Source organism: Phenylobacterium sp. P4_E10 (genome assembly GCF_056401675.1).
The window spans coordinates 1-56836 of record NZ_JBFUIW010000022.1 but is presented as its reverse complement, the minus strand read 5'-3'; the positions used below and the strand labels follow the sequence as shown (position 1 = coordinate 56836).

Genomic DNA, 56836 nt, shown 5'->3' with positions numbered 1-56836 from the left:
ACCCAGCGGTGTTATATCAAGGCCGAACCATTACGAAAGTGTCGCTTGAGCAACACTTGCGCCAATTCGCTGAACACCTGCGAACAGGGACCAGGATGTTGCGTAATTCCCCCCTCGGTTATCAACTCCGGGGCGAGAGAGACCTCTCCCGTCCGGTCGCCGGCGATGCTCCTGGTACGCATCTCAGCGCCGAATCTCTTGTTTGGGGCTCGGTCGGCGGCGAACAAATTCGCGCCCCTCGACGCGTGCAACGCGACCGAAGCCCTTTGATTGTTTTGAACTATGACGGCAATAGCAGCGTTCGTCCAGCCAGCTGCGCCTTGCGCATGATCAGCGTACGACGCGAACCCACTCTGCTGATCGGACGACATCAAGCCCCTCGCCTTGGACGCGAATCCTCGCCCCCATCGACCCCTCAACGCTAACCAGCAACTATAGTTCCATCTAGACTTCAGTTTTCTTGCGAGCGCCGGTAGCGTCTGACGCGACCGCCGAGCGCTTCGGGCCGATTCAGCGCCTTTCTGAACTCGTCACGCCGTTCGTGGATGGATGCGATGATTAGTCCCATTGGCACGCCGATTTCAACGAGGACGGCCTCGGACAATTGTAGACTAGCTTCCACCGTCTCAGGCACCGCGTCGGTGGCGCCCAGCTCGTAGAGTCTCTGGGCCTGCCGTGCGTCGCGGGCCCGGGCGACGATGGTCAGGTCCGGCCGCATCGCCCGCGCGGTAGCGACGATCGCCTCCACCCCTTCGGGCGAGTCCATGGTCACGACCAGGGCCGGCGCAGTCTCCAGGCCGCAGCGACGCAGAAACTCGGGCCGGGAGGCGTCGCCGAAGTAAATCGACTCGCCGGCGTGTCGCGCGCCTTCCACCAGCCGCGGATCTCGCTCGGCCGCCACCCAGGCGATGTCGTGCCGGCCCAGCATGTCCCCGACCAGCTTGCCGACCCGGCCATAGCCGACCACAAGCACGCGCGGCGTCTCCTTGAACTCGTCGTCGACTGAGGCGTCCGGGGACAGCGCCTGGCCGGCGGTCATGCGGCCGCCGAGCTTGAGGCCGAGCGCGGCCAGCAGCGGAATGCACATCATCGATATGGTCGAGGAGACCAGCACCATCTGACCGAGCGATCGGGGCACGATCCCGCCACTCATCGCGCTGGACAGGATGACGTAGGCGAACTCCCCGCCCCCGGCCAGCAGCAACCCGGCCTCAATCGCCCCGCGCCAGGGCAGGCCGAACAGCCGGCCGAGCGCGAACACCACGGCGGCGTTCAGCACCACCACCCCGGCCGAGATCCCCAGGATGATCAGCGGCTGGGCGGTCAGCAACGACAGGTCCAGGCCGATGCCGACCGACAGGAAGAACAGCCCCAATAGCAGGCCCTTGAACGGCTCGATGGTGACCTCGACCTCGTGCCGGTACTCGGTCTCGGCCAGCAGCAGGCCGGCGATGAAGGCGCCCAGCGCCATGGAGAGGCCGGTCAGCGCGCTGACCAGGCCCGCGCCGATCACCACCAGCAGGCAGGCGGCCATGAACAATTCTTCGCTCTTGGCCCGGGCCACCGACTTCAGCATCGGGCGCAGCAGCAGTCGGCCGAAGGCGACCAGCACCATCACGCCGATGGCGGCCGGGGCGAAGGCCAGCAGCAGCCGCGGCGAGAGTTCCTCGGCGTCGCCGCCGCGCGCCATGATCGCCAGGGTGACCAGGATCGGGGCCACGGCCAGATCCTGGAACAAGAGCACCGAGAAGGTCGCCCGCCCGGCCGGCGAGTGCTGACGTTTGTGCTCGGTCAGGATCTGCATGACCACCGCCGTGGATGACAGCGCCAGCGCCGCGCCGATCGCCGCGGCCGGGGCGGGCCCCAGTCCGAGCGCCATGGCCGCCACGGCGATGGCCGCCAGGCAGAGCGAGACCTGCAGCGCGCCCATGCCGAACACCCAGCGGCGCATCAGACGCAGGCGCTCCCAGGACAGCTCCAGCCCGATCATGAACAGCAGGAAGACGACGCCGAACTCGGCGAGCTGGGCGATCTCCTCGGGATTGGAGATCGTGAAGTAGTTCAGCCAGGGGAAGCTGGCGCTCAGCGAGCCGAGCCCGAACGGGCCCAGCACCACGCCGGCGCCCAGGAAGCCTAGGATGGGGCTGATCCGCCAACGGCGGAACAACGGCACGATTACGCCGGCGGTGGCGAGGAAGAGAACGACGTCCTTATATTCGCCGGGCGAAACGTGGCCTTCCATGCGCTCTCCTTCTGTGATGAGCGCCACTATGCGGTTTCGACGCCCCTTGCGTAACCCACCGCCGGCCCCTTAAGACGCCCGCCGATGCAGTTCGGCCGGAAAAAGCGCGCGATGCGGGCGAGCCTGGGGGTCCTGGCGGCCATCCTGGCCCTGTTCGCCCAAGCCGTGCTGCCGGCTGCGGCCATGGCGGCCGAATCGCTCCGCGGCGGCGTCCAGGTCGAACTCTGCACCGACCAAGGCGCCAAGGTCGTGGTCATCGGCGCCGACGGCCAGGTCCGCGACTCGGGCTTCGCCGGCCTGCCCTGCCACGACTGCCTGGCCGTCACCCTGGCGGTGGTCACCGTGCCTGAACTGGCCATGGTCTGGGTGGCCTATGCGGGCGCAGTCATTCGCCACGTCGCCGCCGCCCCGACCCTGCAGCCGCGCGCCCGCGCCCCGCCACGGCCCCCGGGCCAAGGCCCGCCATCCCTGAACGCCTGACCTGAAGTCCGCCGCGAGCGCCTGCGCCCGCGGCCTCCTGTCGTTCGTTCGAGGCCTCAACTCCCATGTTCGCTTATCCGCGCGCCCGTCGGCGCGGCCTGCTGCTCGCCGCCACCGCTTTTTGCCTGCCCGCCCTCGCCCCCTCCCTCGCCCAAGCCGACGACGCTCTGGTGGACGCCGTGGTGGTCACCGCCAGCCGCGATCCGGAAGACCCGCCGGTGGTGGCCGACGCCCGCAAGCGGCTCTCAGAAACCCCCGGCGCCGTGGCGGTGGTCTCGGCCGAGGCCTATCGCGATCGCTACGCCCAGGGCCTGTCCGACACCCTGCGCGACGTGCCCGGCGTGTTCGCCCAGAAGAAGTGGGGCGATGACATGCGGCTTTCGATCCGCGGCTCGGGGATCGGCAATTCCAGCCATAACCGCGGGACGTTGCTGGCCCAGGACGGCGTGCCGTTCAACGAGGCCGACGGGTTCGGAGACTTCCAGCAGATCGATCCGCTGATCGCCCGCTACACCGAGGTCTACAAAGGCGGCAACGCCCTGCGCTTCGGCGGCGCCCTGCTAGGCGGGGCGATCAACATGGTCACCCCCACCGGCCGAAACGCCGGGGCGCAGACCCTGCTGCGGCTGGACGGGGGCTCCTACGGGACGATTCGCGGCCACGGCGAGGTCGCCCGGGTTATCGGCGACTGGGACGTCTTCGCGGCCGCCACCGCCATCTCCGCCAACGGCTGGCGCGACCAGAGCGACCAGACCGCCCAGCATGTCTCGCTGAACGTCGGCCGCCGCTTCGGCGAAGATCGCGAGTTGCGGCTGATCCTGTCGGGCCACAACATCGACCAGGAGATCCCCGGCGCGCTTGAGCTAGCCGACGCCCTGCAACGGCCGACCATGGCCAATCCCGGGAATGTCGCGAACGAGTACCAGCGCAACATGCGCAGCGTCCGCGCGACCTTGCAGACCCGCTGGCGCCTTTCCGACAACGCGGTGTTCGAAGGCGGCGTCTATGGCGGCTGGAAGGACCTGGACCATCCGATCTTCCAGGTCATCGACCAGGAGAGCCGCAACTGGGGCGCCTTCGGCCGCGTGGACGTAGACGGGACTATGCTGGGGCGACCGGCCGACCTGTTCGTCGGCGCCTCGGCGCGGCTCGGCGACCTGGACGCGCTGCAGTGGGTGAACCTGCAGTCCTCGCGCGGCGGCAAGCGCGCCGACAGCGCCCAGAACGCCCGGGCGCAGGACGTTTTCGCCGAGGGCCGGCTGTTCGTCACTGACGAGTTGGCGGTGGTGGGCGGCGGCTCGCTGGGGTCGGCGGGCCGGCAGTTCCGCAACAACCTCAACCGCATCGCCGACCGATCGATCACCTATGATTGGTTCGCCCCGCGGCTCGGCCTGCTCTGGCAGGCGCCGGGCGGCGCTCAGGTTTTCGCCAACCTGACCCGCTCGGTCGAGCCGCCGAACTTCAGCGCCCTGGTGCAGACCGGACCGTTCGTCGGCTTTGCGCCCCTCAAACCGCAGGAGGCCTGGACCGCCGAGATCGGGACCCGCGGCCGCCACGGCCCCTTGACCTGGGACGTGGCGCTCTATCGGGCCGAGCTGGAGAACGAGCTGCTGAATTTCGCGGTCTCGCCGAGCATTCCGGCGGCGACCTTCAATGCCGGACCGACCTTGCATCAGGGGCTGGAGGCTGGTCTCGACTGGCGGATCGGCCCGGTGCGCCTGCGCCAGACCTACGCCTGGTCGGACTTCCGCTTCGACGGCGACAGCGTCTATGGCGACAACCGCCTGCCGGTCGTGCCCGAGCATCTCTATCGCGCCGAGCTGCGCTACGACCATCCCGCCGGCTGGTTCGTCGCCCCCTCGCTCGAGTGGTCGATCAGCGACATCTATGTCGATTACGCCAACACCCTGCAGTCGCCCGGCTATGCGATCTGGTCGCTGAACGCCGGCTGGCGCGCGCCGAATGGCGTCAGCCTGTTCGTCGAGGCCCGCAACCTGGCCGACGAGCGTTACGTCTCCAACTTCTCGGCGATCGCCGACGCGCGACTGCCCGGTGTTTCCAAGGCGGTCTTCTTCCCAGGCGAAGGCCGCGCCCTGTTCGGAGGCCTGGCATGGGCGTTCTGAACCCTCTTATCCCTGCTATGAAGGACATCATGCGACAGCTCACCCTTCTGGCCGCTGCGGCGGCCCTCACCATCGCCGGCTCGGCCCAGGCCGCCAGCTTCCGACAGGGCCACCTAGAGGTCGCCGATCCCTGGAGCCGCCCGGCCATGGCCGGCGGCAACGGCGGCGGGTTCATGGTCGTCACCAACCGCGGCAAGTCCGACACCCTGAAGTCGGTCGAGGCGCCGTTCGCCCGCAAGACCGAGATCCACCGCTCATCGACCGAGGGCGGGGTGATGCGAATGGAACGCCAGGACGCCGGCGTGGCGATTCCGGCCGGCAAGGCGGTCAGCTTCGCGCCCGGGGGCTACCACGTAATGTTCCTGGGCCTGACCAAGGCGACCACCGCCGGCGACAAGCTGCCGGCGACCCTGGTGTTCCAGAGCGGCGCCCGGCTGAAGGTTGAATTCCAGGTCGGCGCCGGCGCCCCAGGGGCGGACGCCAAGGCCGGCGGGCACGCCCACCACTGATCCTTTGCAGGCAGGCGTCCGGGCGGCGTTGACAGCGCTGCCCGGCCCGTCGTCTATGCCGCCCATATTTTATTTATGGAGCATCGCTTTGGTTTGGAATTACGCAAACCTGTGGGAGTCCGTGGCCGGCGCCACGCCCGACCGTCCGGCCCTGATCCACGGCCAGCGGGAGATCGCCTGGAAGGACTTCGACGCACGCGCCAACGCCCTGGCCAAGGCCATGGTCGATGCGGGGCTTTCGAAGCAATCGAAGGTCGCGGCCTACCTGTATAATGGGCCGGAATACATCGAGACCTATTTCGCGGCCTTCAAGGCCGGTCTCGTGCCGTTCAACACCAATTACCGGTATGGCGGCGACGAACTCACCTACCTGTTCGACAACGCCGACGCAGAGGCGGTGGTGTTCCACGCTTCGTTCGCCGAGATGGCCGACAAGGTGCGCGGCCGCTTGCCCAAGGTGAAGGTCTGGATCGCGGTGCCGGAAGCCGGCCATCCGGTTCCGGCCTGGGCCAAAGATTATGACGCCATCGTCGCCGGCGGCGCCGATCACTACGAAGCGCCCTGGGGCCGCTCGGCCGACGACCTGCTGATCATGTACACCGGCGGCACCACCGGCATGCCCAAGGGCGTGATGTGGCGCCAGGAAGACCTGTTCAAGGGCCTCGGCGGCGGCGCCAACCTGCTGCTCGGCCTGCCGCCGATGGAGCGGGTGGAGGAAGCCGGCGAGCGGGCCAAGGCGATCGCCGCATCGGGCGCTCCGCTCAACGCCACCATCCCGGTCGCCCCGCTGATGCACGCCACCGGGCAGTTCATCTCGTTCGGCTCCCTAGTCGGCGGCGGCGCTGTCGCCACCCTCACCAGCCGCAAGTTCGATCCCGCCGGCCTGTTCGACGAAGTCGAGCGCCTGGGCGTGTCGGGCCTGATCATCGTCGGCCCGGCCTTCGCCGCGCCGATGCTGGAGACCCTGGACGCCAACCCCGGACGCTGGACGATGCCGTCGCTGAAGCGGATCGTCTCGTCGGGCGCCATGTGGGGCCTGGAGAACAAGCAGGGTCTGCTCAAGCACCTGCCGCACATCATGCTGATGGACAGCCTCGGTTCGTCCGAAGCGCTGGGCCTGGCCTCGTCCACCTCGGGCGGCGGCGCGGCGGCCAGCACGGCGAAATTTGCGACTGGCCCCAACGCAGCGGTGTTCACTGAAGAAGGCGTGCGGGTCGAGGCGGGTTCCGGCGTGCGCGGCCTGGTGGCCGTCGGCGGCCACACCCCGATCGGCTACTACAAGGACGAGGAAAAGTCGGCCAAGACCTTCCGCATCTTCGAAGGCACGCGCTGGAGCGTCCCGGGCGACTGGGCCACGGTCGAGGCCGACGGCTCGATCACCCTGCTGGGCCGCGGTTCGCAGGTGATCAACACCGGCGGCGAGAAGGTCTTCCCTGAGGAAGTCGAGGAAGCCCTGAAGAAGTTCCCCGGCGTGCGCGACGCCGCCGTGGTCGGCCTGCCCGATCCGCGGTTCGGCGAGCGTATCGGCGCCATTGTGGACTTCGCGGGCGATAACCTGCCAAGCCTCGCTCAGCTTTCGGCCCATGTGAAAAGCCTGCTGGCCGACTACAAGGCGCCGCGCGAGCTGGTGCTGGCTCCGGTCGTTCGCGCGCCCAACGGCAAGCTCGACTACAAGGCGCTGAAGGCCCAGGCCATCGAAGCGCTGGCCGCCAAGGCGCCGGCCTAACGTAACAAAAAAGTAACGTGCCTAGGGGGGCGCGGCCGGTCACGGTCGCGCCCAACCTGTAAGTCACGGTGAAGGCTCGAAAATACCTATGAAGATCTTCTGGTTGGGCGCGGTCTCCGGCGCCGCCTTGTTGTGTGCGTCTGCTCCGGCGCTGGCCGCCGATCTCCCCGACCTGACCAAGGCGCCCCGCATGGGCTCCTGGGGCTTCGACCTCACCGGCCGAGACACTTCCGTCGCGCCCTCGAAGGACTTCTTCGACTACGCGAATGGCAACTACCTGAATAAGCTTGAAATTCCTTCGGACCGTTCGCGCTACGGCGCCTTCGACGCTCTGCAGGAACTGTCCCAGCAACGCATGCACGCGGTGCTCGAAAAGGCCGCCGGCAACCCGGCCGCCGCCGGCGACGAAGCCAAGATCGGCGCCTTCTATCGCAGCTTCATGGACGAGGCGAAGGTCAACGCGCTGGGCGCCAAGCCGCTGGCCGCCGACCTCGCCGCCATCCGCGGAATAAAGTCCAAGGACCAGATGGCCGAGCACATGGGTTCGACCATGCGCGAGTTCGGCGGTTCGTTCTTCGGCTCCTACGTCCACGACGACGCCAAGGATCCGGAAGTCTATGCGGCCTACCTGTTCCAGGGCGGCCTGGGCCTGCCCGACCGCGACTACTATCTGGAAGAGCGCTTCAAGCCCCAGAAGGACGCCTACCAGGCCTACATCACCAAGCTGCTGACCCTGGAAGGGTGGGACAAGCCGGCCGAGAACGCCGCGGCGATCGTGGCCCTGGAGACCGAAATCGCCAAGGTCTCGTGGACCCGCGCCGAGCGTCGCGACGACGACAAGACCTACAACCCGTTCGAGATCGCCAAGCTGCAATCCTATGCGCCAGGCTTCAACTGGAGCGCCTTCCTGAAGGGCGCGAACCTGTCGAAGGCGAACCGGGTGATCGTGGCGGAGAACACCGCCTTCCCGAAGATCGCCGACATCTACGCCAAGGCGCCGCTCGAGACCCTGAAGGCGTGGGCCGCGTTCAACCTGGCCGACCAGGCCGCGCCCTACCTGTCGAAGGACTTCGACGAAGCCAACTACGAGTTCCGCAACAAGACCCTCTCCGGCCAGCCGGTTCAGCAGCCGCGCTGGAAGCGTGCAGTGACCGCGACCGACAACAATGTCGGCGAGGCGCTGGGCAAGCTCTATGTCGAGGCCTACTTCCCGCCCGAGAGCAAAGCCAAGATGGAGGCCCTGGTCGGCGACATCCGCGTCGCCATGAAGGGCCGTATCGAGAAGCTCGACTGGATGGGCCCGGAGACCAAGGCCAAGGCCCTGGAGAAGCTCGCCAAGTTCGGCGTGAAGATCGCCTATCCGGACAAGTGGCGCGACTATTCGGCGCTCCAGGTCAAGGACGGCGACCTCTACGGCAATATCGAACGCGCCACAGCCTTCGAGTGGGACTACCGCGCGGCGCGCTTCGGCGGCCCGGTGGACGACGCCGAGTGGGGCATGACCCCGCCGACCATCAACGCCTACTACCAGCCGACCAAGAACGAGATCGTCTTCCCGGCCGCCATCCTGCAGCCGCCGTTCTTCGATCCTGAAGGCGACCCGGCGATCAATTACGGCGGCATCGGCGGCGTGATCGGCCACGAGATCACCCACGGCTTCGACGACCAGGGCCGCAAGTCGGACGGCGACGGCAGGCTGAGTGACTGGTGGACTGCAGAGGACGCCGCCAAGTTCGACGCCCAAGCCAAGAAGTTCGGCGCCCAGTACTCGGCCGTCGAGGTGCTGCCCGGCGCGCACATCAACGGCGACCTGACCATGGGCGAGAACATCGCCGACCTGGGCGGCCTGCTGCTGGCCCTGGACGCCTACCACCTGTCGCTGAAGGGGAAGCCTGCGCCGGTGATCGACGGCTTGACCGGCGACCAGCGGGTATTCCTCGGCTGGGCTCAGGTGTGGCGTGGCAAGTACCGCGACGACCGCATGCGCCAGCAGCTGGTCTCCGACCCGCACTCGCCGCCCAAATACCGGGTCCAGGTGCCGGTGAAGAACATCGACGCCTTCTACGAAGCATTCGGCGTCAAGCCGGGCGACGGCATGTACGTGAAGCCCGAGGACCGCGTTCGGATCTGGTAGGCCCATTTCGCTAAAGAATCCGACAGCGGGGGGCCGCGGCCCCCCGCCATAAGCGCCGCTTCAGTCTTCTGGAGCGAACCTGTGACGTCTGCAGCGAAAACAACTGGCCAGCGCGCCGCCGTGATGGCGGCCGCCTGCACCCTCTGGCTCGGCGCCCCTGGCGGCGCCTGGGCCTCTGACCACCTCGACACCACGAGCGTGGTCGCCGACGCCAGGGCCGACATCGGCGACATCTTCGCCTGGACATCTCCCGACGGCCGGCGACTGAACCTGGTGATGGCCATTGTCGGCCACACCTTTTCCCCGAAGCTGGACTATGTGTTCCACATCGACAGCGGCGCGATGTTCGGGCGGACGACAGCGACGACCACCATTTCCTGCCGCTTCACGGGCGCCGAGGCCCAATGCCAAGCTGGGCGGGCCGACAGCATCAAGGGCGTCGTCAGCGCTCCTGAGGGGCTAGCCAGCAAGAGCGGACGACTCCGGGTCTTCGCCGGCCTGCGGGACGATCCGTTCTTCAACAATGTCCGCGGCACGCGTGAGGCCTATAACTTCGCCGCCGCGGCCCTGCCTAGGGCAGCCAAGGATGAGGCCGGCTGCCCGGCCTTCGACGCAGCCACCTCCGCCGAGATGCTCGACCTCTGGCGCCACACCACCGGCGGCCCGGCCCAGAACCTGCTGACCGGTTGGACGCCTGCCTCGCTGGTGATCTCCATCGACCTTCCTTCGGTGAGCAAGGGCGGCAAGGTCCTGGCCGTCTGGGCCGAGACATCCGACGGCCAGAGGCGCATCGACCGCATGGGCCGGCCGCTCACCGGCAACGCCCTGCTCGCCCCCCTAGAGCCCGCCGCGGTCAGCGACCCTTTGAAGGGGCAGTACAACGCAGCGACCCCTGCGACCTCCGACCCCTTTGTGCCCGAGATCGAAAAGACTCTTGGCCTCTACGACGCCTTCGACGGCCAATGCGGAAACAGCCTTCTGGCCGACAACACCGCCGGCGCCTCACGCTACCTGCCGTTAGCCGTCCTATTGGCCGACGACCGGCTCTGGATCAACGGATCGTCCAAGGACTGCACGACGCCGTTCGCGGTCGAACTGGCAGCGCTCGGCGACCGCGAGGATCTGAAAGACCAGTGCGGCGGCCGGACCCCGAACCACGACGCGGTGGATGTCTATCGCTCGCTACTGGCCACCGGGAAACTCACCGGCGTCACCGATGGCGTCGACCGCGACGATCAGACCCATTCCGAAACTGTCTTCCCCTTCCTCGCCCCGCCGCCAGTGAAGGCGGCCCGCTATGCCTGGCTGATGGACCGATGAGCATGCGCGCCCTCGTCCTCGTCCTGGTGCTCGCCGCCTCCCCCGCCGCCGCCCACGACTTCTGGATCCAACCGGAGAGCTTCCAACTGCAGGTCGGCGTTGCTACTCCCATTACCCTCCAGGTCGGCCACGGGGACGAACGCCAGCGCTCGCAGCTGCCCATGCGCCGCATCCGGCGGTTCTTGGCCGTCGGGCCGGAGGGGAAGAGCTACGATCTGCGCGGCGCTCTGGACCTGGGCGGCCCCAATGCCGACGGCGCTCTCATGCTCGATGCGCCAGGCGGCCATGTCCTGGTGCTGGAAACGGACAGCCGCGCCCGCAACAACCTGCCGGCGGATCGCTTCCGGGCCTATGTCGAGGAGGAAGGTCTGACACCGGCTCTGGGGACACGTTCCGGCGCGGCGGTGTCCGAGCGCTATAGCCGAAACGCCAAGGCCCTCGTGCGGGTCGGGGATGCCGGGGCCCAGACACAGATCACCCGCCCGGTCGGCCTGCCCCTGGAGATCGTGCCTGACGTTGCCCCCGCTGGCGGGACGACCCTGCCCGTCCGGGTCTTCTACCAGGACCAGCCGCTGGCCGGCGCCCTGGTCAAGCTGACCAACCTCGACCAGGATGCGAAGCCGCTGGAAATGCGCCGCACCGACGGCGCAGGCCTCGCCAGCTTCGCGGTCCCTGATAGAGGCCGTTGGATACTGAATGTTGTCTGGACGCGGCCCCTGGCCGCCAGCGAAGACGCAGAGTTCGAGACGGTCTTCTCCAGCCTCAGCTTCGCGACGCCCTAGGACCTTGAGCCATCAACGCACTAGCAGAAAAGGCCCAGCGGTCGTTCACCTGTTGCTGGAGTATCAGCCGCAGGCTGACAGATGAGGGATCGCACCGGCCTCTGCTTGCAAGCAGACCACCGTATTGCGAGTACGGCCTCTAGCTTTGCAGGGCGCGGCGCAGGTCGAACGGCGTCTGGCCGTAGGCGTCGCGGAAGGCAGCGCTGAAATGGCTGTGGCTAGAGAAGCCCAGGTCGATGCCGAGCGCCGTCAGGTCCTCTGCGTCCACGAGCCGGTCCAGCGCAGCGGCCAGCCGCATTCGAAGCTGGTAGCGGTACAGCGGCACGCCCTCCACCTGGCGGAACACCTGGGTGAGGTAGACCGGCGAACCACCCACCTCGGCGGCGATCTCCGCCAAGGTCCAGCGGCGGCCGAGGTCGCTCGCCATGACCACCTTGGTCCGGTCGGCGATGCGCTGGCGTCCCAGGCTGGCCCTGCCGGCCAACCCGTCCCCCAGCGCGGCCCGCACTAGATCCAGCGCCAGGCTTTCGGCTTCCAGCGGCTCGACGGCGTCCCGCTGCAGGCGGACGCGCAGCAGGGTGGCCGCCACCTGGGACCGTCCGTCGATCCGCTGATGGTGCCGATGGAAGGCCAGCTCGGGCCCGCCGCGCAGGGCGGGCTTCGGCGCCAGCTCTCGCAAAATCTCCTCGTCGATCGCCAGCGACAGGCAGGCGTCGCCGCCGGTGGTCGGATGGCTGACCCGATAGCCCTCGCCGGCATTGAAGAACACCACCTGGTTGGCCTCCGCCACGGCCTGGTCCCGGCCGAGGTGTCGGGCGAACACGCCGCGATAGGGGAAGACCAGCTCAGTGGCGGCGGCGCACTCCTCTGGCCCATGCCCCCGGCAATCGCCCCGACAGCACACATCGCGCAGCGTCAGGCTCGCCGTTTTCAGCAGAGTGTCGACGACCACCTCCGGCGCGATGTCGCGGTCCAGGCTCATGCCGCCATACGTGCAATCACGGCGCCATGATTTCAAGCTTTGACCGGCCGAAAGGCCGCGCAGCGCGCGGCGACGCCTAACAGTCGAGCTCAAACGAATGTTCAAATATTTTGACACTTAAGTCAAAATTCGCTTCGCGCAAAAATTTGGCCCGCTGCGGGGGATAGTCGCAGCGGGCCTTATTTTGAGCAGTCGCTCTTATTGAGCGGGCGTTTCCTCCCCGAAACGCCGGAGACTGTCGGACTTAGAAGCCGTCATGTCTCTCGCAGGACTGAGAAAACGGCAATTTCTGACCCGAGTCAATGCACCCAGACCGCGGTGAGCGGTAAATATCGATCAGATTTGCGCGAGGAGGATTTTTTGTTGGCGTCAGGCGAATCTTTTTGACGATTTTGTCAATTTCGCACCCGCCTGCGTAGTTCATTTGCAGAGACACAACCAACTTCATAGACGAAATCAGGGCGCGAAGCGGTAACCGGTCCGATTCCCGCAGCGGTCAGCGCCATCGAAGCGTGCGCCACCTGCCCGACCGGGGCGAGAAGACCGTTCGGGCGACGGCTGGCGCCGGCGGCGACCAGCGCCTCGACGACGGGCGTTTCGCGCGGATCCGACGGCCAGATCAGGGTCGCGCTGTCGTGCGCAGCGGCCCGGGCCTCAATGATCCGCAGCAGCCGTTCGGCGGCGGCCAACTGGTCTTCGCTCCAGTCGGCGCGCAGGGACGCCGTCAACTGAGCCTGGCTCTTGAGGATCACCCCGTCGGCCAGGACCTTCAGGCCATTGGCCACCAGGGTCGCGCCGGTAGTGGTGATGTCGACCACCAGTTCGGCCGAGCCTGCAGCGGGCGCGCCTTCGGTGGCGCCGCCGGACTCGGTGATCCGATAGTCGGCGACCCCATGCCGCGCGAAGAAGGTGCGGGTCTGCGCGAGGTACTTGGTCGCGACCCGCATGCGGCGGCCGGAGCGGGCCAACAGGTGGTGTCCGACCTCCTCAAGGTCGGCCATGGTCTCGACGTCGATCCAGCTCTTGGGCACGGCGACGACGAGGTCAGCGCGGCCGAAGCCCAACGGCCGAAGCAGCAGGACGCGGGCGTCGACGTCGCCGCCTCGCTCACGCAGCAGGTCCTCGCCGGTGACGCCCAGATGGACTTCGCCGGCGTCCAGGGCTTCGGCAATGTCGCCGGCCGAGAGCAGGCGAACCTGCACGCCCTCGACGCCCTTCAGCTCGGCCATGTAGCCGCGCGATCCTCCGGCCACGGACAGCTTCAGTCCGCAGTCGGCGAGCCACTCTTCGACCTGCTCTTTCAGACGTCCCTTGGACGGGACCGCCAGGATGAGGGGCTGGCTCAAGATTCACCTCCCGCCCAGGCCCGCCAGGGCCGGATCATGCAACCGATGGCTCGCGCTTCGGCGCTCGCGCCCAGACGCGCCGGGAGGCTGTCATAGCGGCCTCCCACGGCAATGGCCTGCTCAGGGTCCAGGGCTTGCGAGCGGATCTCGAAGGTCAGGCCGTCGTAATAGTCGAAGGCGTGGCCGAGCGCGGCGGCGAAGCGGATGCGTTCAAGCGGCACTCCGGCGGCGGCAAGCATTTGCAGCCGCTGATCCCAATCGGCCAGGGCCGCGTCGAGGGTCCCGCCCCCGGCGGCGGCGCGCACGGCCGCGAAGGCCGCGGCCGGCGCGTCCTCGATGGCCAGGAAGCGGCGAATGCGCTCGGCCTGGTCAGGCGTCAGGGCCGGCGCGCGGGCCGCCTCGGCGCGGCCGATCAGGCGCTGGGCGATCTCGGCAGGGCCACGGCCGCCAACCGGATCGATCCCAGCCAGCGCCCAGACTTCTTCCAGCACCTTGGCGGCGTCGGCTTCGGAGAGCCCCGACAGCAGGTCGGCAAGCTGTCCGCCGCCGACCGCGGCGCGGGGCGCCTCGCCGGCTCTGGCCAATTCGGCGGCCAGCAGGCGCGGGCGGGCGGCGACGCGCTTCATCCGCGCCGCGAGCGGCTCGGCCAGTCCCAACGAGTCGATGAAGGCCGAGAAGAGCGCGATATCGCCCAGCCAGAGCGACAGGTCCTGACGACCGCCGGCCTGGGCTGCGGACCAGGCCAGAGCGGTGATCTCTGCGTCAGCCTGGAAGCTGGAGGCGCCGGCCTCGTCGAACCGCTCCAGACCGATCTGGCGGAACTCGTCGGGTCGTTCGACGTCGGACGAGGCGCGGAAGGCCTTGCCCTCATAAAAATAGCGGCCGGAGGTCCGGCCGCTTTCCAGGTGCTGGCGCACCACTGGGACGGTGAAGTCGGGACGCAGGCAGGCCTCCTGCCCGCCCTCCGACTGCACCACGAACAGCCGCGCGCGCATGGCCTCGCCGGCCAGCTCGAGCAGCAGCCCCAGCGGCTGCAGGATCGGCGCGTCGACCAGTTCGGCGCCCTCGCCCAGGAACGGGGCGCGGATTGCGGCTAGCGCATCGACGGGAACGGCGGGCTCGGACCTCATTGATCGGCCTCGATGATCCTGCGGACGGCGGCGACCAGTTCGCTGCGGTCGATGGTCTGCTGGCCCGGACGCTGCTCGCGCCACTCGGCGTTGTCGGTGACCCCGGCCGAGAGTGCGCGGCCAAGGTCGAGGTCCTTGATCGTGACCTTGCCGGCCGCGATCTCGTCGCCGCCCAACATGATGGCGGCCGGCGCCATGCGGCGGTCGGCGTACTTCATCTGGGCCTTCATGCCGGCCGAGCCGAGATAGACCTCGGCCGGGATACCGGCGTTGCGCAGCTCCCCGACCACCGAGAAGTAGTGGGCCATGTCGTCGGGGGTGAAGGCAATGACCACCACCGGGCCGCGGGTCGCGCCGCCGAGGTCGCGGCCGGCGGCGCGCAGGGCCGAGATCAGCCGCGACACCCCGAACGAGAAGCCGGTAGCCGGAACCTGCTCGCCGGTGAAGCGAGCAACCAGGTCATCATAGCGCCCGCCGCCGCCGATCGAGCCGAAACGGACCGCCCGGCCCTTCTCGTCCTTGGTCTGCAGCAGCAGCTCGGCCTCGAAGACCGCGCCGGTGTAGTACTCGAGACCGCGGACGATGGACGGATCGAAGACCGCGCGGTCGAGACCGACGCCCAGGCTGGTCAGCGCCTGGTTGATCGCCGCCAGTTCAGCCAGGCCGGCGTCGCCTTCCTCAGATCCGCCGATGATGTCGGCGATCTTGTCGAGGGTTTCGCTGCGTCCGCCCACGCCGGCCGCGGTGAAGGCCAGCACCGCCTCCGCGCCCGCGGCATTGAGGCCCGCGCCCTTGGTGAAGGCGCCGGACTCGTCCTTGCGCCCTTCGCCCAGCAACAGGCGCACGCCGTCGGGGCCCAGGCGGTCGAGCTTGTCGACGGCCCGCAGCACGGCGAGCTTCTGGCCGTCGTCCTTCACGCCCGCGGTGGCCAGCAGGCCGTTCAGGAGCTTTCGGTTGTTGATCTTGATGACCGCCGAGCCGGTCGGCAGGCCGGCAGCCTCCAGCCCCTCGACCGCCATGGCGATAATCTCGGCGTCCGCCTCGGGGCGGGCCGAGCCGACAGTATCGGCGTCGCACTGGGTGAACTCGCGGAAGCGGCCGGGACCCGGCTTCTCGTTGCGCCAGACCGTGCCGAAGGCGTAGCGGCGGAAGGGCTTGGGCAGGCCCTCCTTGGTCTCAGCCACGAACCGGGCCAGCGGCGCGGTCAAATCGTAGCGCAGCGCCATCCACTGCTCGTCGTCGTCCTGCAGGGCGAAGACGCCCTCATTGGGACGGTCGGCGTCGGGCAGGAACTTGCCGAGGGCGTCGGCGTACTCGAAGGCCCCGGTGTCGAAGGCCTCGAAGCCGTAGCGTTCGTAGACGGCGGAGACCTTGGCCAGGATCTGGCGCTCAGCGGCCAGGTCACGGGCGCGGCGGTCGTTGAATCCGCGCGGGGCGCGGGCCTCTGGGCGGGGAGCGTCGGTCATGGCGCTCGCCTAAAGGCTTGCATCGCGCGCGGCAAGGCGCGGCTGCGTTTGGAGGGCGGAGGAAGGGTCCATGCGTCAAAGTCCTGTCGAAGGCTTCGGTGACGGATGGAGCCGGAAGAACGAGCCCCATCCGCTGGTGCGGGAGGCTCGGGCAGGGTCGCTTTAGGCCATGCGATCCCGGCCGATCCCGCAGAGCGAGGTCGGATGGTGATGGCCGTGATGGTGCGAAACCCGGGTCATGTTGAGGCGGGTCATATCGGCAAAGTGTGAAGAAGGCGAGTCGGGACCACGCGGCGCCGGTGCGCGTGGTCCCGAGGCGTCAGGCCGGCGGATCGCCGGTGAAGTCGGCCATCTGCGCGGCCAGGGCCGCCTTGAACGCCGGGCGCGCCTCGCAGCGGGTCTGGTAGGCGGCCAGGTTCGCATGTTCGGCCACCAGGTCGGTTTGGCGCAGATTGCGCAGCACCGTGGTCATCATCAGGTCGCCGGCGGTGAAACGGCCTTCCAGATAGTCGCGGCCGTCGAGATGCTCGGAGAGCTGGGTCAGGCGTAGGCGCACATAGGCCTGCGCATCGGGGCGGCGGGCCTTGGCCCAGTCCGCCTGCGCGTTGAATAGGTCGATGTCGGCCAGCCCCTGGACCGCCGGCTCGAGGGAGTTGAGCGCGGCGAACACCCAGCTCGTCGCCCGGCCGCGCCCTGCCTCGTCCGGCGGCATCAGCGCGTCGGAACGGTGCGCGATGTGCAGGACGATGGCGCCGGACTCGAACAGCACCAAATCCTTCTCCCGATAGGCCGGCACCTGGGCGAACGGCTGCAGCGCACGATAGGCGTCACTGGCCTGCTCCGTGAAGTCGATGGGCCTGGAGCGATAGGGCAGGCCCGCCTCCTCCAGCGCCCAGCGGACGCGCAGGTCCTTGACCAGGCCGCGAGCGAGGGGCGGCACCCACTTGAAGGCGGAAATCTCGATCATGGTCAGGACTCCTGAGCGAGGTAGGCGGCCAGCTTATCGAGCAGCGAACTCCAGCCTCCGACGTGGGAATCGCGGGCCTCAACCGTGGCGAACGAAGTCTGATGGAAGCGGAACAAGGTGCGGCCGCCGGCCAGCCGCCCGAACGTGACAGTGACGGTGTGGTCGCGCACATCCATGGCCCCGTCCCCCCAGCCGAAGCTCATCACGATGCGCTCGTCCGGCACGATTTCCTTGTAGGCGCCCTCCATCCAGTGATCGCCGCCCTTCTCGTCGCGGATGCAGGCGCGGTAGCCGCCGCCGACGCGGAAGTCCTGCTCGAAGGTCGTGGTGATGAAGTCCTTCGGGCCCCACCAGCGCATCAGGTGCTCGGGCTTGGTCCAGACCTCAAAGACCAGCTCTGGCGGGGCTTCGAAGATGCGCTCGATGAGCAGTTCGTCGTCCTGGAGGACAGCGGCGTTAGTCGTCGCGCTCATGATCCTTGGCCTCCTTGGCCTGAAGTTCGGCGAGATATTCTTCCATGCGATCGAAGCTCGCGTCCCAGAACCGGCGGTACTCGTCGATCCATCCGGCCGCAGCCTTCAGCGGCTCCGCCTTCAACTGACAGGGACGCCACTGCGCCTCACGGGTGCGGGCGATAAGGCCGGCGTGCTCGAGCACCTTGAGGTGGCGCGAGATGGCCGGCAGGCTGATGTCGAACGGCTCCGCCAGATCCGAGACCGAAGCCTCGCCCAGGGCCAGGCGAGCGAGGATCGCGCGCCGGGTCGGGTCGGCCAGGGCCTGGAAGGTGGTGCTGAGCGGGTCAGGGGACATCTGCATTTAACGATCTAGCTAATTAACATTTTCGTTAAATATCGATCATGGCAGATCGTCAAGCGCGAAGAGTCGCGCTTCAGCGCTTCAGGCGGGCGACCAGGGCGGCGGTGGAAGGGTCGTGGGCGGCAGGCGCGGCGCCCTCCAGCTCCTTGAGGATGCGGGAGGCCAGGGTCTTGCCCAGTTCCACCCCCCACTGGTCGAAGCTGTTGATCCGCCACAGCACGCCTTCGACGAAAGTCTTGTGCTCATAGAGCGCGATCAGGGCGCCGAGCGCATGCGGCGTCAGTTTCTGCAGCAGGATGAAGCTGGAGGGACGGTCACCGTGGAAGGTCTTCTGCGGCGCCAGCACGTCGACGGCGGCGGGGGTCATGCCCTGCGCGGCCAGTTCGGCCCGGACTTCGCTCTCGGGCTTGCCGACCATCAGGGCCTCGGCCTGGGCGATGGCGTTGGCCAGCAACTTGGTCTGGTTCGCCGCCTCGCCCTCGGCCGCCTGCGCGACGGCGACAATGTCCAGCGGGATGATGTCCGCGCCCTGGTGCATCATCTGGAAGAAGGCGTGCTGGACGTTGGCGCCCGCGTCGCCAAATACGGCGGCGGCAGTGGCGCGGGCGACCGGGCGGCCGTCGACGTCGGTCTGCTTGCCGTTCGACTCCATCTCCAGCTGCTGCAGGAAGTTGGGCAGCAGGCGCAGGCGTTGGGCGTAGGGCACGACCGCGCGGATCGGCCGGCGCAGACCGTTGCGGTTGAAGATATGCGCCAGGGCCAGCAGCACCGGGGCGTTGGCCTCCAGCGGCGCGGAGCGGAAATGGCCGTCCATGGCGTAGGCGCCGGCCAGGAACGCCTCGAACACCTCGGCGCCGAGCGCGATGGCGCAGGAGAGCCCCACCGCCGACCACACCGAGTAGCGGCCGCCGACCCAATCGCGGAAACCGAAGATCTGGTCAGCTGGGACGCCGAACGCCTGGGCGACTTCGGGAGCGGCCGAGACCGCCAGCAGGTGGGCGTCGCCGGCCTCTCCCAGCGCGACGCGAAGCCAGGCGCGAGCCACCTCGGCGTTGGCGATGGTCTCCTGGGTAGTGAAGGTCTTGGACACGACCACCACCAGGGTGGCGGCCGGATCGAGGCCGTCGAGCGCCAGGGCCATGTCGGCCGGGTCGACATTGGCGGCGAAGCGCAGCTCGATCGGCGGCGAGAGCGGGCGCAGCGCCTCCCACACCAGTCGCGGCCCGAAGTCCGAGCCGCCGATGCCGATATGGACGATGGCGCTGAAGGGCTTACCGGTGGCGCCGCGCTTCTCGCCCAAGCGGACGGCGTCGGCCAGGGCGGCGATGGCTTGGCGGGTGGCGTCGATCTCGACGGAGACCGCCGCGCCCTTGGCCTTGAAGTCGGAGCCCCTCGGCGCGCGCAGCGCCATGTGCAGGGCGGCGCGATCCTCGGAGGGGTTCACCGCCTCACCGGCGAACTGGCGCTCGCGCGCCTGCTCGATCCCGCCGGCGCGGGCAAGGTCCAGGGCGACGTCCAGATCAGACAGCGACCAGGGCTGCTTGGAAAGGTCCAGGAGGATCTCGGGCGCCTCGACCACCAGCCGCGCAAGGCGGTCGGGTTCGGCGGCGAACAGGTTCGCGATGCGGCGATCCCCGGCGTCCTGGGCGGCGGCTTCGAGCTGACGCCAGGCGGCGGCGAGATCGGTCATGCGTAACCCTTCCGACGTTTGGTAGCGGCCCGTTTACCGTATCGGCGTTAGCAAAAGGCGCCTCGCCTGTCTTGGGCGATTCGATGAGCCCGAGTTCGATGTCCTGCAGCGCCGCCGCGATGATTTCCGCCCTCTGGCTGGCCGCCGCGCCGACCGGCGCAGCGACGATAATCGCCCCGCCGGCCGTCGTCTCCACAGAGCCGCTGTTCGCCGACATCGTTAGCCGGGCCGGTGCCCTGAAGGCCGAGGTCGAGGCGTTCAAGGGCGGCACGGCGCCCATCCCCGCCGCCTTCAAGCAGAGGGTCGGCGAGCTGGCCGCCCTGGACATGGAGGGCCATCGGGCGCTGGCCGCGCGCAATCTCGACGGCGACCTCAAGTGCATTCTGCGCGGGATCGCCGAGGACCTGCCGCTGAAGCTCAAGGCGCTGGAAACCGCGTCCACGGCCAAGGACCGCGACATCGCCGTCGCCGACATGGGCTACCTGCTCAACGACAATGTCGAGGTGATCACCGCGCCGCCGCAGGCGCCGGTCTAGGACCTACTCCGAGTACTTGATCGAGCAACCGTAGGGCTTGCTGACCGCGGTCGCCACAGGCCTGCCCGCATCGATGTCCGACAGCGCCGCCGAGACGTAGTTCTTGGCGCCCTTGAGCGTCGAGGAATCAGCTGACGGCTTGTCGTCGATGCCGCCCATGTAGGCGAGCTTGCCGGTCTTATCGACGATGTACATGTGCGGGGTGGTCTTGGCCTCGTAGGCGTGGCCGACCTGACCGGCGGGGTCGAGCAGCAGGGCCGTCGAGCCCGCGCCCGTGGAGGTCTTCCAGGTCTTGGCTTCAGGCGGCGAGACGTAGCCCTGCTTGCCTGGCGCCGAGGAGATCAAGGTCAACCAGACCACGCCGTCCTGCGTCGCGCCCTTCTGCAGGCCCTGCATGTTTCCGGACTTGTAGTGCTTCTGGACATAGGGGCAGCCGGCGTTGGTCCATTCGAGGACCACGGTCTTGCCTTTGAACTCAGACAACGAACGGGTCTTGCCGTCGCCGTCCTTGGCGGTGAAGGCCGGGGCCGGCTGGCCGATGGCCGGAGCGGCGAGCGTCGGCGCCGCAACGGCGAGTGTGGCGGCCGCCGCCAGGGCGAAGGAACGGAAGATCATCAGGCGCCTCCAAAGGGATTAGCGGGCCTGGGCGTCCTTCAAAGCTTGGACCACCAAGCCCTCGGTGAGGATCTGCGGCAGGATAACGCCCTCACCGCCCTTCGCGCCATAGACGAGGTAGAGCGGCACACCAGCCCGCCCGTGCTTGGCGAGTTCGGCCTCGATCACCGCATCCTTCCGGGTCCAGTCGGCCTTCAGATAGACCGCGCCGGTGTCCTTGAAGGCGTCGGCCACGGCCTGGCTGGTGAGGGCGACTTTCTCATTTACCTGGCAGGTGACGCACCAGGCGGCGGTGAAGTTGACGAAGACCGGCTTGCCCGAGGCCTGGGCGGCGGCGAGCTTCTCGGGGCTGTAGGCTTCGTAGGGCACGGCGGCCTTGCCGCCGCCTTCCGCTGCGACCGCGACGCCAGGCTCGCCGTAGTTCGGCCAGACGGCGGCCAGAGCCGCGACGAGGGTCAGCACCGCGCCGGCGGCGGCCATGGCCAGCGGCCGTCCGCCACCCGCATGACGGCGCTGCGCGGCCCCCAGCAGCCAGGCGCCGAGACCCAGCACCACCGCGGCGGCGAGCACGCGGGCCAGGGCGGCGTCGCCCGCCTGCAGGGTCAGCACCCAGACCAGCCAGGCGGCCGCGCCGTACATCGGGAAGGCCAGCAGCTTCTTGAAGACGTCCATCCACGGCCCGGGCTTGGGCAGCCGGGTCAGCAAGCCGGGCACGAAGGCGGCCAGGGCGAAGGGCGCAGCGAAGCCGAGGCCGAGGGCCAGGAACACGGCGATGGCGGCCGGCGCGCTCTGGGTCAGCGCCCAGCCGAGCGCAGGCGCCATGAAAGGCGCGGTGCACGGGGCAGCGACAACCACGGCCAGGGCGCCGGTGAAGAAGGCGCCGGCCAGGCCGCGCTTGCCCGCCAGGCCCGTGCCGACGCCCTGCAAGGAGGAGCCGACCTCGAACACGCCCGAGAGGTTGAGTGCGACCGCCAGCATCAAGAGGGCTAGGCCGGCGACCACCGGGGGCGACTGCAGCTGGAAGCCCCAGCCCACCGCCGCGCCGCCGGCGCGGACCGCGATCAGGGAGACGGCCAGCGCCAGGAAGGTGGCCAGCACCCCGACCAGGAAGGCCAGGCCCTGTCCCTGAGCGGCGCGCCGCTCGTGCGCGTGGCCGGCGAGGGAGGCGGCCTTCATCGCCAGGATAGGGAAGACGCACGGCATCAAGTTCAGGATCAACCCGCCGAGGAAGGCGAAGGCCACGGCCAGCGGCAGGCCGAGCGCGTCGCCACCCCTCGCCTTGGCCGGGGGCGGCCCGAGGCCCGAAGCGCCGGGCGCCAGCGCGCCCTCAGCGGCGGTGACCTCATAGGCCTTGCCGCCGATGGTCAGCACTCCGGACAGGGCCTTGGGCGGCTGCGGCTGCTGGAAGGCGTAGCCCGGCGTCAGGCCCAGGGTGAGCCCGTCCGGGCCGCGCTCGATCGGCTGCGGCTTGGCATGATCGATGGCGGTGGAATCGAAGGGGAAGAAGTAGGCGTCGGAGAGATCCGCTCCCTTCAGCGCCTCGCCGGTGATCGCCAGGGCCAGCATCGGTCCCTGCTTGGCGAAGGCGCCGGTCAGCGCGCCCGGCGTGGGGGTGGCGGCCAGAGCCGCGGCGATCGGGCCGCTCCACTGCGGGTTCGGCGCGGCCAGGCCATCTTTCACCGGCAGCGAGAGCGTGAGCGCGGCGTCCTCCGGGACGCAGATCTCCTCGCAGACCAGGAAGGAGGCGGCGGCCTTCAGGGTGACGGTATCGCCGGGCCGGGCGTTGGCCGGCGCGGTGATCGGCACCGCCAGCAGCACCTCGTCCTGGTAGCCATAGTTCATCAGCGGGCCGGTCGGCTGCCGCTTGGGCGCGGGCCAGACGATGTCGCCCGCGGTCCAGCCGGGCGGCAGCGTCCAGGCGATGCGGGTCGCCTCACCGCTGTCGCCCGAATTGCGCCAGTAGGTGTGCCAGCCCTTGTCGATCTTCTGGCGCAGGGCGACGTAGGTCGTGGAGCCGGGCGCTATGGACTGGTCGCGGGCGACCAGCTCGGCGACGAGGTGACCGGTGTCGACCGGCTCGGCGCTCGCCGGGATTGCCCAGACAAGGGTCAAAGCCGCCAGCAACTTGGCGAAAAGGCGCGTCATCCGGTCATCCCGATCAGGTCCGCTTGCTATATGGCCCGGCCACGCGGTTCCGCAAAGCGACGCTGGCGCCGCGGAGAGGCCTAGCCCTCGGCCAGGGCCAGCCAGCGGCGCGGCCACCTCCAGCCCAGGGGGCGGACTTCACCCGGCTTGAGGGCCAGCGATTTCACAGTCTTGGGCGAGAGCGGTCCAACCACATGCACCGGTTCCAGCCCCTTCACCGGGCTGGCGGCGACGCCGCCGATCAGCATGGCGCGGTCGATGGCGGTCCACTCGGCCTTGGCGCGGTCCTCATGACCGACGGCGAAAAAATGCCGGATCGGCGTGGACTCCCCCGCCAACTCGACCATCACCCCGATCAGCCAGCCATTGCTCATCTTCGCGCTATAGCACCGCCCAGGGCCCGGTGAAGATGGCGATCTCACCGATGGCGACGAAGCCCCGCACGGCGCTCCCATTGGTGGCGGCTGATCGCGTATTCGACGTCGCCGTACTCGCCTCCCGCGATCACCTCAGGCCAGTCGTCGAAGAAGCTGCGCACGAAGCTTAGGCCGGCTTTCTCCATCACCCGCCGCGAGGCCAAATTGACGCTCATGGTCTTGGCGAAGAGTTCGGCCACGCCGAGCTCACGGAAGGCCTTGTCGACCAGAGCGGTCGCACCTTCGCTGGCTAGTCCTCGGCCCCATGCCATGCGCCGCAGACGATAGCCGAGCTCCACGTCGTTCGGGCCGCGATCAGAGACTGGCCGCAGCGAGAACCAACCGAGGAACTCTCCGCTGGTGCGATCCTCCGCCGCCCATGTCCAGGTCTTCAGAAAGCCGGACGAGGCGGTCATGGCCGCAAGCTTCACGGCGACGTCCTCGCGCGACGTCGCACGCCCCCCATTGAGGTAGCGCATGACTTCGGGGTCGCTGTCGAGCGCCACAAGGTTGTCGAGATCGTCGGCGGCAACGGGGCGCAGGGCCAGACGCTCGGTGGTCAGGAAATAGGCCATGGCCCCTCCTTCCTCCGTCAACCCGCCGGGAGGGCCTATACTCTGGCCCAAGTGTTGCATGGCCACACTCGACTTGTCGTCTTCAGCCGCCACTATCGGCGAATCAGCGATTTTCCGAACTGGAGTGCGTTCAGTGCCCGCGTCCTTCGATGACATCGAAATGGGTCAGGTGGTCTCGCTGGGAGAAATCCCGGTCGAACCGGCTGCGCTCGAGGCCTTCATCGCCGCCTTCGCGCCCGGCTGGCCGCTGGAGCGGGGCGCGCCCGACGCCATGGTCTACGCGCTCTGGTGCCGGCTGGACGCCGCTTCGGCGCTGGAATGGCCGCAGACCAAACGGCTGGGCGTTGACGCCCTGCGTTGGGCCCGCAATCCGCCCGCCGGCGAGCTGCTGCGCGGCCGCATGACGGTGATGGGGAAGGATCCGGTCGGCGACGGCAAGGGCATTGTCATCGCCCAGCACGACCTGCTCGACGAGGACGGCCGTCTGGTCTTCTCGTGCCTGACCCGCAGCGTCTTCGCTCGATAGCCCCAAATAAGAACGGCGGGCCCGCGAAGGCCCGCCGCTTTGAAGTTCATGCTGCCCAGTGCCTTAGGCGTTGGCGGCTTCCGGCTGCTGCGCTTGGCGCACCATGGCCAGGGCGATCAGACGATCCCAGCCGGCCAGCGAGACCAGGTGGGCGTAGATCTGGGCCAGGGCGCCATTCTCGCGCAGCTCCAGGTACTTCTCGGAGGGCAGCTCGTTGAGCTTGGTTTCCGAGACGCCGAAGTACTCGGCGATGGTTTGGGGCTCGCCGGCGCTGCCGTCCGGGTTGGTCGGGGTGAAGATGGCCTTCTTCGTTTCGAAGAGGTCCAGGTCCTTCAGCAGCTGAACGAAGCTCTGGGTGCGCTGACGCTCGACCTCGTAGTCGTTGCAGAAATTGATGCAGTTCTGCGTGTACTCGGTCGGCTTGCCGTCCTCGTCGAAGAACTTCATGTCGCCGCCTTCGACGATGAACTCAGCGGCGCGGTCGATGCACAGAATCATCTGGCCGGCCGAGCTGTCATTGGCGAACACGAACGGATAGCGGCGGATATAGGCCGGCACGTAGACGCCCGCCTCGAACAGGCCTTCCTCGGTCAGGAACATGTTCTGGCCGGGGTTCAGACCCATGACTGCCAGCGGGATCTTTTCGTCGCCAACGAAGATGATCGGACCGCAAAGCGCCGACACGCCGAACTCGGTCACGGTCAGCGGGACCGCATGGCCTTCCTTGGCGAACTTGAACGGCCCGGGGACGCTTTTGACGCCGAGGGTCTTATGCAAATCGACCGAAAGCGGCTCCGGCTTGGAATAGAACAGCACGTTGCCGGTGATCTGGCCCGGGCTGGATTGGTTTTGGGTCGCCATGAAATACCTTCGATGATCCTGGGCGATTGATGTGCGTGCGCGAGCGGGCGGTTCTTTTGGCTTTGCGCGCCGTCTCGGCGAGGTCCGCGCTTCTACCTGATCGGGCGAAGGGCGGCAAACTGCTTGGCGGGCGCTTGCTTCGGTGAAGCCGAACCGCTTCAATTCGTCTCATTCGATCAAGCCGCCAAGGCGACATACCGGAGGATATATTTTGGCTATCTTTTATCCCGACATTCTCGATCAGAAGACCGCGCCCAGGACTTTCACCTACGGCGACAAGGACGTCATGCTCTACGCCCTGGGCGTCGGCATGGGCCAGGACCCCATGAACGAGACGGAGCTGCCGTTCGTCTACGAGAAGGGTCTGAAGGTCATCCCGACCGCCGCCACCGTGCTGGCTTCCGGCATGCGCGGCGCCGCCGGGCCGGCCCCGGAGATGCCCGCCGGCCACCGCCCCAGCCAGATCAATTTCCTGATGGTCGTGCACGGCGAACAAAAGGTCGAGCTGCACAAGCCGCTCACCGCTGGCGGCACCTACACCGCCCAAGGCCGCACAGCCGGCGCCTATGACAAAGGCGAAGGCAAGGGCGCGGTCATCATCAACGAGACCATCTGGACCGACGAGAAGGGCGAGAAGGTCGCCACCCTGACCGGCTCCACCTTCGCCCGCGGCGACGGCGGCTTCGGCGGCCCGTCGGAAGGCGCTCCGGAACCGCACGTGGTCCCGACCCGCGCGCCGGACATCTCGGTGGACTTCACCACCCGCGAGGACCAGGCCCTGCTCTACCGCCTGAACGGCGACCGCAACCCGCTGCACTCCGATCCGGACATCGCCCGCAAGGCCGGTTTCCCGCGTCCGATCCTGCACGGGCTGTGCACCTACGGCATCACCTGCCGCGCGGTGCTGCAGGCGATCACCAACTTCGATCCGGACCAAATCTACTCGCACCAGGCGCGGTTCTCGGCCCCCGTATTCCCCGGCGACACAATCACCGTCGACCTCTGGAAGGACGGCAAGAACATTTCGTTCGAGGCCCGTGTGAAGGAACGCAACGCTACGGTCATCAAGAACGGCCTGACGGTGCTGCGCTAAGCATTGTTGTCACTCTGGAGCCCCAAGCGCGGGCTCCAGGGTGATTTCCGCCGCCTCGTGATCTAGAGAGACGGCATGACCCGTAGCTTGACCATACTGGCCGGCATGGCGATGGCCGCTGGCCTCGCCGCCTGCGCCGCGACCACAACCGCCGAAGCGCCGCCCGTCGACGAAAGCCTCGTCGCGCCGCTCAATCCGATTCCGACCACGCTGATTGGCTATCTGCAGCCAGGCGACCTCGACGGCGCGAGCCTGCTCGGCCCGCCGCCGGCCCCAGACAGCCTGACCGGCCGCGCCGACCGCGCCCGCTACGAAGAGACCCGAGCGCTGGAGGGATCACCGCGCTGGAAGCAGGCGCAGACGGAGAACGACCTCTGGGGCGGCGGGGCGCTGAAGCAGTACGCCTGCAGGCTGGGCGTCTCGATCGACGAGAAGCAGACCCCCACCGCGCTGCGGGTGTTGCACCGCGTCGAGCTCGACGTGCGCACGGTCGGCAAGCCGGCCAAGGACCACTACAATCGCCCGCGACCGATGGTTGGCGACGAAAAGCCGATCTGCATTCCGCGTGAAGACTGGATGAAGACCAACGCCTCCTACCCGTCCGGCCACGCGATGACCGGCTGGGCCTGGGCGCTGATCCTGGCCGAGCTGGCCCCGCAGAAGGCCGACGCCATGCTGGCGGTGGGCAAGCAGGTCGGCGAGAGCCGGATCATCTGCGGCGTGCACTACGCCAGCGACATCGAGGCCGGTCGCACTCTGGCCGGAGCCATGGTGGCGCGCCTGCATGCCGATCCGCAGTTCCAGGCCGACATGAAGAAGGCCAGCACCGAAATCGCCCGCGCCAAGGCCGCCCCGGGCGGCTGCGCCGCCTAGGGGCGTAGCGCCCGGTAGAGCACGGTCGGCCGCATCGGATCGTCTTGTGCGTGACCGGGCCCTGGAAAGCCGCTGACCTCAGCGTCATAGGTCATGCCGAGGCGTTCCATCACCGCTCGCGAGCGCAGGTTGATCGCTGCGGTGATGCAGTCGATCTCAGGAAGATCCAGGCGCGTAAATCCGTCCTGCAGGACCGCAGTCGCCGCTTCGGTCGCGTAGCCGTGACCCCAGGCGTCGCGGGTGAGTCGCCATCCCATGTCGACAAAGGGTGGAATCGGCAGGTCTTCGAATGAGGGCATCAACCCGCAGGCCCCGATGAAGGCGCCGTCGGCACGACGTTCGATGGCGAACCGACACATGCCCAGCCGGTCGAGGGCGTCGTGTGCACGGTCCATGTAGGCCCGGGCGCGGTCGCGGGTGAGAACTCCGCCCAGCCAGCGCATGACCTCCTCGTCACGCGACATCTTGGCGAACGGCTCCAGATCCTCGTCACGCCAGCGGCGCAGGATCAGGCGTTCGGTCTCGATCATCGGCGAGCCGTATAGACGACATGGCGGTTCAGGGGATGGTCGGGCGCCAGGCGCGGATGGTCGAAGTCGCGGCCCGGGTCGGCGACCATGCCGATTTTCCGCATCACCCCCTGCGAGGCCAGATTGGTCGCGGCGGTGAAGGCTATGAACTCTTTCACGTCAATATGGATGAGGGCCCAGTCGAGGGCGGCCTTGGCGCCCTCGGTCGCCAGGCCCTGGCCCCAGGCGTCGTGGCTAAGCCGCCAGCCCATCTCGATCGCCGGTCCGACCGGCAGCGCGCCCGCCACCACATGCGTCAGGCCGATGAACCCGACCAGCCGGCCAGGGACCTTCAGCTCAGCGGCCCAGAGCCCCCAACCGTGCTGGTCGATATGGGCGTTGATGCGGTCCAGCATGGCGTCGCTGGCGGCGCGGTCGATGGCGCCGCCGAGCCAGTCGCCCACGCGCGAGTCGCCGTTCAAGGCCGCGAACGGTTCGCGGTCCTCCTCTCGGAAGCGGCGCAGGATCAGGCGCGGAGTCTCGATCATGCCCGCGAACAGATCAGGCCGGGCGCGGCCCCGTCAACGCCCCATAGAGGTCGGTGCGGCGATCGCGGAAGAAGCCCCAGGCGGCGCGGTGCGTGGCCAGGAAGTCGAGGTCGAAGCTCGCCTGAACGATGCCTTCGTCTGCGCGGCCCAGCTCGGAGACCAGGTCCCCGCGATGGTCGGCGATGAACGACGAGCCGTAGAAGGTCTGGCCGCCATTCGGGTAGCCGTCCCAGGGTTCGAAACCGATGCGGTTGGCGCCGACCACCGGGATCACGTTGGAGACTGCGTGACCCTGCATCGCCCGCCGCCAAGGCAAGGCGGTGTCGAGGCTGGCGTCATGCGGCTCCGAGCCGATGGCGGTCGGGTAGAACAGCACCTCGGCCCCCATCAGCGCCATGGCGCGGGCGCATTCGGGGTACCACTGGTCCCAGCAGATGCCGACACCCAGGCGGCCGAACCTGCTGTCCCAGACCTTGAAGCCGGTGTCACCGGGCCGGAAGTAGTACTTCTCCATGTAGCCGGGACCGTCAGGGATGTGGCTCTTGCGATAGAGCCCCATCAGCGAGCCGTCCGCGTCGACCATGACCAGGCTGTTGAAGTAGTGCGGGCCTTCCTTCTCGAAGATCGAGATCGGCAGCACGACGCCCAGTTCTGCGGCCAGCGGGGCCAGGGCGGTGACGCACGGATGCTCGCGCCACGAATGGGCCTCGGCGAACCAGCGCTCCTCCTGGGCGACGCAGAAGTAGGGCCCCTGGAACAGCTCCGAGGGCAGGATCACCTGGGCGCCCTTGGCGGCGGCCTCGCGGATGAAGCCCTCGGTCTTCTTGATGTTGGCCGCCAGGTCCATGCCGTAGGAGGTCTGGATCGCGGCGACGTTGATGGTCCGGGCCATCAGGCGGGCTCCTGCTGAGTGATGCAGTGGAAGGATCCGCCGCCGGTCAGGATGGCGTTGGACGGCAGGGCGATCACAGTGCGGTCCGGGAAGACGGTCTGCAACGCCTGGGCCGCCAGCTCGGCCGCTTGGCCTTCCTTATAGGTCGGCATGATCACCGCGCCGTTGGCGATGATGAAGTTCATGTGGCTGGCGGGGGCGGCGCCGCCCTCGTGGCTTTCGATCCAGCCCGGCGAGGGAATGCGCACCACCTTCAGGCCGGCCTGAGACAGGCGGCGGGCGGCGTCGTCATAGGCCTCGACATTGACGTCCCCGCGGCCGAAGGCGACCGGGCAGACCGCGACGCCCGGCGCCACGAAGCGCGCCAGATTGTCGACATGGCCGTCGGTGTGGTCGTTGGCCAGGCCATCGCCCAGCCAGATGGTCCTGGTCGCGCCGAACGCGTCGGCGAAGGCGGCCTCGGCTATCGCCTGGGTCCAGCCGGGATTGCGGTTGGCGTTGAGCACGCACTGGCCGGTGGTCAGCACCGTGCCCGCCCCGTCGTGATCGACGGCGCCGCCCTCGAGAATGAAGTCGTGCGGGTTCAGCGGAACGCCGGAGGCCTGGGCGATCTGGCCGGCCACCTCGTCGTCGTGGTCGAGCTGGTACTTCCCGCCCCAACCGTTGAAGCGGAACGCCTGGGCGACGTGCCCGCTGTCCCGCAGGGCGAAGATCGGGCCGGTGTCGCGCAGCCAGATGTCGCCGAATCGGCCTGGAACGATCTCGATTCCGGAGACGTCGCCCAGCAGGCGGCGAGCGTCGGCCTCGCCGGCCGCGCTCCCGGTCAGCAGGCGAACACGCTCGCGACCGGGGCCGGCCAGGGCGCGCGCCAGGGCGGCGACTTCTTCCTGGGCCTGCGCCAGGTCTTCCTCCCAGAGCTCCTCATGGCTGGGAAAGCCCAGCCACATGGCGCGGTGCGGAGCCCATTCGGCGGGAACGAGAACAGTCATGGCGCTACCTTAGTCGAAACGAACGCGCGCAGATGGGCGGACGCAGGCCCCACGTCAAGCGACACAAAGAAAAAGGGGCGGCCCGTCGCCGAGCCGCCCCCTTCAGATCTGGCCCTAAGCCCTTGAGGGTCTAGAACTCGTAGCGGAACGAGACCTGCGCGTACCAGAGCGAGCGATCGTTGTTGATCGTCCGCGACGTCGCCGTCGAACTAAAGTTCGAATAGATGTAGCGATCGCAGGCCGTGCTGCCGGCGCCCGCCGCGACACCGGCAGCGGTGCCGCAGGCGACGTCGACCAGGCGATTGTTGCCCTGGCCGGAGCCGGTTGAGCCGTATTCCTCGACGATACCCCACTTGTTGTTCAGGAGGTTCAGGACGTTCTGCAGATCCAGAACCACCCGGAACTTGTGGCCTGCAAAGAAGCTCGGGATTTCCTGGCTGATCTGAAGATCGACCTGGTTGACGTCCGGGTTCCGGTTGAAGCCCTTCGGAACGACGCCGGTCGGCAGCTCGAAGCGCTCCACGGCCGCCTTGAAGGCGTCGCGCGTCGCGGCGTTGGCGAAAGTCACCGGGCCGACGAGCAGGTCGTTCGGATTGGTGTCCGCCGCGAAGTCCGGGACATAGAGCTGGTAAGCAGAGCGGTTGGTGCCGAACACCGTGCTACGACCGCCACCGGCGCTGGCCATGGTCATGTTGAACGGACGGCCGGAGCGGGTTTCGGCGAATAGCGAGAATCGCGTCGGCGCGCCCTGGATGAACTCGTGCCGATAGCTGACGTCCAGCTTGACGCGGTCGCGAACTTCCTCGTAGCCGCGGCCGTAGGCGTCGGTGTTGGCATTCTCGGCGGCGGCCAACTGGCTAGCGTAAAGCGAACCCGAGGTCGTGCCGAAGCGCAGACCGCTGGTGCCCTCTTCCAGGTTCTGACGAACATAGCCGAGCGAGGCGTGCAGGTCGTTGCTAAAGAAGTCGCGCGCGATGCCCACGCCGAACACGTAGCCCTGGCCGCGGTCCTCATTGGTGACCACTAGGTCGGCAGCCGCCGGGATATTGGTCCCGCTGATGCCCTGGGCGGCGCGGGCCGCGTCAGAAATCACCAGGCCGTCATAACGCGGGCGGCCATCGGGCGTGGTCTGCTGAACGCCGTTGACGAGCAGCGGTCGGACGCGCAGGTCACGATAGGCGATGGTGTCGCGGGTCTCCGTCATGACCAGATCGGCCGAGCCGGTAATCTCCCACGGCAGGTCGACCTGACCTGACAGGAAGAGCTTCCACGCCGACGGGATCTCGAAGTTCGGAGACAGGGCGATGACTTCGGAGTTCGCCGGGATGCTGGATGGGGTGACCAGGCCGGTAACCGCAGCCGGAATGTCGTAGCCGAACCGCGGATCGGCGGTGTTCACGTTGAGGGCCGCGGCGCCGATCGCCTGAGTGAAGGTCGGGGTGTTGTTCAGTTCGATGAAGCTGCCGTCCGGCTGGCGCCGGATGGTGACACCTGCGGAGGCGTACCCGGTGGTGCTGTAGACCGTGCTGATGAGCACGTCCGGAATGCCGCCGGAGAACAAGCCCAAGCCGCCGTTGATCCGATAGAAGCTGTCGGGTTCATACTTGAACGCTACCCGCGGCATGAGGATCGAGCGGCCGTCGTAGTTTTCCTGGTTGCTGAAGCCGTTCCGCGCCGTGAAGAAGGGGTTGAGGATCGGCTTGTCGTCGGTCTTGTACCAGTCGTAGCGGACGCCAGCGGTCACCTGCAGGGCGTCGGTGATGTCCAGCACATCTTGAAGATAGACGCTGTTTTGCTGGTACTTGAAGTTCGCCGCGGCGTCGTTGGGGTCGCCCGAGGGGGCGTTGCTGTAGGTCAGCTGGTTGGCACGGCCCGCCTGGAAGTCCGCGATTGAGTCGAAATAGTAGACGCCGTCGCTGTTGGGGACAAAAAGGTTTACGATTTCAAGATTCTGAGACTCGATTCCGGCCTTGAAGAGGTGCGGCCCAAACGAGTAGTTGGCCTTGGCCTGGAAGAGCAGGTTGTGGGTCTCGAGTTCATTGGCCTGACGGAAGCCGTCGGGGCCGATCCGAATGTTCGAGGCCGGGCTTTCGCAAGTGGTGAACACCCCGCCCGGATTGTCCGACGAACAGATCTGCAGTTCGCCGAACTCCTGGCCGGCCGGCGGGTTCTGACGCCGCTCGTAGTCCCGATACGAGACGCGCAACTCCGTGCTGAGCTGCTCGGTCCAGTTCGAGTTCAGTTGCCCAACGTAAGAGTAGTCTTCGTCGCCCGATAGGTACCAGTTGGAGCTCAAGCCCGCAGTCCCAGTATTGAGGTTCGGGCGAGCGGTGTTTTCCGACAAGGAGTAGCGATAGGTAAATGCGGCGCGGTGCTGCTCGTTGATGTTCCAGTCGAGCTTGGCCGAGTACTTCTCGTCGATGATCGGCGTGGAGCGCGGTATGCCGCCGGCGTCGAATTCTGTCGCGTAGGTGTTGTTCAGGATGTTGACGACCTTGTCGATCGTATCCTGGGTCACGCCGGAGATGCTGTTAGCGAAGCCGGCGCCGATCGGGCCGACCGGGACCTGCTCGGCCGTCTCGTACCGCTCGTAAGACACGGCGAAGAACAGCTTGTCCTCGATGATCGGGCCGCCAAGGAAGCCGCCATAGTTGGTCTGGGTGATGACCTGCTTGACAGGGCGATCGCGGATCGAGTCACCCACCATGCCGTCATTCAGATAGTTGACGAAGGCGGTGCCGTGGAAGTTGTTCGTGCCCGAGCGCAGCACAATGTCGATGGAGCCGCCCTGGAAGTCGCCGTTCTCCACGTCATAGGGCACGGCTTGGACGGTAAACTGCTCGACCGCGTCCAGCGAGACCGGACCGCGACGGTTCGGCAGGCCTCCGCTATTGAGGCCGAAATCGTCCTGCACCGAGGCGCCGTCGATGGTGATGCGGTTCAGTTTCGGGTTCGAACCGGCGATCGAAATACCGCCGTCGGCGTTGGTGTTCGAGGAGGTCAGCAAGTTACGGCGCGCCAAGTCGCGAATGTCGCGACTGACCGAGACGACGCTTTCGATGCTGTCGCGGTCCAGGGTGCTGGCGACGCCCGAGTTGTCTGCCTCAAGGTCGCGGGCGCCGGCCACAACCAACTCCTCGACGGCGGCGTACATGTCGATGTCCAGGCGCAGGGTTTCGCCGAGCGCCAGGTTGACGCCGGTGAGCGTCTTGGTCTCATAGCCCGCTGCGGTGACGGTGATGGTGTACGGGCCGCCAATGCGCAGGCCGCGGGCATCGAAAACGCCTTCCGCGTTCGGCACCGTGGTCACGCGGGTGCCAGACGGCGTATGCAAAAGCGTGACCGAGGCGTTGCGCACCACCGTACCGGTGTCGCCCGTGACCTGACCACGCACAGAACTCGTCGTATCCTGCGCGTACACGGCGCTGGACATCGCGCACACGAGCGCACTGACAGCCGCGCCCGCGGCGAGCCTATTCATCATTCGCATTGAAATCCCCTCATCCACCAGAACGGGATGGACGCCCCGGCCCACAGTCCCCACTCTTGGCGGTCCCTATAGCGTGGAAAATTTGTCTGTGGGTGACGGAATCGTGACGGCGGCGTCACTGTGGGTCGCAGTCGTTCATTCTCGTGGCGCCTGTCGCTTTACAGACACGCTGCACCACGAAAATTTCCCCGCGAACCCGGCAAAAGAGGCTTACGCTTGCCCCCCAAGACGCCATCCGCAGACGGAATTGACCCCCAATGGCGGGCGGTGCTGCTCATTACGGCAGCGCTTACCGCGGTGCGGCTGGTCGCGCTATTTGCGAGTCAGCTCGAGCTCTACCCCGATGAAGCGCAGTACTGGCTTTGGTCGCGGACGCTGGACTGGGGCTACTACTCCAAGCCCCCGATGGTGGCCTGGCTGATCTGGGCGACGACCAGCCTGGGCGGCGACGCCGAGCCGTGGGTCCGCTTTTCCGCCCCGCTGCTGCACGCGGTCACCACGCTTTGCGTCTATGGGGTCGGCCGCCGGCTCTACGGAACATCGGCCGGCTTCGCCGCGGCGGCGCTCTATCTGCTGATGCCCGCCATCCAGCTGTCGTCGCTGGTCATCGCCACCGACGCGCCTCTGCTGATGTTCCTAAGCCTGGCGCTGTTGGCCTATGTCGAGCTGCCCAGCGCAGATCCGCGCAGGCGGCTGTGGCTGGCGGGCGCGGTCGGCGCGGCTACGGGCTTTGCCTTCCTTTCGAAGTATGCCGCCGTCTACGGACTGATCGGGGTGGCGTTGCACGTGCTGGTTTCGCGCGAGACGCGGCGCGCCTGGAGCCTCCCCAACGCCGCCCTGGCGATCGCGGCCTTCGGCGTAGTGATGGCTCCGAACCTGATCTGGAACGCCGGACACGGCTTCGCCACCGTCCAGCACACCGCCGCCAACGCCAACTGGGGCGAAGGTCACCAACTGTTCAATTTCGCCGAGCTCGGCGACTTCCTGGCCTCGCAGTTCGGGACCTTCGGACCGATCCCGTTCGCAGTGCTGATCGGCGGCTCGATCCTGCTCGCCTGGCGCCGCCGCCTGCAGCCGGCCGACATCCTGCTGCTGTGCTTCGCCGCGCCGCCGCTGCTGATCGTCACCGGCCAGGCCTTCATCAGCCGGGCCAACGCCAACTGGGCGGCCGCGGGCTATGTGCCGGCGATCATCCTGGTGGCTGGTTGGATGATCCGCTGGCGCGCCCGCGGCTGGCTGATCGCCGCCCTGGCCATCCAGGCCGCCGTCGCCGTCGTCTTCCTGGCCTGCGTTCTCAACCAGGACTTCGCCGACCGCGTCGGGCTCTCCAATTCGTTCAAGCGCGCCAAGGGCTGGGAGCAGCTCACCGAGCAGATCGGCGAACGCGCCCTGCGCGAGCCCAGGGGCAGCCTGACCGCCATCGCGGTCAACGACCGCTTCCTGTTCAACGCAGCGGCCTACTACGGACGCGACTATTTCGGCCGCAACGGCGAGCCGCCGCTGAAGATGTGGGTGCGCGAGGCCCATCCGCAGAACCAGGCCGAGACGGTGGCCCCGCTCACCATCGCCAACGGCAAGCGCGTGCTGGCCGTGGCGCTGGAGCAGGTCTATCGCGACGAGATGGCTGCCGACTTCGGCAAGGTCTCCAACGAGCAGATCATCAGCGTCTGGCTGGACCGCAAGCGCAAGCGGCGCGCCGAGTTGTTCATCGGCGAAGCCTTCACGCCGGCGCCGCGCGATCCGGTCAGTGGTAAGCCGATCCCCAAACGGCCTTGAGCGCGCGGTCGCGTCCGCAGCCGATGCGGTAGGCGTTGTAATTGGCTGGGTTCTTCTTGGCGTAGTCCTGATGATAGGCCTCCGCCGGCCAGAAGCGGCCGCCAGTCAGAACCCGCGTGGCCACTGGCTTGCCAAGCGTCTTGGCGACCTGGGCTTTCACCGCCTGGGCGGTCTGGGTCTCGGCCGCGTCGGCCACGAAGACCGCCGTCGAGTAGGACGGCCCGCGGTCGCAGATCTGGCCGCCGGCGTCGGTCGGATCGATGTTGTGGAAGAAGCCGTCGACCAGCTTGGCGTAGCTGATCTTGGCCGGGTCATAGGTGACCCTCACCGCCTCCAGATGACCTTCGTGGTTCTGGTAGGTCGGGTTCTTCAGCGCCCCGCCGGCATAGCCGGAGACGACGTTGGTGACCCCGGGCAGGTGCTCCATCGCCTTCTCGGCGGACCAGAAGCAGCCGCCGGCGAAGACGGCGGTCTTCAGCGCCGCGGCCTGCGCGGCGGGGGTGATCGTCAGACTGGCGAACGCCGCGAAGGCGGCGGCGGCGCGAAACGGGCTCATCGCATCTCATCCTGGCGCGGCCGCAGGGACCGCAGACAGCAACGATACGCGCTAAACCCGCTGGCGGATGCCTTTAGAGCGCAACCTCGAAAGCAGCCTCGGTCTTGGCCGCGATTTCCTCGACGCTGACGCCGGGCGCCAACTCGACGAGCTTCACCGGGGTCTTGCCGCGGTTGATCTCAAAGACGCCGAGTTCAGTGATCAGCAGGTCGACGACGCCGGCGCCGGTCAGCGGCAGGCTGCATTCCTTCAGCAGCTTGGGCGCGCCCGACTTCTCGCAATGGTCCATGACCACGACGACGCGCTTGACGCCAGCCACCAGATCCATGGCCCCGCCCATGCCCTTGACCATCTTGCCGGGCACCATCCAGTTGGCGAGGTCGCCGTTCGCCGCGACCTGCATGCCGCCCAGGATCGACAGGGCGATGTGGCCGCCGCGGATCATGCCGAACGAGTCGGCGCTGGAGAAATAGGACGACGACGGCAGCTCGGTGATCGTCTGCTTGCCGGCGTTGATCAGGTCAGCGTCCTCTTCACCCTCATAGGGGAACGGGCCCATGCCCAGCATGCCGTTCTCCGACTGCAGGGTCACGTGCATGCCGTCGGGGATGTAGTTGGCGACCAGAGTCGGGATGCCGATGCCGAGGTTCACATAGAAGCCGTCGCGCAGTTCCTTGGCGGCGCGGGCGGCCATTTCATCGCGGGTCCAGGCCATCTTAAGCGCTCGCCTTCTCTTCGCCCGTTCGCGTTTCTTTGGGACGGGTGGTCACGCGCTCGATGCGCTTCTCGTAGACCGCGCCCTTGATGATCCGATCGACGAAGATGCCGGGGGTGTGGATGTGGTCCTTGTCGATGGACCCGATCTCGACCAGCTCCTCGACCTCGGCGACCGTCACCTTGCCGGCGGTGGCCATCATCGGATTGAAGTTCCGGGCGGTCTTTCGGTAGACGAGGTTGCCCTCCGCGTCGCCGGTGTGCGCCTTGACGATGGAGAGGTCGGCCACCAAACCGCGTTCCATCACATAGGTCTCGCCGTCGAACTCGCGCACTTCCTTGCCTTCGGCGACCAAGGTGCCAACCCCGGTCTTGGTGAAGAAGGCCGGGATGCCGGCGCCGCCAGCGCGGATGCGCTCGGCCAGGGTGCCCTGCGGGTTGAACTCGAGCTCCAGCGCGCCCGACAGATAGAGCTGCTCGAACAGCTTGTTCTCGCCGACATAGGACGAGATCATCTTTTTGATCTGGCCGCTCTCCAGCAGGACGCCGAGGCCGAAGCCGTCGATCCCGCAATTGTTGGAGACCACGGTCAGGTTTTTCACCCCTGACTCTCGAATGGCGCCGATCAGGTTTTCGGGAATGCCGCAGAGGCCGAAGCCTCCGGCCATGATGGTCATGCCGTCGAACAGCAGCCCTTCGAGGGCGCGCGCGGCGTCGGTGCGGGTCTTTCCAGCCATGGGGTCCCTTTAAGCTGCAAACGGCTCGTTGAGAACGGGGTCACGCGAAAAAATTCACCAACTGGCGAACAACTATTCGGCCAGCTCCTTGGGCTTCTTCTGCAGGACGTCGGCGGCCTCTTCGTTGAGCGCCCGGCCGCCCTGGCGGGGCACCGAGAACGGCTCAGGCGTCGGCGTCGGCATGTTGCCGCGCATCAGCCAGCGGCCTTCCTGGATGCCGCCGGCCACCTGCAGTTCGAGGCGCTCGGTGTCACGGCGGCGGACGTCGCGGACGACATCGGCGGCTTCGACCTCGTCGACACCCAGCTGGATCAGCACGTTCTTTCCGAACGCCAGGGCGGACTCGAAGGTTTCGCGGACCTGGTAGTCGACGCCGGCCTTGATCAGTCGCAGCACGTGGCCGCGGTCGAAGGCGCGGACGAACAGCTTGGCCAAAGGGAACTCGGCCCTTACCAACTCAACGATCTTGTCGGCGGTCTCCGGCTTGTCGACGCAGACCAGGATGGCCTCGGCGTTGCCTGCGCCCGAGGCGCGCAGCACGTCCAGGCGGGTGCCGTCGCCGTAATAGACCTTGAAGCCGAAGGTGCCGGCGGCGCGGATCATCTCCACGTCGGTCTCGATCAATGCGACCTCCATGCCGCGGGCCAGCAGCGGCTGGGAGACCACCTGGGCGAAACGGCCGAAGCCGATCATCAGCACCCGGCCTTCGAGGTTGGCGGCGAGTTCGACGCCGTCGAGCGACTCCTTGGGCGGCGGCAGCAGGCGGGTGAGCGCGAACACCACAAGCGGGGTCAGGGCCATGGAGAAGATGACCACCGCGGTCAGGGCGGCGCTGGTGCGCGCCTCGACGACGCCGGCCGCGACCGCCGCGCCGTAGAGCACGAAGGCGAACTCGCCGCCCTGGGCGAACAGGGCCGCGCGCTGGATCGCCTCACGGTGATCGGCGCGGAACAGCCGGGCGACAGCGTAGATGCCGCCGGCCTTCACCGCCATGAAGGCGATGACGCCGGCCAGGATCAGGCCCCAGTCGGCGGCGACCACCATGAGGTCCAGCGACATGCCGACGCTGAGGAAGAACAGGCCCAGCAGAATGCCGCGGAACGGCTCGATGTCGGCCTCAAGCTGGTGTCGGAACGTCGATTCCGAGAGCAGCACGCCGGCCAGGAACGCGCCCATGGCCATCGATAGCCCGCCCCATTGCATGAAGAGCGCTGTCCCCAGCACCACCAGCAGCGCCGCTGCGGTCATGATCTCGCGCGCGCCGGTGCGAGCCAGGATCTGGAAGAAGGGATTGAGCAGCCAGCGGCCAGCGGCGACCACCACAGCGATGCAGCCAAGGCCGATCAGCAGCCCGACCCAGGCCGGCCGGCCGCCGGCCACCGGCTCGCCGTTCATCGAGGCCAGGACCACCACCAGGGCCAGGAGCGGCACCACCGCCAAGTCCTCGAGCAGCAGGATGGAAACGGCGCGCTGGCCGGCCTCGGTCGAGGTCTCGCCGCGCTCGTCCAGCATCTTCATGATCACCGCGGTCGAGGACAGCACGAAGCCGCTGGCCCCGATCACCGCAGCCGCCGGGGGCAGGCCCGCCAGCATGGCCACGCCCGAAAGCAGGGCGCAGCAGACCAGCACCTGAGTGACGCCAAGGCCGAAGATCTCGCGCCGCAGGCTCCAGAGCTTGGCCGGACGCATCTCAAGTCCGATGACGAACAGGAACAGCACCACGCCCAGTTCGGCGACGTGGAGAATGGCCTCGGGGTCGTTGAATAGCTTCAGTCCGTAGGGGCCGATCACCAGGCCGGCCGCCAGATAGCCGAGCACGGAGCCCAGGCCGAGCTTGCGGAACAGCGGCACCGCCACCACGCCCGCCGTCAGCAGCGCGACAGCGTGGCCGAGATTCATGCCCGCAGCTTCGGCCGCCATGGTTGCTCCTATTGTCTTCGGAGGCGGTCAGCCGCGCGCCTCTACCGGGCGAGGTATATCGTGTGCGCGGCTATGTCGCGCATCATTCCGGCGCGAAAAAAGTCCGCCGCTGCGGACTGTCCGAAAAGACGGCGGCGGCGGCGCACGCTTGGCCGCGCCGGTCCCGGAGTTGTTGCCGACGGGCTGTCCGGTGTAGGGGTCGATAGTGGGGCGGGCGGCCATGACGCCAGCGCCAAGCATGTAAGCCGCCAGGCGCGCATCGATGATCTCTCGGGTCAAAATCGGGTGCGGCCGCCGGTACGACCAGGATTCCCGGCATCTGCCGGGTAGAGGATCAAACGTGACGACGTCAGCCATCGCCCCCGTATCGTTCAAGCGCTTCAACGGCGACTTCGAGGGCTTCTCCAACGATCTCGGCGGTTCGTTCGCCCGCTACGGCTTTGCGGTGATTTCCGATCACGACCTGCCGCAGGCGCGGATCGAAGGCGCGATCGCCGCCACCAAGGCTTTCTTCGCCCTGCCCGAGGAGATCAAGCGCCGGTACGTGGTCGGCGTCGGGGGCCAGCGCGGCTACACCCCGTTCGGCATCGAGACCGCCAAGGACGCCAAGCACTTCGACCTGAAGGAGTTCTGGCACATGGGGCGCGACCTGCCGGCCGATCACCCGTTCCGCGCCTTCATGCCCGAGAATGTCTGGCCCTCGGAGGTTCCGGCGTTCCACACCGAGATCGCCTGGCTGTTCAATGCTCTCGACGGATTGGGCCGCGAAGTGCTGGAGGCGATCGCGGTCTATCTGAAGCTGGATCGCCAGTTCTTCGCCCCGACCGTGGACTTCGGCAATTCGATCCTGCGACTGCTGCACTATCCGCCGGTGCCCAAGGACGGCCCCAACATCCGCGCCGGCGCGCACGAGGACATCAACGTCATCACCTTGCTTCTGGGCGCCGAGGAAGCCGGGCTGGAAGTGCTGGACCGCGATGGCCAGTGGCTCCCGATCAATCCGCCGGCAGGCTCCGTGGTCTGCAACATCGGCGACATGCTGCAGCGGCTGACCAACCACGTCCTACCATCGACCACCCACCGCGTGGTCAATCCGGCGCCCGAGCGCCGCGGCTTTGCGCGCTACTCGACGCCGTTCTTCCTGCACTTCAATCCGGACTACGAGATCCACACCCTGTCCGGCTGCGTCACGCCAGAGCACCCGGACCGCGGCATGGCGCCGATCACCGCCGACGAGTTCCTCAAGGAACGCCTGCGCGAGATCAAGCTGCTGTAGGTGGGGCGACCCTCACTGTGAGTAGTGCCCAAGACTGGCACGGCGTTCTCGCAACTGAGCGCCGGGCTCAAGCCACCGCGTTCGGGGCTCCCGCGGTCGAATTGGTAAACGGGCGATAACCATTTGACCACGCTTGACTTTATATCCTCTCGACCCGCAATTGCGGGCGACAAGCCGTGGGGGCGGCGGGTTTTCCACAGATTATCGATCACGGGTGTCCGAACGCCGTTCGGATAAAGACAGAAATTTAACCCCGTCGCTTCAATCTCCGGCCGCAACCGACGTCAGGGGGAGAATATGTCCAAACCTGGATCGGCGTCGCTGGTGGAGGCCGCGCGCCTCACCGCAATCGCCACCCTCGATTTGGACGAGCTGAAGCCGACCTTCGAACGGATCGGCCGGCTCGCTCGCGCTTTTGCGAAGCTGGAGCTGGGCGACGTCGTGATGGTCGGCGCCGAGCGCACCTGGCATGCCAGCGTCGGCCCGAGTTGGACCGACGAGCACGTCTATCAGGACCAGTCGTTCTCCGAGATCGTGGTCCGCGACGACAGCCTGCTGTGGGTCGCCAACGCCTTGGACGATTCCCGCTTCGCCAGCCATCCCCACGTGACCGGCCCTGAGCAGGTGCGCTTCTACGCCGGCGCGCCGATCCGCCTGTCCGATGGGCAGCCGATCGGAGTGGTGTGCGTCGCCAGCGGCCAGCCGCGCGCCTACGACGCCGAACTGGCCCACTATCTGATCGACCTGGCGGCCATCGCCTCCAACGAGTGCTCCCGCCACCACGCCCAGCGCGACCTGGTGAAGTTCGCTGGCGAGGCCGAGGCGGCCAACAAGGCCAAGAGCGAGTTTCTCGCCAATATGAGCCACGAGATCCGCACGCCGCTGAACGGCGTGATGGGCATCGCCGGCGCCCTGGCCCGCACCGACCTGACGACGCACCAGGCCGAGATGGTCGAGCTTATCGAAACCTCGGCCCAGACCTTGGAAGCCCTGCTGACCGACATCCTGGACCTGGCTCGCATCGAGGCCGGGCGGATGGAGATCCGCCCCGAGCCGTTCGACATGGCCACCTCGGTCAACGCCTGCGCGGCGCTGTTCGAGGCGAGCGCCGAGGCCAAGGGACTGGTGCTGAAGGTCGACATCGAGCCCTACGCCCAAGGTTCGTTCGAGGGCGACGGGCCGCGGATCCGCCAGATCCTCACCAACCTGCTGGGCAACGCCATCAAGTTCACGGCTGAGGGCGAGGTGAAGCTCACTGTCGCCGCCCGCCGCGACGAGACCACCACCCACCTGACCTTCACCGTCGCCGACACCGGCATCGGTTTCGACGAGGCGACCCGCAAGCGCCTGTTCGGCCGCTTCCAGCAGGCCGACGGCTCGATCACCCGGCAGTACGGCGGGACCGGCCTGGGCCTGGCCATCTCCCGCTCGCTGGCCGAGGCCATGGACGGCGAACTGAGCGCCAACGCCACGCCCGGACGCGGCGCCACCTTCGTGCTCGAACTCGAACTGCCCCGCCGCCACGGCGCGGTCGAGATGTGGGGCGAACACGAGAGCGAGGATGTCGAAGAGGCTGAACTCGACGCCATGCGCGTGCTGTTGGCCGAGGACCACCCGACCAACCGCCGGGTGGTGGAGCTGATCCTCGGCGCCGCCGGGGTCGAACTGATCTCAGTCGAGAACGGGGCCGAGGCCGTCGATGAGGCCGCCCGCGGCCACTTCGACCTGATCCTGATGGACATGCAGATGCCGGTGATGGACGGGCTGACCGCGATCTCCGCGATCCGTCGGCGCGAGACCCGCGCCGGCCGGCGCACGCCGATCTACACCCTGACCGCCAACGCCATGCCCGAGCACGCCGAGGCGTCCTCCAAGGCCGGCGCCGACGGCCACGTGACCAAGCCGATCACCGCTGAACGACTGCTGCATGTGGTGGAACAGGTCTGGGCCGAGAAGGTCGCCGCGAACAACGCGCCGACGACGACGGACAACGTCGTGGCGTTGCGGGCTTAAGTTTCTTCAGTTGCTCCACCTCTGGGGGAGCTGTCAGCCAAATGGCTGACTGAGGGGCCTGCCGGCTCAGCAATCCCCCTCCGTCGCGCTTCGCGCGCCGCCTCCCCCAGAAGGGGAGGAACTTTAGCCCGCTACCTCACGAAGATCCCCATCAGCAGCGGGCGGGCGAACACCGAGGGCGCAGCCTTCTGGGTGACGCCCGGAACCCAGAAGCTGAGCTCGGCGCCGGCGTTCAGCGTGGCGTTCAGCATCTGGGCGGCGATGAAGGGATCGACGGGGCGAATCGATCGCTCGGCGATGCCGTCCGAGATCATCGAGGCGAAGCGGTCGGAGACCCGGTCGGAGTGGGCCACCTGTTCCTCGCGGATCTCCTCGGGAAGGGCCGAGAGGGCCGAGACCCGCAGCAGCGGACCGTGCTCGGACAGCTGATATTCGGCCAGGGCCGCCGCGGCGCTGGAGAGGCGCAGCCACTGGTCGCCCGGCAGGTTCATCGCCAGCCGCTGGACCCGGCGCATCACCTCGAATGTGCGGTCGAAGCAGGCGACCACCAGGTCGTCCTTGGCGTCGATGTGATGGTAGAACGACCCCTTGGTGACGTTGAGCTCGGCCGAGATCTTGTCGACCGAAGCCCCCCGGTAGCCGCGCGAATTGATCAGCCGGGTGGCGGCCAGCAGGAAGGTCTCGCGGCTCATCTCGGGGCCCTCGCCGCCCGCCAGCTCGGCCAACGGCGCCGCAGCCGGCTCCCAGACAGCGCCTTCGGTCGCCAGGCCGCCGACGAGGATGTCGTACATGCGGTCGCGAATGCGCGGATAGTCTTCAGGGTCGTACTTGGGCAGCCAGGCCCCGGCCCAGAACAGCTGAGAGAGCAGCATGTGGGTACGGGCGGTGCGGCGCCCCCGTCCCAGCCAGGCGAAGTCGGGTGACTCGAACAGACTTCGCACCTTGCGGAAGAGGCGCATGAACGCCTCCATCACCTCGGCCCGGCGCGCGTCGTTGAGGGCGCGGATATCCGATAGCACCGGCAAGGCCGAGGCCTCGCCGACCGCGGTGAGACGCAAGCGCTCCAGATAGAGCTCCAACAGTCTGTGCAGCCGCGCCTGCGGGGTCGGAGCCGTGACCGCCTCGTCGGCGGCGGACTGCAACCAGGCGACGCCACGCAGCATGCAGGCGGCGGCCAGGTCGTCCTTGCGCTTGAAGTAGTAGGTGACGCTGGTGGTCGAGAGGCCGACAGCCGCGGCGGCGTCCGCAAGGGTCAGGCCCTTCACGCCGCGCTGGTTGAGGATCACGGTGGAGGCGTCGAGGATCGCGTCTCGCTTCTTTCGGAAGCGGTCCGTCGCGCGCCCGCCCTTGCGATCAACCATCCAAGCCTCTGAATTCGCCGGACGACTGGCCGAGCGCGCGACCCATCGCCTGTCCCCTTGTGTATCGCACGCCCCCTAGACCCTTTCCGGTCTGGCTTCCACTTGAAGCTGTCACGCTCTTGCGTGCAAGGCCGTCAGCTGGAGGCGAACGGATACGGCGAAATCGACTTGGTGAAGTCGTCGACCGTCAGTGTACGGTTGATCGGCTCGGCCGCGCGCTGCGGACAGGCCGGGCGCTCGCAGATCCGGCAGGCCGGGCCGATAGCGGTGGCCACCGGTTCGCGCAGGTCGATGCCGCGCGAATAGACCAGCCGCTCGGCGAACTTCAGCTCGCAGCCCATGCCGACGGCCAGCTCGGAATCATCGCCGCCATAGGGCGCTGCGATCCGGCTGACCGTGCGCGACAAGGTGAAATAGCGCTGGCCGTCCGGGGTCTCGACGATCTGGGTGACGATGCGGCCCGGCGTGCGGAAGCTGGTGTGGATGTTCCAGCGCGGACAGGTGCCGCCGAAGCGCGAGAACGGAAACGTTGCGCCCGCGAAGCGCTTGGAGATGTTCCCGGCGCTGTCGACCCGCAGCATGAAGAAGGGCACGCCCCGCGCGCCAGGTCGCGACAGGGTCGTCAGCCGATGGCAGGCCTGCTCGAACGAGACGCCGAAACGCGAGCGGACCAGTTCGATGTCATAGGCCGTGCGCTCAGCCGCCTCATGGAAGGCGGCGTAGGGCATCAGGAAGGCGGCGGCGAGGTAGTTGGCCAGCGAGACCTTCAGCAGGCTGCGGGTCGGTCGGTCAGGCGGCGCGGCCCGCTCCACCAGGGCGTCGAGCAGCGCGCCGTGCTCAAGGATGGCCAGCTGGTAGGCCAGGGCGAAGGAACGGCCGGCGCCGGTCAGCACCTCGGACAGGAACAGCCGCTTGCGGTGATGATCGTAGCGGCGCACCGACTCCGGCAGCACGTCGACCGGCACGATGCGGACCGAGACCCCGTGTCGGCGCGACAGTCGCTCGCGGGCGGCGACGGCAAAGTCGAGCGGTTCAGCGGCCAGCTCACCCGCCATCTCCTCGGCCGCTTCCTCCAACTCCGCGAAATGGTTCTTCTGCGCCTGGATGAAGTCGCGCACCCAGTCCGACGGCGCCGCGGCGGGGCCGGCCGCGCCCTCCTCCGGACGGCCGATCGCGCCAAGGTCGGTGAGCCGGCGCTGGTCGAGATAGGCGCGGTAGAGCCGGACGATGGCCTCGGACACCGCCGGCGCGCTGTCGGCCACCTCGGCGATTTCGTGGCGGGCGACAGCGAGGTCGCGGAACATCTGGTCGGAGAAGACCTCGGACAGGCCTGTGGCGTTGCCGGAATCGGGGTCCGTCGAGAGGCTCTTGAGGTCGAGATCATAGGCCTCGGCCAGTCGCAGCAGCACCTGGGCGGTCACCGGCCGTTGGTTCCGCTCCAGCAAGTTCAGATAGCTTGGCGAGACGCCAAGGTCCTCGGCCATGCGCGTCTGGGTGAGGCCCAGGTCGCGGCGCAGGCGCTTCATGCGCGCGCCGAGGAACAGCTTTCTATCGGTGGTGGCGGGAGCCATGGAGTCGGATTGTCACAGATTTACACAATTTACAACGTCGCACTGTGACAAGTCAGCTTTCTTGCACGAGATTGGCTATTCGCCCCAAGGCGGGCAAGCGTTAGGGCTAAGGAATGGCTTGTAAAAACGCAGGCTGAAAAAGTTCTCGGTTCCGGCCAATGGCCGGGGGAGCAAGGAACATGACCAAGGAACGGTTCTGGGTGGTCGGCGGCGAATATAGCTGCCTGGCCTTCACCAAGCTGAAGAACGGCGTCCCCCAGGTGCTGGGGCCGTACGAGAGTCGCGACGAAGCCAAGGAGGCCTGGAAGAAGGTGTCTGCAGAGACCCGCAGCCAGGCCACCACCCGCTTCGCGATCGCCTCCGAGCAACTCGTACTGCCGGCTTAAGGTCAGGTTCCTAAGCGCCCGATTGTCTCTCCTCGAGCCCGCCCCGGCCATCCGGATCAGGGCGGGCTCGCTTTTTCAGGAGACGGCTTTCGCCCGCCGCCGCGGCGGCGGGCTCAACAAATCCGCCCCGCAAGGGAGACGGATGGGGTGACGGGCGGAGAAGCTAATATTCGGTCGTTTCTCCGCCCCGATCACAGATCCAGACAGATGCGAAAAGGGCCTCCGGATGGAGGCCCTTTTGCTTTGGCTACTTCTTCACCCAGGCGCCGCCGGCGTCCTGGAAGTAGTCGCCCGGCCTCAGCTTGGCCTGGACGACGGTGCGGAAGGCCGACGACCCCGCAGCCGCAGCGCTGACGCCGTTCTGGGCCGCAGCCTGGGCGTAGAGCTGGCGGCGGCCAGCGTTGATCTCGGAGACCGCGGCGCGCACGTCGCCGCTCGCCGCGCCGGGGTTCACGAAGCCGAGGAAGCCGTCGCTCTGCTCGCCGACCACGCCCTCGGCCTTGGCCGCGTCCACGGCGGCCTTGGCGGAGGCCGGATCGGCCTGGGCGACGCCGGCGATGGCGAGGCTGGCGACGACGGCGGCGACGGGGGCCATCAGTTTGTCGAATGTCATGTTGATCCCCTTAGAACAGGTTCGGGTTCTGTTTGATCAGCGCCTTGACGTCGTCGTCGAGGCGCAGGCGGACGTCGGCGTCCAGCTTGGCGTAGATGGTGATCGGCGCGACCTCCACCCGCACGGTCGGCGCGCATGCGCTCAAGGCAGCGACCCCGGCCAGGGCGGCCACGGCGGGAAGATTTCTTGTCATTCGGTCGTCTCCAATCTCACGGCCAAGCTAGGTCATCGCGGCTGAACGGCTTGTGAACCACGAAGGGCCTGATAGTCGGCGAAGTCCTTCAGCAACTCATCAAGGTTCAGCGAGGTGTCGAGGGTCAAGTCGACCTTGGTGCCCGAGGGCAGCGGCAGGGTCTTGTTGAGGAAGTCGCGCCGGATCAGCTCCATGATGGTCAGGCGGATCTCCTGCTTCTGCGGCGGGCTGTGCTCGCCCTTCACATGCAAGAGGACGCCGAGCCGGCCGTTGTCGAGGCTGTTGACCTCGGCGTCCAGGGCGCTGAAGGCCAGGTGCTCCATGGCCTGGTAGGCAAATTCGCTGAAGGCGTTGACCTCGCCCGGCGCAGCCGCCGGCTCGGTGACCGGCAACTGCACCCCGGTCGCTGCGCCGGCGATGGTGGCCTCGACCGGCGTGGACGCGACCGGCACCAGGGCTTCGCGCAGGATCGACAGCCGCCCAGGCTGGATCGCCGCCAGGGTTCCGCGCGCCACCCGCACGCCTTGCGGCGTCACTTCGAACGGGACGCGGCCGGTCAGCACCGCGTCCAGGTCTACGCGGTCGCCGAAGGGCGAAGCCTCGACCAGCTCCTTGATCTGCACGCCCTGGAAATTGACCACGCCCTTCCACGGCGCGCCGGGCTTGAACGGCACGCTGAACGGCTCGAACGCCAAGGTCCCGCCGCCGACCGCCAGCTTCGCGCCCTCGACGGCGATCGCATCGCTTTGCAGGCCAAAGCTGATCTCGACATCGGTCAGTGGGACGAGCGTGTTGATCGCTTCGGCGCGCAGTGTCTGGCCGGGAGCGGCGATCAGCGGGACCAGGCTGGTGAACTGCGCCTGGCCGGCAAGGCCGACCACCGGCCCCATCGGGCTGACGAAGTCCATCCGCTCGACGTCGAGCACGCCATGGCTGGTCGAGGCGCCGGGCGCCCAGCCGATCTGGCCTGTGAACCGCGCCCGCCCAGCCGCCGGGGAGGCGACCATGGCGGCCAGGGGCGACAGGCCGACCGGCTGCAGCCCGCCGTCTTCGAAGACCAGCACCCCGGTGTCGAAATCAAGTTCGCCGCGGCCGTCGGCCCTGTGACGCAGGTCTCCATGTCCCAGCCGCCGGCCGGCGAGGTCGGCGACCTCGAAGCCCGCGATCCAGCCGCCGCTGTTCGCCCTGGCTTCGCCTTTGATGTGCACAGGGTTGAAGCGGGTTTCGGCGGCGGTGTCGTCGACCCGCGCGGCCGTCACCGTGACCTTGCCGTCGAGGCGCTCGCCGGCTCCGCGCAGGTCGACCGGGCCCGAGGCCTCGGACAGCCTGGCCTCCAGGAACGGCAGCTCGGCCGTCAGGTTTCTGGCCTGGCCGCGCACGCGCCACGAGCCGCCGGTCAGGCTCATCAGCGGCGGGCCGCTCGGACATATCTCGCCTGTCAGCCGCTCCAGGTCGCTGTCGCCCAGCTCGACATGGCCGGCCGAGAGGCTGACGCAGCGGCTGGCGGTGAAGCTGGTCGTGGTCCCGGCGATGCGCAGGTCGCCGGCCGCATCGACCGCGCCGTCGCTGATCGGCGCAAAGCCGCCCTTGGCCTTCAGCGCCAGACGCGCCGTGAGGCCGTCCTTGGTCAGGTCGTAGCGCGCCACCTGCAGCTCGCCTTCGGGCAGCCCGCCGCCCTTGACGCTCAGGTCGAATGCGCCGCCGCCGTTGGCGAAGATCGGCCCGCCGGCGCGATAGAGCGAGAGTTCGCCGCCGGTTTCAGTGCGCAGCTTGGCCGGCACGCCGAGGCTGATCGACAGGTCCTGATGCGAAGCGCTGATCGCCACCGAACTGGCGGTCAGCTGGAAGCCGGCCAAGGCGCGCTTGAGCGCCACGGTCTCCGACGGGTCGCCGGCGCGGACCGGTCCGAGGCCCGACCAGGCCCCGCGGGAGACGACGGCGCCGCGCAGGGCCACGTCGGCCCGGCGAGGATCGAAGGCCACCAGCCCGCCGAAGTCGGCGCGCGTGTTGCTCAGCGCCAGGTCGCCGGTGCGGGCCGAAGCGGCGGCGATGCGGGTGCTGAGCTCGGCCGAGACCACGTCGCCGGCGACGCGCGTCCAGCGCAGGTCCCCCAGCGAGGCCTCGCCCTTCGCGTCGCGGACATCTATCCCGGCCAGCTTGCCGGACTTGAGGCTGGCCTGAACCTCGCCCTGCCCCTGCACCGCAAGGTTTTCGATCCAGCCGGTGGCGGCCCCGTCGAACCGGGCGGTCAGGTGAAGTCCGCTCGCCTGCTCGGTCCCGACCGCCGCCGATCCGCTGTCGAGGGTCAGGCGCGCGACGACCTTGCCGTCGCCGCGCCGCTTCTTCAGGTCGGGATAGGGCCCCTGTAGCGAGAGGTTCAGCTTGGCGTCGCGAGCTGAAATCTCGCCGGACTTCAGCGTGGCGGCAGGGGCGACCACCACCAGGTCGACGCGGTCGCGGGTGGTCGCCATGCGCAGGCTCGCCTCACCCAGGTTCGCCTGTAGCCCAGGACCGCTGAGGGCGACCGGATCGAGCCGGGCGTCGAGCGCCATCAGCTTACCGTTCTGCATGCGCCCGTCGGCGGTGGCTTTGAGCAGGCCGTAGTCGGTGTCGAAGCGCAGGACGCCGCGATGGATCTCGACGATCGGCTGTGGAGCCTCCGGCTGGGGCGGGCGCTTGGCGAACTCTTCGATCAGCGGGTCGAGCGAACCGAAGCTCAGCTTGCCGGCCTTGTAGCTGCCCCGCGCCACCGGGCGGTAGAGCTTCACCGAAGCGACCCGGACGCCGAGCGGCTCGCCGGTCCAGAAGCCGGTGACGCCGTAGTGGACCTCCACGCGCTCGACCGAGACGTCGGGATCGTTCTGCGGCCCAGCGCTGACCCGGGCGGTGAAGCCGCCGAATTCGAACTCGCGGAACTCGACGTTGGCGGGCACGCCGCGGGCGTCCAGCCAGCCGATCAGCACCTCACGGGCGATGGCCCGGCGGGTCACATAGACCGTGCCGCCGACGAAGACCGCAACCAGCACGGTTGCGGCCAGCGCCGTATGGACCCGTCGCCATCTGCGACGGGCCGCACGGTTGGGCGGCCTGGTTTCGGACTCGGTCAAACGCGACGCCTGCTGCTCCCCAGAGCATTTTCCGCCGAAGTGGATGCCGGTTCGGCGGAGAAAATGCTCTCCTTCTTGAGAGTCTTGAGCGAAATCCGATTCAATCGAACCGGATTTCGCTCGGGCAGGTCATAACGCAAAACCGACGAAAGCGTGGCCGTGAGTGTGAACTTTACAACCCAGCGACGCTGGCCAGGGCCACGCCGCCGTCCACAGCGATGGTCTCGCCGACCACATAGTCCCCGGCCCGGCTGGCCAGGTAGATGGCGGCGGCGGCCATGTCCTCGTCGCGGCCGATGCGGCGCGAGGGGATGCGCTTGGCGATCTCGTCGCCCTGGTCGCGGGCCACGCGGTTCATCTCCGATGCGAAGGCGCCCGGCGCGATGCCGGTGACGTTGATCGAGTCCTTGACCAGCTCCGCCGCGATCCTGCGGGTCAGGTAGATCAGGCCCGACTTCGACGCGTGGTAGGAATAGGTTTCCTGCGGGTTGAGACGGATGCCGTCGATCGAGCAGATGTTGATGACCTTGGCCGGCTGTTCATGGCTGGCCGCCGCCTTCAGCGCGCCATGCAGCGCCTGGGTCAGGAAGAAGGGCGACTTCAGGTTCAGGTTCAGCACCTTGTCCCAGCCGCTCTCCGGGAACTCGTCGAAGGGCGCGCCCCAGGCGGCCCCGGCATTGTTGACCAGGATGTCGAGCTTGGGTTCCAGGTCGTTGAAGCGCTTGGCCAGGGCCTGGCAGCCCTCGACCGTCGAGACGTCCTGCGGCAGCGAGATGCAGCGCTCGCCCAGCTCGGCGGCGGTCTCGTCGCAGGCCGACGGCTTGCGCGAGGAGATGTAGACCTTCTCCGCCCCGGCATCGAGGAAGCCCTTGGCGATCATCTTGCCGATGCCGCGCGATCCGCCAGTGACGAGAGCCACGCGGCCCTCCAGCGAAAACAGTCCCTGAGCCATATCTTGCTTCCCCTAAGGTGATGTCTGGCGACCATTCTCCGCCGAAGTGGATACCGGTTCGGCGAAGAAAATGGTCTAGCTTCATGATCCTTGAGTGAGATCGGACCGATCCCACTCGGCGTCTGATAAACCCACGTTCGGCGCTCGGAAACCCAACGGATTTTTGACTCGCGCCGGCCAAGCGGGGCCTGTAAACAACCGTTTGAATCCAAGGGCGACCAGCCTCCACGAGCCGCCCCTCTCCAACATTCGAGGATGCGCTACATGGCCGAGATCAATTCGGTGACTGACCTCACGCTCGACGGCGACGTCGCGGTGATCACGCTCAACTCCCCCCCGGTGAACGCCCTGTCGGCCAAGGTCCGCGAAGGCCTCTACGAAGGCTTCAAGGCCGCCGTCGCCAACGACGCCGCCAAGTCGATCGTGCTGATCTGCGAGGGTCGCACCTTCATCGCCGGCGCCGACATCACCGAGTTTGGCGGCGCGATGGCGGGTCCCAGCCTGACCGACGTCCAGGACATGATGGAGAACTCGCCCAAGCCGGTAATCGCCGCGATCCACGGCACCGTGCTGGGCGGCGGTCTCGAAGTGGCCCTGTGCGCCCACTACCGTGTCGCCGTTCCGTCGGCCAAGTTCGGCCTGCCGGAAGTGAACCTCGGCCTGCTGCCGGGCGCCGGCGGCACCCAACGCCTGCCGCGCGTGGTCGGCCCCGAGCGCGCCCTGGAAATGATGACTTCCGGCCGTCACGTCGGCGCCAAGGAAGCCCTGGCGGGCGGCCTGACCGACGAGCTGGTCGAAGAGGGCAAACTGAAGGAAGGCGCCATCGCCTTCGCCAAGAAGGTGGCCGCCGAAGGCCGTCCGCTGCGCAAGATCCGCGACCAGAACGAGAAGGTCGAGGCCGCCCGCGGCAAGCCCGAGATCTTCGCCGACTTCCGCAAGGCCAACGCCCGCAAGTTCCGCGGCTTCCTGGCCCCGGAATACAACATCCAGACCATCGAAGCGGCGGTGAACCTGCCCTTCGATGAAGGCCTGGCCGTCGAGCGCAAGCTGTTCGCCGAACTGATGAGCGGCCCGCAGTCGGCCGCCCAGCGCTACTCGTTCTTCGCCGAGCGCACCGCCCAGAAGATCCCGGACGTGCCGGACGACACGGTGCTGATCCCGATCAAGAAGGTCGGCGTGATCGGCGCCGGCACCATGGGCGGCGGCATCGCCATGAACTTCGCCAACGCGGGCATCTCGGTGGTGATCGTCGAGCAGAAGCAGGAGCCGCTGGACCGCGGCCTGGCCACCATCCGCAAGAACTACGAGCGCACCGCCAGCCGTGGCGGCATCACCCCGGCCCAGGTCGAGGAGCGCTGCGCCCTGATCACCGGCTCGCTGTCGATGGAAGACTCGTTCGCCGACGTCGACCTGGTCATCGAGGCCGTGTTCGAGCGCATGGACATCAAGAAGGACATCTTCACCAAGCTCGACGCCATCTGTAAGCCCGGCGCGATCCTGGCCACCAACACCTCGGGCCTGGACATCGACGAGATCGCCTCGGTGACCAAGCGTCCGGAGAGCGTCATCGGCCTGCACTTCTTCTCGCCGGCCAATGTGATGAAGCTGCTGGAAATCGTCCGCGCCGATCACACCTCCAAGGAAGTGATCGCCACCTCGATGAAGCTGGCCAAGCAGATCGGCAAGGTCGCTGTGCTGGTCGGGGTCTGCCCCGGCTTCGTCGGCAACCGCATCCTGGGCGCGCGCCAGCGCGAAGCCCAGAAGCTGGTCATGGAAGGCGCCATGCCGTGGGACATCGACCGCGTCCTCTACGACTTCGGCTTCCCGATGGGTCCGTTCGCCATGAGCGACCTGGCCGGCCTGGACATCGGCTGGGTGAAGGAAAAGTCGAAGGGCGAGAGCATCCGCGACGTGCTGTGCGAAGCTGACCGTCGCGGCCAGAAGACCGGCGCCGGCTACTACGACTATGACGAGAACCGCGTCGCCAAGCCGAGCCCCTTCACCGAGAAGGTGATCAACGACTTCATCGTCAAGTCGGGCGCCAACCCGCGCAAGATCAGCGACGAGGAAATCCTTGAGCGCTGCATCTTCCCGATGATCAACGAGGGTGTGAAGATCCTCGAAGAGGGCAAGGCGATCCGCGCCTCCGACGTCGATGTGGTCTGGCAGAACGGCTACGGCTGGCCGGTCTATCGCGGCGGCCCGATGCACTACGGCGACCAGGTCGGTCCGGCCAAGGTGCTCGCCAAGATGAAGGAATTCCAGGCCACCATGGGCGACCAGTTCAAGCCGGCCGCGCTCCTGGAAAAGCTTGTCGCCGAAAACAAGAAGTTCGCCGACCTCTAACAAGGCGACCGCTCACTGAGACAGACCCCGGCCCGCAAGGGTCGGGGACGAGCAGGAACCACCCTCCCAAACTCGTTTAGGACATCCCTCCATGCGTGAAGCCGTCATCGTCTCCACAGCCCGCACCCCGATCGGCAAGGCCTATCGCGGCGCCTTCAACAACACCTATGGCGCGACCCTCGCCGGCCACTCGATCGCCGCCGTCGTCGAGCGCGCGGGCCTCGATCCCGCCGAAGTGGACGACGTTGTCTTCGGCTGCGCCCTCGAGCAAGGCACCACCGGCAACAACATCGCCCGCCAGGCCGCCCTGCGCGCCGGCCTGCCGAACACCGTCTCGGGCATGACCCTGGACCGCCAGTGCTCGTCGGGCCTGATGGCGATCGCCACCGCCGCCAAGTACATCATCAATGACGGCGCCCCGGTCGCCATCGGTGGCGGCGTGGAATCCATCTCGCTCGTCCAGAACGACAAGATGAACCGCTTCATGGCCGGCGATCCCTGGCTGCGCGACCACGTGCCGGAATTCGCCGTCTCGATGATCGAGACCGCCGAGATTGTGGCTGAGCGCTACGGGGTCAGCCGCGAAGCCCAGGACGAATACTCGCTGCAATCGCAGCAGCGCACCGCCCAGGCTCAGTCGGAAGGCCGCTTCGCCGCCGAGATCGCTCCGATCACCACGATCATGAAGGTGGTGGTGAACAAGGAAACCGGCGAGACCGCCGACAAGGAAATCACCATCGGCATGGATGAGGGCAACCGCCCGCAGACCACCCTGGCCGATCTCCAGAAGCTCAACCCGGTCTTCAAGGGCGGCCGCTACGTGCCGGAAGGCAAGTTCATCACCGCCGGCAACGCCAGCCAGTTGTCGGACGGCTCGGCCGCCGTGCTGATGATGGAGCGCAAGGAAGCCGAGAAGCGCGGCCTGACCCCGCTGGGCGCCTATCGCGGCATGGCCGTCGCCGGCTGCGGCCCGGAAGAAATGGGCATCGGCCCGGTCTTCGCGATCCCGAAGCTGCTGGAGCGCAATGGCCTGACCATCGACGACATCGATCTGTGGGAGCTGAACGAAGCCTTCGCCAGCCAGGTCCTGTACTGCCGTGACAAGCTGGGCATCCCGAGCGAGAAGCTGAACGTCTCGGGCGGCTCGATCTCGATCGGCCACCCCTACGGCATGACCGGCGCGCGCTGCACCGGCCACGTCCTGCACGAAGGCAAGCGTCGGGGCGCCAAGTGGGGCGTCGTGACCATGTGCGTCGGCGGCGGGATGGGCGCGGCAGGCCTGTTCGAGATCTTCTAAGGCCGTCCGCCACGCCCATCATCAAGGAGTCGCCGAAATCGCTCGGCGATTTCGGTGGGGCGCGGCAGGCCTGTTCGAGATCTTCTAAGGCCTCTTAGTTTTTCGAACGACGAAGGGCCGTCCTCCAGGGCGGCCCTTTTTCGTGGCCGCGACCTGTAGGCGTTTCAGTCCGCGTTTCCCGAACCAGCCACCCGGGCGATGATGATCGTCGGCTTCGCCCTGGCCGCCACGGCGTTGCGCCGCCGCAACCGTCTGGCGCTCGCGGCCTAGGCAGAATCCGGGACAAGACGGGGACGCCATCGGCGGTTGTCGCCTCCCGCCGCCATTCCGGATAGGCTGGCCCCGGGGCTCTCGAGAGCCTCGCCTGGACCTGGCCCTTAATGCTCCTCTTCGCCTCGGTCGTCGTGCTCCTCCTGCTGGTGCTCAACGGCCTGTTCGCCATGTCCGAACTGGCCGTGGTGTCTTCCCGGCGCGCCAAGCTGCAGGCCCGCGCCGAGCGCGGAGACAAGGGCGCAGCCGCCGCCCTGCGGCTGTCCGAGAACCCGACCCGTTTCTTGGCCGCCGTGCAGGTGGGCATCACGCTCATCGGCATCCTCTCCGGCGCCTACGGCCAGGCGACCATCGCCGGCGAGCTCGACCTCATGCTCGAGAAGATCCCGGCCCTGCACGACTATTCGGAGCTGATCTCCACGGCCATCGTCGTGGTGATCATCACCTACCTGTCGCTGATCATCGGCGAGTTGGTGCCCAAGCGCTTCGCCATGGTGTTCCCCGAGACCATCGCCTCGCTGGTCGCCCGACCGCTGTCGTTCATGGCCCGGCTCATGGGGCCGTTCGTCTCGCTGCTCACCGTCTCCACGGTCGGCGTGTTGCGGCTGCTGGGCATCCGCGACGAGAAGGGCGAGCGGATCACTCAGGAGGAGGTCGAGACCGTGCTGGCCGAGGGCACCAGCGCCGGCCTCATCGAGCCCGAGGAACAGGCGATGATCGGCGAGGTCATGCGCCTGGGCGACCGCCAAGTGCGCGTAGCCATGACCCCGCGCCGCGACATCTACTGGATTTCGCTGGCCGACCCGATCGACCAGCAGATGGCCGACATCCGCGCCTGCCCCTATTCGCGCATCGTCGTCATGCGCGGCGCCGACACCGAGGAGCCGGTGGGCGTGGTGCACAAGAAGGACGTGCTGGACGCTTTCCTCGACGGCGCGCGGCTGAACATCGAGATCCTGATGGAGACGCCGCTCTACATCGTCGAGACCACCTCGGTGCTGCGCGCCTTCGGCCTGCTGAAACAGACGCCGCTGCACATGGCGCTGGTGGTCGACGAGTTCGGCGCCCTGGAGGGCATCGTCACCGCCACCGATCTGCTGGAGATGATCGCCGGCGACTTCGACGAGGCGCACGACGCCGACACGGCCGGCGCCATCATCCAGCGCGAGGACGGCAGCTACCTGGTCGACGGCCGGGCCGAGGTCGAGGACCTGGCCAAGGTTCTCGACGCCGACTTCGTGGAGACCAGCGACTTCCACACCGCCGCCGGCCTGGTGCTGCATGAGATCGGCCGGTTGCCGGAAGAGGGCGACCTGTTCGAGATCGCCGGCTACCGGGTCGAGGTCATCGACATGGACGACCGCCGCATCGACAAGCTGCTGTTCTCCAAGCTGGAAGGCCGCGACGGGCCCAGCCTGAGCGACATCCTCTCCTCCTAACTCGGCCGCCTGCGCGGCTTCTGGACGCAGGCTTACGGTCAAGCTTGGCAATCCTTCCTTCACCGCGAGCGCGTGGAGTCTCACGCCTGGGGTGGGCCTCTGCGAGTTAGTGGGAGGGGTCCTGAAAATGGACATCGGATTGAAGGCTGGCCTCGCGGCCGTGGCGGCGCTCATCGTCGTGGCCGGCTGCGCGACGACGGCGCCGGAGCCGAAGAAGGGCGCGCCGATCGCCCAGACCGACCGGCAGCTCGAAGCCCAGGCCAGCGCCTTCGAGAGCTTCATGCGCAATGCGCGCGCCATCGACGGCGCGTTCAGCGGGCCGGCCGAAGTGGCCGAGGGCCTGCGGGTGGCGTCGGGCTACGACCCCAAGCAGATGGAGGCCGGAATGGTCGCCTATGCGGCGCTGGCCGCCCTGCAGGAACCGAAGTTTGTCGCTGGCGTGCGCAAGGCCGCGCAGGGCCCGGACGGCAAGGGTCTGGCCGCCCGTATCGCCGCCCGCCCCGATCTGGCCGCAGCCCTGCCCGGCGC

At 67.7% G+C, this 56836-nt stretch carries 47 protein-coding genes and 2 pseudogenes; 20 read left to right on the top strand and 29 right to left on the bottom strand.

The window, feature by feature from the left end; all coding sequences use genetic code 11:
• Positions 1–451: 451 nt before the first annotated feature.
• Positions 452–2242, bottom strand: coding sequence for a cation:proton antiporter domain-containing protein (locus tag AC1DQJ_RS19565; protein WP_477606404.1), 1791 nt, complete (start codon positions 2240–2242; stop codon positions 452–454).
• A gap of 111 nt (positions 2243–2353) precedes the next feature.
• Here AC1DQJ_RS19565 and AC1DQJ_RS19560 point away from each other — a divergent pair, with 111 nt between their 5' ends.
• From AC1DQJ_RS19560 to AC1DQJ_RS19530, 7 genes are all read left to right on the top strand, one after another.
• On the top strand, positions 2354–2722 hold the full coding sequence (locus tag AC1DQJ_RS19560; RefSeq protein WP_477606402.1) for a DUF2946 family protein: 369 nt from the start codon (positions 2354–2356) through the stop codon (positions 2720–2722).
• 65 nt (positions 2723–2787) lie between these two features.
• Complete coding sequence (locus AC1DQJ_RS19555) at positions 2788–4845, top strand: TonB-dependent receptor family protein (RefSeq protein WP_477606400.1); 2058 nt, start codon at positions 2788–2790, stop codon at positions 4843–4845.
• A 29-nt stretch (positions 4846–4874) separates the two neighbouring features.
• Positions 4875–5354 carry a copper chaperone PCu(A)C gene (locus AC1DQJ_RS19550; protein WP_477606398.1) on the top strand — a complete coding sequence of 160 codons (480 nt, stop codon included), beginning with the start codon at positions 4875–4877 and terminating at the stop codon, positions 5352–5354.
• Between the two features lie 88 nt (positions 5355–5442).
• Positions 5443–7080, top strand: coding sequence for an AMP-binding protein (locus tag AC1DQJ_RS19545; protein ID WP_477606396.1), 1638 nt, complete (start codon positions 5443–5445; stop codon positions 7078–7080).
• 88 nt (positions 7081–7168) lie between these two features.
• Positions 7169–9214, top strand: a complete 2046-nt coding sequence (locus tag AC1DQJ_RS19540; RefSeq protein ID WP_477606394.1) for a M13 family metallopeptidase — start codon at positions 7169–7171, stop codon at positions 9212–9214.
• An 81-nt stretch (positions 9215–9295) separates the two neighbouring features.
• Positions 9296–10534, top strand: coding sequence for a DUF4331 family protein (locus AC1DQJ_RS19535; RefSeq protein ID WP_477606392.1), 1239 nt, complete (start codon positions 9296–9298; stop codon positions 10532–10534).
• Positions 10531–11316 (top strand): DUF4198 domain-containing protein, encoded by a 786-nt coding sequence (locus AC1DQJ_RS19530; protein ID WP_477606390.1) that lies wholly within the window; start codon positions 10531–10533, stop codon positions 11314–11316. The genes AC1DQJ_RS19535 and AC1DQJ_RS19530 overlap by 4 nt, the downstream gene beginning before the upstream one ends.
• Positions 11317–11455: 139 nt before the next feature.
• Here the strand turns inward: AC1DQJ_RS19530 and AC1DQJ_RS19525 are convergent, their stop codons facing one another.
• The 8 genes from AC1DQJ_RS19525 to pgi all read right to left on the bottom strand — a co-directional run bounded on the left by AC1DQJ_RS19525 (position 11456) and on the right by pgi (position 19713).
• Positions 11456–12298, bottom strand: coding sequence for a helix-turn-helix transcriptional regulator (locus AC1DQJ_RS19525; RefSeq protein ID WP_477606388.1), 843 nt, complete (start codon positions 12296–12298; stop codon positions 11456–11458).
• Positions 12299–12693: 395 nt separating this feature from the next.
• A complete protein-coding gene (gene hisG / locus AC1DQJ_RS19520; RefSeq protein WP_477606386.1) occupies positions 12694–13644 on the bottom strand; it encodes an ATP phosphoribosyltransferase in 951 nt (316 codons plus the stop codon).
• The gene (locus AC1DQJ_RS19515) at positions 13641–14774 is read right to left on the bottom strand and encodes an ATP phosphoribosyltransferase regulatory subunit (protein ID WP_477606384.1); all 1134 of its coding nucleotides are present in this window, start codon (positions 14772–14774) and stop codon (positions 13641–13643) included. Before AC1DQJ_RS19515 ends, hisG begins: the two co-directional genes overlap by 4 nt.
• Entirely contained in the window at positions 14771–16240 is a 1470-nt protein-coding gene (gene hisS / locus AC1DQJ_RS19510; protein ID WP_477606382.1) for a histidine--tRNA ligase, read from the bottom strand. Before hisS ends, AC1DQJ_RS19515 begins: the two co-directional genes overlap by 4 nt.
• Before the next feature lie 319 nt (positions 16241–16559).
• Positions 16560–17207 (bottom strand): glutathione S-transferase family protein, encoded by a 648-nt coding sequence (locus AC1DQJ_RS19505; RefSeq protein WP_477606380.1) that lies wholly within the window; start codon positions 17205–17207, stop codon positions 16560–16562.
• Positions 17208–17209: 2 nt separating this feature from the next.
• Entirely contained in the window at positions 17210–17680 is a 471-nt protein-coding gene (locus tag AC1DQJ_RS19500) for an SRPBCC family protein (protein ID WP_477606378.1), read from the bottom strand.
• The gene (locus AC1DQJ_RS19495; protein ID WP_477606408.1) at positions 17664–18017 is read right to left on the bottom strand and encodes an ArsR/SmtB family transcription factor; all 354 of its coding nucleotides are present in this window, start codon (positions 18015–18017) and stop codon (positions 17664–17666) included. Before AC1DQJ_RS19495 ends, AC1DQJ_RS19500 begins: the two co-directional genes overlap by 17 nt.
• A 79-nt stretch (positions 18018–18096) precedes the next feature.
• Entirely contained in the window at positions 18097–19713 is a 1617-nt protein-coding gene (pgi, locus tag AC1DQJ_RS19490; protein WP_477606376.1) for a glucose-6-phosphate isomerase, read from the bottom strand.
• A gap of 83 nt (positions 19714–19796) precedes the next feature.
• On the opposite strand from pgi, the gene AC1DQJ_RS19485 reads away from it, so the two are divergent.
• Positions 19797–20249, top strand: a complete 453-nt coding sequence (locus AC1DQJ_RS19485; RefSeq protein WP_477606374.1) for a hypothetical protein — start codon at positions 19797–19799, stop codon at positions 20247–20249.
• Positions 20250–20252: 3 nt separating this feature from the next.
• Here the strand turns inward: AC1DQJ_RS19485 and AC1DQJ_RS19480 are convergent, their stop codons facing one another.
• The 4 genes from AC1DQJ_RS19480 to AC1DQJ_RS19465 all read right to left on the bottom strand — a co-directional run bounded on the left by AC1DQJ_RS19480 (position 20253) and on the right by AC1DQJ_RS19465 (position 24000).
• Positions 20253–20864: a thioredoxin family protein gene (locus AC1DQJ_RS19480; protein ID WP_477606372.1), complete on the bottom strand. Its 612-nt coding sequence runs from the start codon at positions 20862–20864 to the stop codon at positions 20253–20255.
• Positions 20865–20882: 18 nt separating this feature from the next.
• Positions 20883–23009, bottom strand: coding sequence for a protein-disulfide reductase DsbD family protein (locus AC1DQJ_RS19475; RefSeq protein ID WP_477606370.1), 2127 nt, complete (start codon positions 23007–23009; stop codon positions 20883–20885).
• Between the two features lie 80 nt (positions 23010–23089).
• Positions 23090–23383, bottom strand: a complete 294-nt coding sequence (locus AC1DQJ_RS19470) for a hypothetical protein (protein WP_477606368.1) — start codon at positions 23381–23383, stop codon at positions 23090–23092.
• Positions 23384–23427: 44 nt separating this feature from the next.
• Positions 23428–24000: a GNAT family N-acetyltransferase gene (locus AC1DQJ_RS19465; RefSeq protein WP_477606366.1), complete on the bottom strand. Its 573-nt coding sequence runs from the start codon at positions 23998–24000 to the stop codon at positions 23428–23430.
• A 133-nt stretch (positions 24001–24133) separates the two neighbouring features.
• Here AC1DQJ_RS19465 and AC1DQJ_RS19460 point away from each other — a divergent pair, with 133 nt between their 5' ends.
• Entirely contained in the window at positions 24134–24526 is a 393-nt protein-coding gene (locus tag AC1DQJ_RS19460) for an acyl dehydratase (RefSeq protein WP_477606364.1), read from the top strand.
• 63 nt (positions 24527–24589) lie between these two features.
• Here the strand turns inward: AC1DQJ_RS19460 and AC1DQJ_RS19455 are convergent, their stop codons facing one another.
• Positions 24590–25387, bottom strand: coding sequence for a SapC family protein (locus AC1DQJ_RS19455; RefSeq protein WP_477606362.1), 798 nt, complete (start codon positions 25385–25387; stop codon positions 24590–24592).
• Between the two features lie 211 nt (positions 25388–25598).
• Here AC1DQJ_RS19455 and AC1DQJ_RS19450 point away from each other — a divergent pair, with 211 nt between their 5' ends.
• Entirely contained in the window at positions 25599–26480 is an 882-nt protein-coding gene (locus AC1DQJ_RS19450; protein WP_477606360.1) for a MaoC/PaaZ C-terminal domain-containing protein, read from the top strand.
• Between the two features lie 75 nt (positions 26481–26555).
• Complete coding sequence (locus AC1DQJ_RS19445) at positions 26556–27353, top strand: acid phosphatase (RefSeq protein WP_477606358.1); 798 nt, start codon at positions 26556–26558, stop codon at positions 27351–27353.
• Here AC1DQJ_RS19445 and AC1DQJ_RS19440 read toward each other — a convergent pair.
• From AC1DQJ_RS19440 to AC1DQJ_RS19420, 5 genes are all read right to left on the bottom strand, one after another.
• On the bottom strand, positions 27350–27883 hold the full coding sequence (locus tag AC1DQJ_RS19440) for a GNAT family N-acetyltransferase (protein WP_477606356.1): 534 nt from the start codon (positions 27881–27883) through the stop codon (positions 27350–27352). The two genes, AC1DQJ_RS19445 and AC1DQJ_RS19440, sit on opposite strands and share 4 nt — an antisense overlap.
• Entirely contained in the window at positions 27880–28410 is a 531-nt protein-coding gene (locus tag AC1DQJ_RS19435; protein WP_477606354.1) for a GNAT family N-acetyltransferase, read from the bottom strand. Before AC1DQJ_RS19435 ends, AC1DQJ_RS19440 begins: the two co-directional genes overlap by 4 nt.
• Before the next feature lie 13 nt (positions 28411–28423).
• Positions 28424–29302 (bottom strand): N-carbamoylputrescine amidase, encoded by an 879-nt coding sequence (gene aguB / locus AC1DQJ_RS19430; protein WP_477606352.1) that lies wholly within the window; start codon positions 29300–29302, stop codon positions 28424–28426.
• On the bottom strand, positions 29302–30291 hold the full coding sequence (locus AC1DQJ_RS19425) for an agmatine deiminase family protein (protein WP_477606350.1): 990 nt from the start codon (positions 30289–30291) through the stop codon (positions 29302–29304). Before AC1DQJ_RS19425 ends, aguB begins: the two co-directional genes overlap by 1 nt.
• Positions 30292–30421: 130 nt before the next feature.
• A complete protein-coding gene (locus AC1DQJ_RS19420) occupies positions 30422–33685 on the bottom strand; it encodes a TonB-dependent receptor (RefSeq protein ID WP_477606348.1) in 3264 nt (1087 codons plus the stop codon).
• Between the two features lie 363 nt (positions 33686–34048).
• Here AC1DQJ_RS19420 and AC1DQJ_RS19415 point away from each other — a divergent pair, with 363 nt between their 5' ends.
• A complete protein-coding gene (locus AC1DQJ_RS19415) occupies positions 34049–35557 on the top strand; it encodes an ArnT family glycosyltransferase (protein ID WP_477606346.1) in 1509 nt (502 codons plus the stop codon).
• On the opposite strand, the gene msrA is transcribed toward AC1DQJ_RS19415, so the two are convergent.
• From msrA to AC1DQJ_RS19395, 4 genes are all read right to left on the bottom strand, one after another.
• Positions 35526–36113 (bottom strand): peptide-methionine (S)-S-oxide reductase MsrA, encoded by a 588-nt coding sequence (gene msrA / locus AC1DQJ_RS19410; RefSeq protein ID WP_477606344.1) that lies wholly within the window; start codon positions 36111–36113, stop codon positions 35526–35528. The genes AC1DQJ_RS19415 and msrA overlap by 32 nt on opposite strands.
• A 73-nt stretch (positions 36114–36186) precedes the next feature.
• Positions 36187–36828, bottom strand: a complete 642-nt coding sequence (locus tag AC1DQJ_RS19405; protein ID WP_477606342.1) for a 3-oxoacid CoA-transferase subunit B — start codon at positions 36826–36828, stop codon at positions 36187–36189.
• 1 nt (position 36829) lies between these two features.
• Entirely contained in the window at positions 36830–37564 is a 735-nt protein-coding gene (locus AC1DQJ_RS19400) for a CoA transferase subunit A (RefSeq protein ID WP_477606340.1), read from the bottom strand.
• Positions 37565–37636: 72 nt separating this feature from the next.
• A complete protein-coding gene (locus tag AC1DQJ_RS19395; protein WP_477606338.1) occupies positions 37637–39484 on the bottom strand; it encodes a monovalent cation:proton antiporter-2 (CPA2) family protein in 1848 nt (615 codons plus the stop codon).
• Between the two features lie 340 nt (positions 39485–39824).
• Here AC1DQJ_RS19395 and AC1DQJ_RS19390 point away from each other — a divergent pair, with 340 nt between their 5' ends.
• Together AC1DQJ_RS19390 and AC1DQJ_RS19385 are read left to right on the top strand one after the other, a co-directional pair.
• A complete protein-coding gene (locus AC1DQJ_RS19390; RefSeq protein ID WP_477606336.1) occupies positions 39825–40760 on the top strand; it encodes an isopenicillin N synthase family dioxygenase in 936 nt (311 codons plus the stop codon).
• 297 nt (positions 40761–41057) lie between these two features.
• Positions 41058–42773 (top strand): GAF domain-containing hybrid sensor histidine kinase/response regulator, encoded by a 1716-nt coding sequence (locus tag AC1DQJ_RS19385; RefSeq protein WP_477606334.1) that lies wholly within the window; start codon positions 41058–41060, stop codon positions 42771–42773.
• Positions 42774–42904: 131 nt separating this feature from the next.
• On the opposite strand, the gene AC1DQJ_RS19380 is transcribed toward AC1DQJ_RS19385, so the two are convergent.
• Together AC1DQJ_RS19380 and AC1DQJ_RS19375 are read right to left on the bottom strand one after the other, a co-directional pair.
• Positions 42905–44134 carry a TetR/AcrR family transcriptional regulator gene (locus tag AC1DQJ_RS19380; protein WP_477606332.1) on the bottom strand — a complete coding sequence of 410 codons (1230 nt, stop codon included), beginning with the start codon at positions 44132–44134 and terminating at the stop codon, positions 42905–42907.
• Positions 44135–44268: 134 nt separating this feature from the next.
• Positions 44269–45705 carry a helix-turn-helix domain-containing protein gene (locus AC1DQJ_RS19375; RefSeq protein ID WP_477606330.1) on the bottom strand — a complete coding sequence of 479 codons (1437 nt, stop codon included), beginning with the start codon at positions 45703–45705 and terminating at the stop codon, positions 44269–44271.
• A gap of 179 nt (positions 45706–45884) precedes the next feature.
• On the opposite strand from AC1DQJ_RS19375, the gene AC1DQJ_RS19370 reads away from it, so the two are divergent.
• A complete protein-coding gene (locus AC1DQJ_RS19370) occupies positions 45885–46091 on the top strand; it encodes a DUF4170 domain-containing protein (RefSeq protein ID WP_477606328.1) in 207 nt (68 codons plus the stop codon).
• Between the two features lie 247 nt (positions 46092–46338).
• Here AC1DQJ_RS19370 and AC1DQJ_RS19365 read toward each other — a convergent pair whose 3' ends face one another.
• The 4 genes from AC1DQJ_RS19365 to AC1DQJ_RS19350 all read right to left on the bottom strand — a co-directional run bounded on the left by AC1DQJ_RS19365 (position 46339) and on the right by AC1DQJ_RS19350 (position 50923).
• Positions 46339–46704 (bottom strand): DUF1318 domain-containing protein, encoded by a 366-nt coding sequence (locus AC1DQJ_RS19365; protein WP_477606326.1) that lies wholly within the window; start codon positions 46702–46704, stop codon positions 46339–46341.
• 10 nt (positions 46705–46714) lie between these two features.
• A complete protein-coding gene (locus tag AC1DQJ_RS19360) occupies positions 46715–46897 on the bottom strand; it encodes a YnbE family lipoprotein (protein ID WP_477606324.1) in 183 nt (60 codons plus the stop codon).
• Between the two features lie 32 nt (positions 46898–46929).
• A complete protein-coding gene (locus tag AC1DQJ_RS19355; RefSeq protein ID WP_477606322.1) occupies positions 46930–50004 on the bottom strand; it encodes an intermembrane phospholipid transport protein YdbH family protein in 3075 nt (1024 codons plus the stop codon).
• Between the two features lie 172 nt (positions 50005–50176).
• A complete protein-coding gene (locus AC1DQJ_RS19350) occupies positions 50177–50923 on the bottom strand; it encodes an SDR family oxidoreductase (RefSeq protein ID WP_477606320.1) in 747 nt (248 codons plus the stop codon).
• A 297-nt stretch (positions 50924–51220) separates the two neighbouring features.
• Here AC1DQJ_RS19350 and AC1DQJ_RS19345 point away from each other — a divergent pair, with 297 nt between their 5' ends.
• From AC1DQJ_RS19345 to AC1DQJ_RS19325, 5 genes and pseudogenes are all read left to right on the top strand, one after another.
• On the top strand, positions 51221–53302 hold the full coding sequence (locus AC1DQJ_RS19345; protein ID WP_477606318.1) for a 3-hydroxyacyl-CoA dehydrogenase NAD-binding domain-containing protein: 2082 nt from the start codon (positions 51221–51223) through the stop codon (positions 53300–53302).
• Between the two features lie 91 nt (positions 53303–53393).
• Positions 53394–54599: an acetyl-CoA C-acyltransferase gene (locus AC1DQJ_RS19340; RefSeq protein WP_477606316.1), complete on the top strand. Its 1206-nt coding sequence runs from the start codon at positions 53394–53396 to the stop codon at positions 54597–54599.
• A gap of 180 nt (positions 54600–54779) precedes the next feature.
• Positions 54780–54869, top strand: a pseudogene (locus AC1DQJ_RS19335) (PEPxxWA-CTERM sorting domain-containing protein); the annotation flags it as partial.
• A gap of 110 nt (positions 54870–54979) precedes the next feature.
• Positions 54980–56308 (top strand): hemolysin family protein, encoded by a 1329-nt coding sequence (locus tag AC1DQJ_RS19330; protein ID WP_477606314.1) that lies wholly within the window; start codon positions 54980–54982, stop codon positions 56306–56308.
• A gap of 127 nt (positions 56309–56435) precedes the next feature.
• Positions 56436–56836 (top strand): annotated as a pseudogene (locus AC1DQJ_RS19325) (hypothetical protein); the annotation flags it as partial.

Coding starts and splice junctions, on each gene's coding strand:
- AC1DQJ_RS19455 (WP_477606362.1), bottom strand. CDS start 25,387: ATGGCGACCCAAAACCAATCCAGCCCGGGCCAGATCACCGGCAACGTG.
- AC1DQJ_RS19485 (WP_477606374.1), top strand. CDS start 19,797: ATGAGCCCGAGTTCGATGTCCTGCAGCGCCGCCGCGATGATTTCCGCC.
- AC1DQJ_RS19360 (WP_477606324.1), bottom strand. CDS start 46,897: ATGACAAGAAATCTTCCCGCCGTGGCCGCCCTGGCCGGGGTCGCTGCC.
- AC1DQJ_RS19365 (WP_477606326.1), bottom strand. CDS start 46,704: ATGACATTCGACAAACTGATGGCCCCCGTCGCCGCCGTCGTCGCCAGC.
- AC1DQJ_RS19500 (WP_477606378.1), bottom strand. CDS start 17,680: ATGAGCGCGACGACTAACGCCGCTGTCCTCCAGGACGACGAACTGCTC.
- AC1DQJ_RS19560 (WP_477606402.1), top strand. CDS start 2,354: ATGCGGGCGAGCCTGGGGGTCCTGGCGGCCATCCTGGCCCTGTTCGCC.
- AC1DQJ_RS19440 (WP_477606356.1), bottom strand. CDS start 27,883: ATGATCGAGACCGAACGCCTGATCCTGCGCCGCTGGCGTGACGAGGAT.
- AC1DQJ_RS19345 (WP_477606318.1), top strand. CDS start 51,221: ATGGCCGAGATCAATTCGGTGACTGACCTCACGCTCGACGGCGACGTC.
- AC1DQJ_RS19330 (WP_477606314.1), top strand. CDS start 54,980: ATGCTCCTCTTCGCCTCGGTCGTCGTGCTCCTCCTGCTGGTGCTCAAC.
- AC1DQJ_RS19565 (WP_477606404.1), bottom strand. CDS start 2,242: ATGGAAGGCCACGTTTCGCCCGGCGAATATAAGGACGTCGTTCTCTTC.
- msrA (WP_477606344.1), bottom strand. CDS start 36,113: ATGAGCCCGTTTCGCGCCGCCGCCGCCTTCGCGGCGTTCGCCAGTCTG.
- AC1DQJ_RS19495 (WP_477606408.1), bottom strand. CDS start 18,017: ATGTCCCCTGACCCGCTCAGCACCACCTTCCAGGCCCTGGCCGACCCG.
- pgi (WP_477606376.1), bottom strand. CDS start 19,713: ATGACCGATCTCGCCGCCGCCTGGCGTCAGCTCGAAGCCGCCGCCCAG.
- AC1DQJ_RS19515 (WP_477606384.1), bottom strand. CDS start 14,774: ATGAGGTCCGAGCCCGCCGTTCCCGTCGATGCGCTAGCCGCAATCCGC.
- AC1DQJ_RS19370 (WP_477606328.1), top strand. CDS start 45,885: ATGACCAAGGAACGGTTCTGGGTGGTCGGCGGCGAATATAGCTGCCTG.
- AC1DQJ_RS19400 (WP_477606340.1), bottom strand. CDS start 37,564: ATGGCTGGAAAGACCCGCACCGACGCCGCGCGCGCCCTCGAAGGGCTG.
- AC1DQJ_RS19550 (WP_477606398.1), top strand. CDS start 4,875: ATGCGACAGCTCACCCTTCTGGCCGCTGCGGCGGCCCTCACCATCGCC.
- AC1DQJ_RS19395 (WP_477606338.1), bottom strand. CDS start 39,484: ATGGCGGCCGAAGCTGCGGGCATGAATCTCGGCCACGCTGTCGCGCTG.
- AC1DQJ_RS19375 (WP_477606330.1), bottom strand. CDS start 45,705: ATGGCTCCCGCCACCACCGATAGAAAGCTGTTCCTCGGCGCGCGCATG.
- AC1DQJ_RS19405 (WP_477606342.1), bottom strand. CDS start 36,828: ATGGCCTGGACCCGCGATGAAATGGCCGCCCGCGCCGCCAAGGAACTG.
- AC1DQJ_RS19525 (WP_477606388.1), bottom strand. CDS start 12,298: ATGAGCCTGGACCGCGACATCGCGCCGGAGGTGGTCGTCGACACTCTG.
- AC1DQJ_RS19385 (WP_477606334.1), top strand. CDS start 41,058: ATGTCCAAACCTGGATCGGCGTCGCTGGTGGAGGCCGCGCGCCTCACC.
- AC1DQJ_RS19435 (WP_477606354.1), bottom strand. CDS start 28,410: ATGATCGAGACTCCGCGCCTGATCCTGCGCCGCTTCCGAGAGGAGGAC.
- AC1DQJ_RS19470 (WP_477606368.1), bottom strand. CDS start 23,383: ATGAGCAATGGCTGGCTGATCGGGGTGATGGTCGAGTTGGCGGGGGAG.
- AC1DQJ_RS19555 (WP_477606400.1), top strand. CDS start 2,788: ATGTTCGCTTATCCGCGCGCCCGTCGGCGCGGCCTGCTGCTCGCCGCC.
- aguB (WP_477606352.1), bottom strand. CDS start 29,302: ATGGCCCGGACCATCAACGTCGCCGCGATCCAGACCTCCTACGGCATG.
- hisS (WP_477606382.1), bottom strand. CDS start 16,240: ATGACCGACGCTCCCCGCCCAGAGGCCCGCGCCCCGCGCGGATTCAAC.
- AC1DQJ_RS19540 (WP_477606394.1), top strand. CDS start 7,169: ATGAAGATCTTCTGGTTGGGCGCGGTCTCCGGCGCCGCCTTGTTGTGT.
- AC1DQJ_RS19475 (WP_477606370.1), bottom strand. CDS start 23,009: ATGACGCGCCTTTTCGCCAAGTTGCTGGCGGCTTTGACCCTTGTCTGG.
- AC1DQJ_RS19480 (WP_477606372.1), bottom strand. CDS start 20,864: ATGATCTTCCGTTCCTTCGCCCTGGCGGCGGCCGCCACACTCGCCGTT.
- AC1DQJ_RS19445 (WP_477606358.1), top strand. CDS start 26,556: ATGACCCGTAGCTTGACCATACTGGCCGGCATGGCGATGGCCGCTGGC.
- AC1DQJ_RS19425 (WP_477606350.1), bottom strand. CDS start 30,291: ATGACTGTTCTCGTTCCCGCCGAATGGGCTCCGCACCGCGCCATGTGG.
- AC1DQJ_RS19380 (WP_477606332.1), bottom strand. CDS start 44,134: ATGGTTGATCGCAAGGGCGGGCGCGCGACGGACCGCTTCCGAAAGAAG.
- AC1DQJ_RS19530 (WP_477606390.1), top strand. CDS start 10,531: ATGAGCATGCGCGCCCTCGTCCTCGTCCTGGTGCTCGCCGCCTCCCCC.
- AC1DQJ_RS19505 (WP_477606380.1), bottom strand. CDS start 17,207: ATGATCGAGATTTCCGCCTTCAAGTGGGTGCCGCCCCTCGCTCGCGGC.
- AC1DQJ_RS19465 (WP_477606366.1), bottom strand. CDS start 24,000: ATGGCCTATTTCCTGACCACCGAGCGTCTGGCCCTGCGCCCCGTTGCC.
- AC1DQJ_RS19340 (WP_477606316.1), top strand. CDS start 53,394: ATGCGTGAAGCCGTCATCGTCTCCACAGCCCGCACCCCGATCGGCAAG.